The following is a 57,343-nucleotide window of genomic DNA, read 5'->3' on the forward strand; positions in this document are numbered from 1 at the left end:
GCTTTGCATTTATTCCTTCACTTCAATTCCATAGAGCATTGCAGAAACCTCAAATATATCCCCTTTATCTGTAAAACTGACCGTTCCATTGTATTTTTCTACCACTTTGCGAACGCTCTGAACACCATGCCCATGTCTGATATTATCTTTCTTGGTTGTTTTCAGGCTTTTATTTTTCTTTCCTGTTTTGCTGTTTGTTATTATAAGAAGCAAAATCCCGGACTGGTACTTATTTTCAATCTTTACAAAACGCTGTCCCTCCGGCACCTTGCTACAGGCTTCTACCGCATTATCCACAAGATTTCCATACAATACACCTATATCCCCGTGATCAAGCTGCATCTGCTTTGGAATACGAATAGATGTTTCTACTTTTATTCCCCTTGCCTTTGCCCTGCCAAATTTAATGCGGAGCACAGAATCTACGATTGGATTATCAGAATACTGCTTTTCATCTATCTGCTCAAATTCCATGCACATCGCACCGATTTTCTCTGAAAGTTCCTGCCCATCACTATTTTCCACCAGATGATACAGTTCATGCAATTTATGTTTCATATCGTGCTTTAACTTCTGCACTTCCTTATTCTGTTTTTCTGCTTCTTCATAATAGATGTCTTTATAGTGCATTTCTTCCCTGTACATTGCATCCTCATACTGTTTTTGCACAAGATAATTAAAACGTTCCATCATATACAGCATAAAATAATCTGTCAGGACAATGGAAATTACAATACTGGCACACATAAGCAGGCTTTTTTCACCGCCAGCTTCCAATGACAAAAGAATAACAAAGCAACAATTCAACACCGTAAAGGTAAATACCATAACCAGCACACCCAAAATTTCTCTTGGAAAGTCGGCAATCTGCATCCCTTTCTTTGAAATCAATTTTGACAGAATATACATCACATTTCCACGAACAAAGCTGCATATTACCATTACAAAATAATATTTATAACTTTCGCCCACATGAAAATTCATCGCATGGAGTAACAGCAAGGCTACAGGTTCAAACAGCATTCCAATACCCATGAATGTCACAATATTTATAATTCTCGTCCACATTCCTGATTCATAATAAAATGATAACAGTATAAGCACAATCAAAAGAGTCGCAAGATTCAGATACGGATTTTTTATGTTGCTGACAAATGTCCATATAATTGCAGCAATGGTAAATCCAGCCCATATCCATACCTTTGATACTGGTTTCATTTTCTTATTGGAATGAAAATAATACATAAACACTGCCAGATCAAACAGGCTGATGGCAAAGCGTATCACATATTCCATCCTTAAACCATCCTCCTTACAAACTCCATATGTTTTTCTTTTAAATTCTGCTTATGGGAACGAGCAATCAGAAGTCTTTCTTCATTGTCCATCACTACTTCATCTCCCTCAATCGCCCTGATATGCCCAAGATTGATGATATATGATACATGAATATGGGCAAAGACCTTATCATCAAGCTGTTTCCATATTTCTTCAGTTGTCATATTTGCCTTGAAATTTTCTGAGATCGTATGTATCACTGCCTGACGACCTTTCTTCTCAAAATACACAATATCATCGCAGCTAATACGAAACTGATTTTTTCGGAACTGAAAGACAAAGTCACGCTTTATCATATGAAGATACTGCATGGCTTTTAAAAGGACGGACTCCAGCTTTTCCACTGTAATCGGTTTAGAAATATAGTCAAAGGTAATAACCTCAAAAACATCCATAACATACTGCGTATATCCAGTCAGGAATACAAACAATGCTTTGGCATCTATTTTCCGGATTTCTTTTGCAAGCTGCAAACCATTCATCTCCGGCATTTCAATGTCAAATATATACAGATGATACATTTCCCCATCATCTATAACATGCTTCAGCAACTCCTTCGCTGTAAAATACACTTCATAAGAAAACTGGTACTGCACTAACTTATCAAAAGCACTTTCCAGCATTTCTACATCTGTTCTGCTGTCATCACAGACCGCAATATTAAGCATAACACTTCCTCCTTTTCGGGCTTGGAAGTAGGAAGCACTTCAATTTATCTAATCAACTTAGATAAATAAGCCAGCACACGGTCAAAAAAATCATTTCTCTGCTCCTTTGTGCTGTTCGCAACATAGTAATCCAGATTAAAATCTTTCATACTGCTCTCACCTGTTATCAGATATGTAGGATCAATTCCATATTTATGATAGAGTGTCAACACTTTATCTACAGATATTCCCGTTATACCCGCCTCAAGCTTTCGATAATGTTCTACTGTAACATCCAATACATCCGCAATTTCTGACTTTTCGAGGTTCATATTCAGTCTTGCCTCTCTTAGTCTCTTTCCTATCTGTATATTGGCATCTTTTCTTCCTGTGTCCAAGATTTTGCACCTCTTTTCCATGTTAATCATATCAATGGGACTTTGATTCTCATAGTCCAGAAAACAACCCAACGCACATCATTTTATGCTCGTAAGTAGGTTAATTTGTGCTTTTATTAAAAAAACGAATGGCACATCTGATACCATTCGTCTTTATCTGCTCTATATTCTGTTGTAAATTCTATTAGCGGACAGTTTTTGGCTATTTATCATATCCATCACTGCATTTCTTTTACTCTGACATCCACTGTATTTTTAAAATTTTCAATCTGATGTGAATACTGTTCATTCATAAGCGTGGAATGAATCATAAAATCCGCTGTTGCAATATTATTTGCAATCGGTATATTTTGGATATTTGTAAAATGGCAAAAGCCACATAAATTTTACTTTTTTGCAAGTAATTTCATAGCTATATCATTAAGCTTTTTCATATAAAAACCTTTTTATTTTTCTTTTATATCGACAAGCATCTTATAATATTTCACCTTTTCTGCACGAAGTAAGATTTTTTTGCACGAAAAGCATAAAGATGCATTAAAGACATTAAAGCATAACGTTTTTCTTAATATAAAAAATCTTAGTTTCCTGCTCGATAAAATCAAAAGAATTATACTTCGTGCAATAAATGCGTATTTCGTGCATAGAGAGTGTAAATTTATATTTCTGTATGCTATTATTTTCCAAATAATGTGCATATATATTGAAATTTGTTCATTAGTGGAAGGAGAATTACAATTATATGAAGAAAATTAAGAAAATAATAGCTATTTTATCATTAGCCATGATGCTTGGAATAACTACCATTCCTAATTACGCTTATGCAATGCCATCTGAAGAAAATGCGGCTATAGATACAGTGGCAGCATATGTTAAGGAAAATGCAGAAGAATTTAGTGATGAAAGAACCCCTATTGAAACCATTTATTTTGCAATAGATAAGAATGGAGAGATGACCATAATATCTGGTGAGACAGAAACATATAAGCTGGTTGAGGATGTTATTGTAGGAGGCTATATGTTTTTTGATGATGGGTTAAAAGGAGTTAATCATTACTATGAGGTACAGATGACCGCAACTGTAATAGATAAAAGCGACTATTTTACATATCATAGTTTATCTGTAAAGCCTAAAAATAATTCATCATATTTATCTGCTGTTTCAGCATCTCATGCAAGCTATTTGAGAAAAACTACTGTAAGTGATGCTAAACAGTATTATTATGCTGGAAGTACACCGAATAATCCATATGTATATGTTAAATCCAGTTTTTCGGTAAATGGAGACACAAGCTACTCAATTCCAGAAAAGAAACTTACTAATCCTATAAAGTAAAAACTTAATTTTGTTATCCAATTGGATTGTTGCATTCTGTGATTGCGAATTAACAAGTCAGATTATAGAAAACTCATGAACTTAATAACAGTATAGTTTGCACATTATTTTGCCCACCTATATAATTAATATAGGTGGGATTTTATAGACATTATTTTGATTGGAGATTAAAATGATTGAGATTGTTTTTGATGAAGGAATTGCAGCTAATTTACGAGTCATTATGCGACAATGTAAAAGAGAACCAGAAAAAATAATTACATATATGAACGAAAAAGGACAGGCAAGTGATGTAGCATTGAATGATATATTGTGTTTGCAATTATATCTTGATAAAGGACCCATAAATTGTTGTTTGGATAGCAATTGTAGGAAGAAATTCATTGAAGAAATATATTATGAACATTATTCATATATTGATAATCTAAATAGATTTAAAAAAATAAAAAGGCTTGCGAACGAAAAAAATGCATTCAGAATATGGGTGGATAACTTACCTTCTTCCTTATTGGGATTATATTGTGTTTGTAATGAACTTAAAAATTGTAATGTTAATATTTATGTGATGGATATAAATGTATGTGTTGGAGGCTATGGCAATATTTTTTCTTGGACACAAGTGGAGGCAGAAATTATGCTTGGTTTATTGAAGGAAGCGAAAAAATTAACACGATATGAACTAAACGAATGCATAAATAGTTGGAATAAAAATATTAATTCTAACTGGAATTTGAGAAGCTATATCAATGGAAGCATTGTAAGAATACATGATAACTTTTTTGATGATATTATATTAGGCGTATTTTGTGAAAATAAGATTACGACAATCAATAAAATAATTCAGAATCTTTCAGAACATTATTTGGCATGTATAGATGATTATTATATTATTTATAGAATTAGATACTTAGTTAAAAAAATAAGCTGTCCATAATAAAAAATAACAGTAACGCATATTTGACATTAGTACAAAAGAATTTTTAATAAAAATTTTATTTCACTTTAAATTTGTCCGTTTAAGAATAATCAATGATTTTTGGTGCGCCGTACTCGTTCAGATACCGGGCTATCTGATTAAGATTGCCGCTGATCCGCCCGTACTCGGCTGCTAACCAGCCGACAGCGGCAAGCAATTCATCATTAATAGCGGACACATGGATAACGTGGCGGATAGTCGCCCGCTAGATAGCCTGCCGCAAAAACAGATATTAGGGGAAGTGATTTTTTCTCACTTCCCCAGCAACATCTTATTTCCAGTTATAAATGCTGGTATACCATTTATATGTTCTTGTTCCTGTTACATAGGTGACATCACTACCGCTATCTTTTTTGGTAAGGGTTATGCTACTACTTTGCCACGGATTTAATACAGTATATTTTGAAGAACTATATCCAATTAGAGTTAAAGCGTGGTATTTTTTCCTTCATCAGATTTCCGCTGCATTTGCATATATATTGGGCGATAACCATTGATTTCTGTCTTAACTGATGAATAGCTTAGAGGGTTTCCAGACTTGGGAGATAACCCATGATTTTTTGCAACAGAAATAACTTCTGAATTAGTTAGTCCTTCATTTTTAGGCAGAGCCTAACGCTTCTTTTGTAACACCTTTTGCTGTTAAAGAAGTTCCCTTTTTGTAGTTAATAATCGCAGCAGTAACCGCAGCACCGCACCATTCTTTCTGTGTACCATTAAAAGTCCCGTCATCTGTTTGAGGAACGCATACAACGCCTAACGGACTAGGATTGCTTGATTCCATAAGGGAAATACTATTTCCATCTGTTTCTGAAAGTACATTTGTAATATTAACAATATTACCAGTAATACTTTCATTCATCAAAGAAACGGTATTTTCAATTTCACTATCCGGTGTAAGTGGCTCTACAAAATCATTTACTACTGCAAAAAATCCAGCATTATTGGAAACTAGACTAATAGGAGAACTTTGAGAGCTTACATTCTGTAATTCATTTAACTTTTCAGCCATTAAATTTTCGTCAAGCTGTGTGTAATATTCACCATTTTCGTCATAGATGGTGAGCATTGCAAAAATTTCACCATTTTCCATAACAGGAAAATCGTAAATTCGGTTAGTACCATCAGATTCTTGAATATTAATAGGATAGCCCAAAGTATATTGTGCTTCTCCCGCATTAATTCCGTTAGAACTTAAATGATGGGAGAGAAATTCGGGGAACTCCTCTTTTGCATATTCAAGAATTTCTTCAGGAGTTTCTTCAGTGACAACATAGCACCCACTGGTATTTTCTGCTGCAAAAGCAGATATACTACAAACTCCTAATATAAGTGTTAAAGATAATATACCAGAAATAATTTTTTAAATTTCATAATTGTACCTCATTTCTAATTTAGTTTTTTTAACAAGCAAATCCTATAAATACATTGGAATCGCCCTTTTCAAAACAACGTACATATCAAATTAAAAATGATGGTTTTAGAATACCCTCTTTAGCCCTAAAACCATCATTGAAAATCATTTCTTTAAATCGATCCGATTTCCATTCCTATCTACTATGTAAATATATGTAGGGGGAGTATCTAAAGCTGATCCGCTTAAATACAAATAAAAGCCGTTCGGTAACTCGTATTGATAAATATAATTCCCACTTCCTATATCTTGATAGGTATATTTTTCAAAATCTTCCCATGTGACGTTGTTAATACCTTTTGATTTAATTATAGAATTGACAATATCCATTGATAAATGGGAAGTAGATGATTGATGTACGAAAAACACTCCTATCACCAAAACAATCAATACTATAAATATACTAACATATCTTTTCATCATCTATTAGTATATTTTACTAAATAATATCCGCAAAATGTGGAATAATTTAGTCCTGAGCCATAATTTCGGTCACAAGATTGAGGGTCTGTAATTTTCTTTCCACTTGCATCAACATTAGAAACTTTTAAATAACCTTGTTTATGCGACCAATAGCCATCTCTATTTTGTACATACCAGTGATAATCAGAATTAGGAGCGATAACTAAGGCAACTTTGTATTGATTCTTTCCCGGAGTTGCATTTTTACTTGAATTTGTAATTTCACGTCCGCTACCTAAATATGGACCATCAGCTTTAACAGCTTTTTCAATCGCACTTTTTGTTAAAGACGTATAACGCTTACCTGATGGATCGCCTGGCTGTAATTTGCCTTCTGTTGTTTTTAATACGTCCATAGCGTAAGCATAGCAATTTGCCCGTCTAATGTTTTCATCTTTATTCCAATAATCAGGATTATAGACAGGCTCATATCCACTTGTTGGAAGAAGCGAAGTTTCAAGTGGCATAGGAATGTCAATATCTAAAGCTGTGGCATCAACGGTTGTTGTGGTTGTGCATGGAGTAGGTGATGCCAATTCCAATGGCTCATGACTTACCATTTCCTTTAAATCATCAGATAAGCCATTATACCATTCTAACCAGTCAAGAGTTTCTTGTGATAACTCGGTTGCTTTGAAGGACCGCCCATTGTAAACAACTGAATCATCAGTGTCATTTGCTGCAAAAGCGACTGTTGACATCATAAGGGTTAACGTCAACATCGTAGCAATTACTGATAAAAACTTTTTCATAAAGTTTTCCTCCTTTCAAAAATCCAGACTAACCGCACTATCAAACAGCTTTTATTTATAATTATAATACCACACAAATCGACATTTGTAAATACAGGATACTGAATATAATTTCCAATAACTTGAAATATCTTTATTTTTATGCACAATATCCAAAATTAACTGTAAATTTTGAGTTTATTTTTTTTCCACAAAAGATTTAGGAATAGTGGGCTGCTACCTATGAAATTCTTGTGTATTACTTTACCGCACATGAGCATTAAATGCTGGAATGTCAGTCAAGGTAAGGATTCCAGCCTTAACTGACAATTCTTGCATTTGATATAATCAGAGAACAATTCACCGAAACACCTACACAGTTTTTTTCCACTCATAATGTCAAAATAACTTCCACATCTCTTCTAAATTCCAGTCGGCTATTCTTATTGTCTTAATTTAAATACCGAAACCATACCACTAAGTGTAGTAGCCTGAGCTGTAAGTTCTTCACTTGTCGCTGATGTTTCCTGTGCCGCAGCCGAATTATTCTGAACAACTTCAGCAATTCTTTCTGCGGTTACCTCTACCTGTTCCATACTGTCTGCCTGTTCAATGGAAATTTCTTTTATTTTTTCGCACTGTCTGCAATCGCCTGTATGCCATCCACAACTTCTCTCAATGAAGTTGAGGCTTTCTCTGCATACATATTTCCATCTCCAACCTCATGAATAGCCGCTTCAATAAGTGCTTTTGAATCCACCGCTGATTTTGCACTCTGTTCTGCAAGGTTTCTGATCTGATCCGCAACAACAGCAAAACCTTTTCCGGCTTCTCCGGCTCTTGCTGTCTCAATCTAAGCATTTAATGAAAGAAGATTTGTCTGGCTTGCAATATCTTCAATCTGTGTGATAATTGCTCCTATCTTCTCAGAGGTTTCATTTATGCGTGACATAGCCTGCACTAATACTTCCATATCTCCACGACTGCCTTCTGCAATCTCCGCATACTTATAGGCTTCATCGTAAGCTGTTCCCAATTCTTCTGCTGTTGTTTTTATTCCGCTTGTAAGTTCATTGATAGTTGCCTGCATTTCCTCAACCGATGCCGCCTGATCCGTTGCGCCTTCTGCTAAAGACTGTGCCGCTTCTGCAAGATTTGTGGAACCTGTAAGAACCTGCCCCGATGCATCATCTACCCCTCTTACAGTTGTATCAATCTCCTCATTCATTTTTCTTATGCCTGTCAGCAAACCGGTAAATGCTCCTGTATATACTTCCTCACACTCTGTATCAATCGCAAAATTACCATCTGACATTTCATTTAACATTCTGCCAGAATCTTTAATGATAACTCTGATTCTGTCTGACATTGCAGATACACCAGACACAAGTTCCTTAATTTCATCCTCAGACTCAACCGTTGGAAGTGGAGAATCTATGTCACCCTCTGCAAATGTAATAAATCTGTCCTTTAATTCATTTAATGGTTTTTCAATGCTCTTTGATATTGCAACAGAAAGACTGTTTGAATAAATCGTTGATACTGCAATTACAATTATTATAATTGTCAATGCAGCTATCATAATCGTTCTCAACTGTGCACGTTCAGCATTTCCCAATGAAATATTCAAAGCCATAAGTTTCTGTAAAGCATCATTCAACGCCTGATACTTTGGTGCTGCTTCATCGGTCATCATCTGCTGAGCCTGTAATGATTTCGCAGTATCAGTCGTTGCACCGACCTCAATTACTTTTGCATCCACTTCCTTATACTCTGCCCATGCTTTATCAATAGCGTCCATGCAGGCAGTTCCCTCTTTTGTTATCATTGTTGGGCGTATTTTTTCCAAATATTCCTCAAACGATTTAACAGCCTGTTCATGCTGTTCTTTCATACTTTCAATGAGACTATCTGAATCATAACCTACAATACCTCTTGAGGCAGCCCTTACTTCCGCTGATTCATTCATTGCCATAGCAATGTCTCCCTGTGGATACGCATAATTATCCAGTATCGTTCCATAGTTGTTTATCGTATAAAGCATAATCACTACAACCAGTGCTGATAATATTCCAAAAATGAGAATAATCTGTCTGAAAGATTTTTTCAGTCGTGCACCAATCTTCATTTTGTTAAGTTTCTTAAACATTTGTCTTGTCTCCTTCCTAATGGATAAAATGGTTCTTTGTTGTCCCATCAATATGTATATATACAAGTCAATATATGACCGTACATCAAGGTGGTTTCAATATAAAAGGCACATTTCAATTATGCACTAACGCATAACCAAAATGTGCCATATACAATCAGATCATGCCAAAAGAAACAGACTTATTCTGTCTGTCTGTCTGTCTGTCTGTCTGTCTGTCTGTCTGTCTGTCTGTCTGTCTGTCTGTCTGTCTGTCTGTCGAGATTATATGTATCAGCCTGCATATATGCAACCCATTTCTGTGTTTTTTTCGTATAAAATTTATTACTTGCAAAATTTTATACATAACCACAGTCCATCTATCTTACTCAAAGGATAACTTATTCCTCGATAAATTACTCGCCATTTCTTGCATTTTTTTATATTTTCGCCATTTTTTGCCTGCTATTAAAACAAATAAAAAGGACGCAGGATTTTACTCCCACGCCCCTAAACTTATCTGGCTTTATCTTCTCTGACTTTTGGCAGCTCCTTCCCCGCCGTTTCCTGCTTTGCCTCCGATGTCTTTCTTGCCTCAAAAGCATCTGCATTATACTTGTACTCCTGTGGTTCAGCTACCATCGGTGAATAGATGATCTCTCTTTCTGTATCCGGTGCTTTCTGTTCCTTATCCTTTGTCTGCTCCATACGCTTTTCCTTATCAAGCTGCACATTCATAGCCAGATTATCCAGCTTATCAATCGAAGCATCCAGATGCAGCTCCATTGATACAAGCAATTTTCTCACTGCTTTCATAGGGGCAAGTGCCGCCTTTGTGAGAGGGTGTTTCTGTTCCTTCTGTGAATAATCCATCTCCGGTTTATCTGCAAAGGTACGGAACGCATTGTTTACGGTCTGACCAGCTTCACGGAATCCCTTTGCAAGAAGTGCTGTCCTTGCAATATCCCTGTCTGTAGATACAATCGTATCTTTTACCACTGTTCTGACATTGAGAAGTCTTTTCTTAATTCCTACAAATTCTGTCACCCTGTAAAGTGCCGCCCTGCCCTTTGCCTTTGTTTCATCAACAATATTCTTGGCAGTAGATTTTACCTGTACCTTTATCTCAGATACCTGTGACTTTATCTGCTCACATCTGGCATTGAGTCGCTCCTGTGCTTCTGTTAATGCTTTTTTTGCATTATTGATAAGGGTATCTTCCTGCATTTTCTTGATTTGGTCCTGCATACTGGTAAGTTCTTCTGTCATAGACGCAATCTTTTTCTCCAGACCATCCACATAGGTGCATATCTCAAATACATCATTTGCCGGCTCTTTCATAGCATTCTTTTTTAATAGGTCAAGAAGTTCCCTTATGATCTCCTCATTGGTAAGTGTCTTTTCTGCTTCCATCTGCTTTTCCTCCTTATAAACGGGGCAGCTCCTGCCGCCCCTTAACCTTAATTATCGAAAGGGAGTATCCTTTTTCTCCCTGTCGGGATTTCCGTGGTTCTGTTCGGCATTCTCCCTTGCTTTTTCGTTGCTCTTATCCTTTGCTTTCTCATATTCCGAGATAATCTCATTATAGAGTTTTTCCCTGAAATCCTTTGTGACCGGATAGCAGACATCCTGGTAGATTGGTTTTCCCTGCTCATCCACCTGCTTTGTCTTATAAGATGGCATTGATACAAAGATTTTCTCTTTGCCCTGCACGATATTGATGTTATTTACAATGAAACTGTTTTCAAAGTAAATACGGGCAAGTCCCTTGATGTTACTGCCTTCCCTCTCATAAGGTGTCACAGTTACGGAAAACTCAGGCATTTCCTGTGTTCTGTCCTGCTTCTGTGTCTCCTCTTTCTCCGGTTCCTTGATTCTTGCATAAGCATCAAGGATATTGGTATAGAGTTCCTCACGAAACTCTGCTGTGATAGGATTGCACACATCCTTATAGATCACACCATTGCTTTCATCACGCTCATTGGAGCGGTATCTAGGCATTGATACGAAAAGTTCTCCCTTGTCCTTATTCTCAAGGATTGCAATATTGGTAATCTTAAATGAATCACCGAATACCACTGTTGCAAATCCTTTGATATTGCTGCCCTCTTTTGCTCTTACTTCGTTTACCTTAATTGAATACTTCATATACTATTCCTCGCTTTCTTTTTGTTCTTTGTTTTGCTCCGGTATGATAAGCTCACACCAAAGCTGTTCTATCTGTTCACAAGACAATCTGCCATTTAACCAGTTGCCAAGTGTAACGACCATTCCGTCCTGCTCGTAGTAGAGCCACTCCTGTGTTTCAATGTTCCCCTCATACACGATAGTCACATCAAAATCAGGCATAAATAATCCTTCCTCTGCATCCCATACACAGGCTATTCCCTGTCTGAGTGTCAGATTCAGGCTTTCGACATACACAGACCAGCCGCTTACGACTATCTGAAAGTCATCATCAATCTCTGCAATATCGTCCTGAGTGTCGATCAGCTCCTCCATTTCCGATACAGCTTCTTCTATCTCCCCCAGTCGGTATCTCTTATTCATCTGCCGCCTCCTTATATCTGCACCTGACAACAAAACGCATTGTTCCCTGTCCCGGCATTCAGCATTTCACTTCCGGTTTCTTCCATTACTGGGTATCTGATATCTATTCCCGGTATCTCAATAATGCCGATGATACTGCCTTCTTTAAGAATGGCTTTCTCCTCTTTACTAACGGTGGTTTGCTCTTTCTCAACCTCTGTCCTTTCATCCTGCTTCTCCTCCAATGTCTGCTCAAATTCATTTATGAGCTGGTTCGTGTTTCTCTCTCCGGTTGTACACCAGAAAAAAGGGACTGCCATAATGGCAATCCCTGCTGTAATCAGTAGTCCTGCGACCACTTTCCTTATACTCATAGAGTTTCACTCCTATCTTTTCCTGTTTCTGTCTGGCATATAGATTCCCTTATCCTCTGCAACAATACCCGCATTTTCTATTCTGTCCTCAGACTTTTCTTCGTCCAGTCCGCCAAGATCTGCGTCCATAGCTTTTGCATTCTCAAGGTCAAGCTGGGCATTTAATTCATACTGCCTTGCAAGTTTTTCTTCCAGTTCTGCACTATATGCAAACGGCTTGTCATACTCCGCCTTTGAAGCCTCAAGATCATTTTGGTACTGTTCAATCTTCTTTTCCAGAAAATCAACATTTTCGTGAAGTCCGTTGAACAGGTTCTCCAGCTTTACCATACTTCCCACCGGACTTGTGGAAAGTTCTGCCTTGTATTCCGTCTTTCCACGAAGCACCATATAGTTGATACTGAGGAAATTCTTTTCCACCAGAAGCTCAAAGCCGTGAAACTTACCGACTGGAGTGGTTTCGCCTGTCTTACATTTGCTGATTGCTTCAAGCATTACGGTTCCACCATCCACTCGCTCTGTATAAGTTGCATTGCCTATGGTAATGGCAAAATCCGGGTTATCAATCAATTCCTTATCCCTTGCCTTTATATCCTCCCTGACATTGGCAAGTTTCTCTGTCGCAGTTTTGATGAGTTTTGGATACTTGATCATAAAATTATCCTGCAATCCGTATCTCTGATTATCATAAGACGCCTTTAAGAGCTTTAATCTCTGGACATCATTGTCAACCTCCATCTTTTCCCTGATTAAAGGGTTGCCTGTAGCAACCGCCTTAATCTCCGCATAAGAAAGTGTTGCCTCATCAATGTCCTCACAGCTTCGGCTCACTGCCTTGCTTGTCATAACCTGACTGATGAAACGCTGCTTGTTTTCCACAAGTGACCAGTTGTATGCATCAAAGGTTTGTTTTGTAACATATCGGTAGATTGCCACCTCATCGTTTTTATTTCCCTGTCGGATACCTCTGCCTTCCCTCTGTTCAATAGAAGAAGGCTTCCACGGGCAATCGACATGGTGCATTGCAACAAGGTGTGTCTGTACATTAACTCCGGTTCCGCACTTATCTGTCGAACCGATAAGGACTTTTTTCTTACCTGTCCTCATTTCCTTAAAGAGTGCATCCCTCTGTGCGTCTGTTTTTGCATCGTGAATAAATGCTATCTCCTCCGCAGGGATACCATACTTGATAAGTGACTCCTTCAGATAATCATAAATCGTAAAGTCCTTGTCCGGTCCCGGTGTTCCAATATCTGAAAAAATAAGCTGACAGCCTATATGACCATCAGCATTTCCTTTTACATATTCTTTCCAGACATTTTCCGCTACCTTATTGAGCTTTCCGTCCGGGTTGTTCGGTGCGTCCTTATCAATCAGTCTTGCGTCTGTTCCAAGAAGTCTTGCTTCGTGCGTAATCTTTAAGAAGTTGTCAACACTTGGATCAACACCCCCGCCCCTTATCCTTTCTGCTCTTACAACAAATTCTTCCATTACCTGCTTCACATACCAGTCCGGCTCCGACTCCACGATGATAGGCTTGCCGCCACGCAGAGCTGGCACATCAAGGTCAAGCATATCCGCTGTCTGCACATCGGCAACCTCACGGAAGATGTTCATAAGCTCCGGCAGATTGGTAAACTTATTGAACCTGCTCTTGAAACGGAAACCACTGCCCTCAACCGTAAGCTCCAGTGCCGTTGTTACTTCTCCAAAGTTAGCCGCCCACGAGTCGAAATGATGAATTCCCATCTCCTCAAGTGCCGATTTCTGCAAATAAAGCTGCATAACATACATCTCACACATCGTGTTGCTTATCGGTGTTCCGGTAGCAAATACAATGCCCCTGCCATCATTTATCTCTGATAAATACTGGCATTTAAGCTGCATATCCGTTGACTTCTTAGCCCCACTACTGCTGATTCCCGACACATTATTCATCTTTGAAAAAATGGCAAGGTTCTTAAAATTGTGTGCTTCGTCTACCATAATAGAGTCAACACCCAGCTCCTCAAAGGTAATGAGGTCATCTTTCCTGCTCTCATCGGTCAGGGATTTAAGCTGTTCCTCCAGCTTTTTCTTCTGGCTTTCCATCTGCTTTACGGTCCAGCGTTCCCCGTTCCGCTCCTTCATATCATCAATCGCATAGGTGATCTCATTTATCTGTTCATTAAGCATTCGCTCCTTTCTCTCTGCCGAAATTGGAATTTTCTCAAATTGCGAGTGCGACATAATGATGCAGTCATAATCGCCTGTCGCAATCCTTGATACAAACTGCTTTCTTCGGCTCTTTTCAAAATCACGCTCCGTTGCAACCAAGATGTTTGCTGACGGGTAAAGCCTTAAAAATTCACTTGCTGTCTGCCCGATAAGCGGCTTTGGCACTACCATAATTGTCTTATTGGAAAGTCCGAGCCTTTTCTGTTCCATACACGCAGCCATCATTTCAAACGACTTTCCGGCTCCGACGCAGTGGGCAAGCAGAGTATTTCCTCCCATAAGGATTCGTGCCACCGCATTTTTCTGGTGCGGTTTTAATTCAATCTCAGGGTTCATTCCCGGAAATTGCAAATGGCTTCCGTCATACTCACGCAGGCGGATATTATTGAAGGTTTCATTATAATATTCCACATACTTCTGTCGGCGTTCCGGTTCTGCAAATAACCATTCCTTGAACTTCTCCTTGATCATATTTTGCTTTTCCCTTGCAAGCATTGTCTCATTTTTGTTGACTTCATAATGGTACTTGCCCTCACCATCATCAATCCTGTCCCTGACAGTGACCGTTTTTAAGTTCAGGGTATCCTCAAAAATAGAATAAGCGTCCATTCTGCTTGTACCATAAGTTTTCGTTGCCGCCACGGAATGTTTATCCATACTTTTGTTCTCAATGAACCATTCCATACTCATTTTATTCAAGTGTACCTGAATACCGGAATTATAATACTCCGTTCTGATTGCCCTTGCCCTTTTTGGTGTATTAAGCAGCTCATAGATAAACTGTTCATAATCAAGCGGTTCAATCCAAGTTGTACCAATCTTTACATCTATATCCGAGGCTTCAATCCATTCCGGCTGAACTTTCTCTAAGGCTGCGGCATTGGCGGCAAATCTTTCTGCCTGCGGATTATCGGTATCCGCCGCCATTGCCTTTGCAACACGCAGCTTATCCCTTACATTGCCTGACAGATATTCATCTGCTGTCTCCCAGCCTGCGTCCGGGTTATTTTCATTGTAACGGTCAGGATTAAGAAAAATAATTCCATCGAGTTCCTTTATGAGAGTATCCCTGTCTGTTTCATAAATGGAGAGCATATAAGGAATATTTACATATCCAAACTCATTGACCGATACATTAAGAGCCTCAACTGCAGTTTCTACCCTGTCCACCACGGACTTTGCTTTAATCGTCTGCTTATAAAACATATCAGCCTTCTTCACCTCCCCGTCCTCATTTACTTCTTCAAGACTGCAAAGAAGCGGATAATCGCTGTCATCCCTGAACGCTGTACGGTTTGCTTTGGAAGTGATTGCTCCATACTTTCCAACGAATTTATCATATTTTACATTCAAAAGCTGCTGTTTGTCTGCAAGCTCCTCATCACTACAGCCCTCCATCTGGATATCAATCAGCTCTCTTGTTATCTGTCTGATTTCATCAAGGCTCTTAATACGCCCCTCCGCTGTCGGTGATACTTTCTGCCTTACCATCTCTGAATTTTCCCTGTAGTAAAGTTTTCCTTCAAAGAATGTGTAAGTATAATTTCTGACATCCGGATCAGCGGGAATGACTTCCTCTGTCTGTTCCTCATTCTCTGCCAGTCTCTCAAAATCTGTCATCTGTGCTTTGATGTTACTGATTGCCATATTGAGTGCTTCATACAGATTGAAGTTCTCATCATTATTCACACAGACGGTATATTTGCTGTCCTGTCCGAACATCCTTGTATCATACTGCATTGTACCAAGCATCATCTCCGGGTGCTCTGCAAAATAGGAATTGACTGCTATGCCATCACCTGTGACACCAAGATGTACCCAGTCAGGCTCTATATCAATTTTTCGCTCTCTTTTCTGTAAAAAAAGAATGTCCGCAGTCACCTCAGTTCCTGCATTATCCTTAAATGCAGTATTCGGAAGTCGGATTGCTCCCACAAGTTCTGCCCTCTCAGCCAGATACTTTCGTATAGTCGGATTGCTCTTATCCAGTGTTCCCTTTGTGGTAATCACTGCAACCATACCTCCCGGTCTTGCCTGATCGAGTGCTTTTGCCAGAAAATAATCGTGAATACGGAAGTTATACTTGTTGTACTTTGGATCGAATATCTTATAATCTCCAAATGGCACATTTCCCATAACAACATCAAAGAAGTTATCCGGATATGTGGTGTTTTCAAATCCTGTAATACTGATATTGGCATTCTGGTAAAGCTGTTTTGCTATTCTTCCCGATATGCTGTCCAGCTCCACTCCGTACAGCCTGCTTTGCTGCATTGGTGCTGGCATACTTCCGAAGAAATTACCGATACCCATAGACGGCTCCAAGACATTTCCGCCTTTAAACCCAAACTGCACAAGGGCTGAATTGATACACGTTGCAATCTCCGGCGAAGTGTAAAAGGCATTATTTACAGTTGCTCTTGCCGCACTGTATTCCTCATCGGAAAGAAGCTCTTTCAGTTCTGCATACTCTTTGCTCCACGCAGCATTATTCTCATCAAATGCCTGTGACAAGCCACCCCAGCCGACAAACTTTGATAAAACTGTCTGCTCCTTTGGTCTGGCAAGTCTGTTTTCTGCTTCAATCTGCTTTAGTGTACGGATTGCGTCAATGTTCCACTGGTATCTGGTCTTTGCACCGCCCTTTTCTGTTTCCCACAGGTTATAGTGGAAATTGAGTTTTGTCTGGTCTTGTGTTTTTTCTTTTCCACGCAGACCTTCCACTGGCGGTAATACTTCCTGTGCAGGTGTTTCAGGGGCAGCCTCCTGTGGTTCGGTATCCTTCTGTGGAATATCTGCCGATACATTCTTATCCTCATCAGAAATTATACGACCATCCGTGTCAATCTTGGTATTCAAGCCATATGCAATCGCCCGTTCTCTGGTTTTAAGACGGCTTTCTCTCACACTGTCCTCAATATCAAAGAACTTGCGATAAACAGGATTCATCTTTTCCCTGTCAATCTTATTTTTTATGGTCTGATAGATTGCCTTCTGGTCCTCTCCACAGTACAATGGCTGTTTTACCATATAGGATAAGATTTCATATACCTCACGCCATGATACGGTATCCCCTGCCCTCTCTCCATTTCTGTTTTTGTAGCTTACTTTCACATCTGCACTGCTTAAAGTGTATTCTGTGAGTCCATACTGATTATTGCAATATGCCTTTCTCTCACCCTGAACATTTCCCATCGCTATCTCACAGATCAGTTCCAGCTTATTCGGCATAAATGCAAAATCCGATTGCACCACATCCATAAGGAAAGCACGGAATGGTGTGTAACAGCTACATTCTGACACAAGTATCTCAATGGCATCTCTTAAATCTTTATCCATTGCAGCTACACGGTCAGCATAATCAATCGGCTTGATATACCGTAACTCAGCCGCCTTTCTGTTTACAGCATAACTGTCAGGCTCATCAGGAATAGCATAATCATCAATTTCTGATTTCTCCTCCTGCGTATCAACTTCACGGTACTCTGCGTCAATGACTTCATCATCTTCACGAAGTCCGTCCATTGCAAGCTCATCAATACGAGGTGTCTCCGACTGGTATTCTCCGGTAAGGATAAGTACACCGATTTCCTTTTCGACATTCTTCCACGAAACGTATCCTTCTACTTCTCCATCTTCATCTTTCCATTGGATACGAAGTCCCGAACCGTGAAATGTGTCATACCCGTGCAAGCCTAGACCGTCAAGCGGCCAGCTTGCACCCCCCTGACCATATTCTGCCTTGATACGCTTTGCTCTGGTTCCTGCGTCTATCTCTGTCTGATAGATTTCACACACCCTGCCTTTTCCACCGACAAAGCCAGTTCCTTTCATAAGTATCTCTTTTACATACTCACTTGGTACACTCTCTGCTTTCTTTGGATTAAGGTAATTATATTTTCTGGCAAGGGCAGCCTTTTTATCCTCCTCGAACTGACGCATAAATTCATTGTGTCTGGTTTTCTCCGGCTGCTTCACACCAAAACTTGCCTGCCCGTTTTGGTCGAAAAAAAAGGAAGCCTGTGTATATTCGGCTTCCTTACTGACACCCAATGAGTTAATCTCATCAAGCTCTCTATTTAATTCTTCCTGTGTTTCTAATGAAACTTCATCACGATCTGGTGGAGCACTACTTCCTCTGCCTGCATCTTCGCCTGCTCTCTTATCTTCCACATCTCCATTGTCGATGACGGATTCTGTGGCTTGTGCTTCATTAGATACTGTTCCTCCAACTGATCGTAAAGCTGGTTTGCTTCCTCCTCTACTGCCGACATCTTCTCGTACATCTTCCCGAATCTCATCAGTGTCTTGTACCTTGCCGGTTCGTTCTCCAGAAGATACTTCATTGCCATTCTCCCGTATCTGCCCAGCTTCGTTAAATCCTCTGTCTCGTCCGGCATTGTCAGCTCCGGATACAGCAGTCCGTCCACTTCCTTGTAAGTCATTGCTTCTAACATATGATATTCTCCTTTCGCTCTCAATCGTTTGTAAATTCCTACTAAATTCTCTAAGAACACTACAGGAGACATCGCATACAAGGGAACCAAGACGGTAAACTATCTCCTCATCTTTGATATTTACAATCTGACTGAAATCCTGTTCTTGCACAGATAAGTCAAATCCACATCTCGTCCCTACAGCATACATAACACTGGAATATACTAACTGCTCCATATCGCTATCCTGCTGTAAGCCCTTGCGTTTTTCGTTGAATTCCTTTATCACACTACCTGATAGCTGCATTAGTTCGGACATTCTATCCCCGAACTCCTCTTTTATTATATTCCAAACATTTGTTCCTGTAAACTGTTTTAGCGTATTTTTTAGTGATTCCCTGTCATCGCTTTTATACCGCTCCATCTGTCCTTCCGATACCAGAAAGTCTGCATAACTTTTCAGGTTTTCCCCCTCCAGATCCCAAGTCAGCTTCACATTCTTTCCGCCTGTATCACTGATATCGAAAATATATCTCATACGGGGATTAAGTGCCCTTGAGGGGAAGATAGCACAGCCCTTTGCTCCACGCTTTACATATCTTCCCACTTTCTTCCAAGTGTCATAATCTGCCATAAGGGTACTTTTCTCCGGTGATCTCTGAGCTGTTACCATAACGATATTATCAAATTCATAGCGATATAACTGACCAGCAACTTTTAATACATCTTTCCAGTTCTTTTCAGAACGGGTGATGTTGCTGATTTCTGAATCATATATCGCTTTGACCTTCATATCAACACTCATGTGTCACCCTCCTTTTACTTCAGTAATTCTGCAAACATTTCCTTAAAGAGCTTTGACTCCTCCCCGTCAAGCTCAATCACAAATTCTGCATCAACCGCCTGTCCATCACATTTGCCCTTTCCTTTTACAATCTTTCGCATAATCCTGAGAAGCACATAACACTGCTTTGACTTGGCTATGCTCTGCTTAAAGGCAAGTCCGTCGCTGTCAGCCGACTGCTGTGTCTCATAGACAATCACATTCAGCTTTCTGCTGATTTCCTCAACTTTCTCATATGGAATACTGACAGACGATTTTACCTCTCCCGGTCTTTCCCATTCCTTATGAAGTTCGTTTAATAAAAATTCCATATCCTTAATAACTGCTGTCTGCTCATTTTTCATCGTGTCTTTCCTCCATTTTCCTTTAATGAAGAAGGGAGCTGTTCTTCGCTGTATGGCGAAAAATCAACTCCCTTCATATCCTCCGCATCAAGGACTATCTGTTCTGAATAATACATATCCATTGCCTTGTTTATGGCATCGTCAAGTGACTCTGCCTTTACTGTCTCTACCCTTGAGAGAACTTCTTTTATCTCAATATCAAATTCTTTTTCCATTCGATATCAGCCTCCAATTCCATTTTTCCTCATCGGCTCTTTTTTCTTTTACCTGTCTTTCCTTAAAACCTTCATCATACTTTCCATCTTCAAGCCTGTCATAAAAATATTCCTCCTCTATCGTTCCAAATTCCTTATACATCTGGTGCAGGAAATCATTCTGCATATTTTTTGGAATATCATCATCCTTTGACAAATCCTGATAAAAATAAAACTTCTGCTTGAGTTTCGCCCTGTAATCATAAACATCTTTTATCTTTTCAGGTGTCCCGTATTCTCTTTTATATGCCTTAAAGTTGGTCTGCGAAAGTGTGGAACCAAGATAAATCCCGTGCTCCCACGATACCCCAATCGCTGTGTTATCCTTAGTTGGCTCCTCGTCTTTCGGATATCGCTTATACTCTGTTGCTCCAAGAGCAATCGTGAGAGAGCCGCTTTTCATATCCATTACCACAAGATTGCGTGGAGATAATGCTTCAAGTACCATATAATCGTGGTCATTAAAATTATGAAATGTCTGCCCTCTTTCAAATGTCCTGTCGCATTTTTCATAATGCAGGATAAAGTCATCTATCCAGCCTCTATCCGTCATTCCAATCTCATCCATCTTTGTAATACACTCTGGGGAACTTGTTGCCTTATCAAAGTAAAATTTCTTTGAATCATTATAATATCCTTGCAAAAAGCGTCCCAGTTCCACATCATCTCTACAGAATTTTGCAAAAACTGTAACATTTGCTGCCCTGTAATACTCTGTAAAACCTTCCGCAAGCGTTCTTCCAAGAAGCAGCATCTGATCTGCAAGCTCTGACATATCATCAATGGCAACGAACTTCTTATAATCTTCCAAAGTCATAAGCATATTTCTTTCTGTTCCCTTATAATTCTCCATTACAAGAATCATATCCTTTAAATCCATTCTTACCTCCTGTCCCAGAGAGGACTTTCGCCCTCTCTGCCAATTTTCTATGGTCTGCCAATTACTACAATCTTTCCAACACTTGCCACATCACGGTAAACTACGCCAACTCTTTCATTCAGGGCTTCTACCACCTTGCCATTGCCGACATATACTGCCACATGGCTGATATTCTTATATCTTCCGTTGTTTGTGAAACTGTAAAAGATAAGATCACCAGGCTGCATTTCATCATAAGATACGGTCTTTCCTGCTTCATCAAGTCCCTGTGCTTCTGCCGCTGCTGTAGTTGCTCCTCCATAACTGATATTCACATCTGCATCCTTCCATGAATAATACGCAAGTGAACTGCAATCATAATAATTGCCACTATCTCTTAATTCCTGACTGTAAGGATAACCCACTCTGTGAAGGGCATAAGAGCAGACTGCTTTCTGCCTGCTATCTGTAATACCACTGAGGATTGCATTTATTTCATCCTCTGTCATGGAACTTACTCCGGGGCTTCCACCGCCTCCACCGCTTCCACTTCCGGCATATCCAAGCTGTCCCATAAACTCCGGACTCATGATCTGCTCAAGCATTTCTACCTGATCAGAATTAAATCCATAAACAGAAATCATATCTCTGTATGATTTGAGCGTAACATTTACATACAGTACCGACTTCGTAACAGTTGTTACATTGCCATCTGCGTCTGTTTCCTCCACATCTTTTGTTCCACTACTTGTAGTATAAGAACACATATCATTTACTACAGTCTGCAACCACCCCTTTGATATATCATTCATAATTGTTGCAGTATCGCCTACACCATACTTGACCATGTAGACCGCCATAATGTCGTAGTAGTTACTTGGATTTTCATCCATTCCCTCATAATCTACATACACCAGTTCGCCAAAGTCATATCCGGTATGTTCATTCACTTTGGTATTCACATCACGGTTAAATTCAGACACATAAGCACTTGTAACTGTCTGCACTGTATCTCCTGACTCCAGCGGCGGTAAAAATAAGGCAAATGGTGAATTATAAAGAATCGCTATCACAGCAATAACCGGAACTGCAACGATTACCACTAAAAGAACCAACAGCAAAAGTACAAGTCCGATAATCGGAGCTGCCGCCTTTATCCAGAGAACTGCCTTTTTTACAATCAGATCTTTTACCAGTTTTACAACACTGTCCGTCTGATTTTCCTGTTCTTTCATCTTATCCAGAAAAAATTTAATCTTTCTGCTACGGTTCGCTGCTTTCACATCCTTCGCCTCAATAGATACACCTGTGGCATAGCCTGCCGCCATGCCGACTGCTGTACCTGCTCCCGGTGCAACCGCTGTACCTGCCGCTGTGGTTGCCGCTTTTGCCGTAGTTTTGGCAGTTTCTTTTGCAGTGTTCTTAGCAGTTTCTTTCGCTGCTGTCTTTGTCGTGTCACCGGCAACCTTTTTTTGCCGTATCACTGGCAGCTTTCTTTCCCATCTTTTTTGCCAGTTTCTTTCCTGTTTCTACCTTCTTGATACGCCTCTTTGCTTCGGCTGCCGCTTTCTTTCTGAAAAGTGACGCTCCCCTTGAAGCAGTTCCCGTAACCGGACGGCTTACTTCATATGCAAGATAAGCTGCCTGTGACACTTCCTGCCCGCCTTCCACCTGCTCTGTAACTGCTCCAGCCGCAAGTGCTCCCGTTCTTCCTGCTATATGAAGATTGGTATTCTTCGTCTTGATAGAAGTATTGGACTCCCGTATATTTCTCTTAAATTTTGAAGGTTCCTTTTCTTTCTTCTCTGCCTGATGAATGGTACTCTTACGATAAGACTTCTTTTTACCTGTATCATTTATCTTTGCACTGGCAATTTTCGGACCACGCTGTACGGTGTAAATGTTACTGCCCTTAATTTTAGCCTTCTTCGGTTCATGCATATGAATCTTAGCTTTTTTCTTAGTGTGAATGACCATAGGCTTGTCATCCACTTTTTTTATCTTCAATGTTCCCACCTTCTTTCTGTATCCTTAAAAAAGGTAAAAAAGTAGCCATCCGGAACTTAGTCCAAATGGCTGATACATTGCAATTCTAATCAGCAAATTTTGCCTCCCTTTTCTTCTGCTCCGCAATCTTTTCGTGGATATTGGTGTTATACAGTCTGTAAAGGTCAGTGTCCTTGCTGATCTGGTTATCAAACGGAATTACCACGGAACCACACTTGATAAGTCCCATTCCCGATGCAGTATTGGTTACGAAACGAAGCTGTGCCTCTGATACACCGATAACCTCTGCCATCTTGGAACTGTCTGTATTCGCCTGCTTTAAGAGTGCAACAAACTCAGAGTTTGCAAGCATTGTAGTGGCGGTGTAGTTCTGTAAAAGGTCCACGACGTTCTGGGTGATACCCGTGCACAGTCCACCTTGTTTCCTCACCTTCTTCCAGAGCTGCTGTAAATATTTTGCAGAATACTCCGAATTAAGCAGGACATGGAACTCATCAATATAGAGCCAGGTTGCCTTGCCCTTCTGCCCGTTTTCTACAATTCTGTTTTGAATAGACTCCATCATAACAAGCATTGTGATAGGACTAAGCTCCGTGCCTAAGTCCCTGATACCATATACCGTGAATCGGTTATCTACATCAACATTTGTCTGGTGGTTAAAGATATTGAGGGAACCATTTACAAAAAGTTCCAAAGACAATGCGATATCCTTTGCTTCGTCCTCCGGCTGTTCCATAAGGATATCGTAGAAGTCACTCATTACCGGAATATACTTTTCCCTGCCCCTTGCAATGTCGATATACATCTTTCTCACGCAGCGGTCAATGATTGATTTCTGTCTGGAATTTAAGCTGTCCCCGATACACTGCTCACAAAGACCAAGCATAAATTCCCCTTTTTCCCTTATCATTCCCTTTGAATCATTCGGATCAAGACTCCACACATCCATCTCAAGCGGATTTACATAATTGTCCGTGTATGTGGACATATTTACCACGGTTCCACCATAAGTCTGTGCAATATCAAAATATTCGTTCATCGGATCAATGACGATAATCTCATCATCTCCCGACAAGAATACGCTGCCCATTTCCATCTTACAGAAGAATGATTTGCCGGAACCCGGCACTCCGAATACAAAGCCATTTCCGTTGATGAGCTTCTTTCTGTTACCGATATTTACATTCTTACTGATCTGGTTGATACCGTAATAATTACCTGTGCTGTCATTCAGTTCCTGCACATTAAACGGCATAAGCACCGCAAGCGACTGGGTAAGAAGGGTACGCATTGTTTCCACCTGTCTTACACCAATCGGAAGTGCCGTGTTGAGTGCTTCCCTCTGCTTTAAGTAGTGTGTATCAATCGTACAACTGTTACGCTTTCCGATTGTTTCTACTGTTTCGCAGACACTCTCAAGCTCCTTCTTACTTTCTGCCATAAGGATAATGGTAACTCCTACAAAGAAAAGACACTGGTCATTCTCACGGACATCATCCATAATTGCCTCAATCTCTTTTTTCTCCGTTCTCTTTGCATAAGAGATTTCTGTGGAGAAGTCATTGTTCTTATTACGGACTCTCTGCTGCTTGATAATATCCGACTCAATACCAAGATATTTCTTCTGAAGCACCTTTGTGGTCAAATCCTTTGGCACAGGCACTACATCAATACTGGTAATGGAGTGGACAGGAAGGGAAGTAATCTCATTGATAAATCTGTCAGATAAACTGCTGGGATACTTCTTAATGAAAAGTGCCTTGCAGTATTTACTCTCGTCCTCAAAATGGTCTGGGAAATATTTCACCATACCATTACATAAATCATTCTTAAAATCTGCTCCGACCTTCTTTGCCTTTTTGATATCAAAATCAAAACTGCCCTCATCGCCAAGATGGTAATAGTCATAGAGCACTTTCAGCCTTTCATTGCCGTTAAGCGGCACAATCTCCGCCCCCAGTTCAATGAAAGCCTTGTGTATTGTTGCCTCAAGTGTGGCAAACTGTGCCTTTGCCTCCTCAAAGTTCTTTCTCTCAATCGTGATCGTCAGGTATCTTTCCTGTTCAATCCCCTGTCTGCCCTCAATAATCTTCTCCTCAATAATGTCATTGTAAATTCTTCGGTAATTATTGAAGCCATCGTTTTTTTCTGTAATAAGAACCTTATCACGGAGATCCTCCATATTTTTGTTCTTATTGTTAATCGTAATCTTATAATTACAGTCCAGCGAATTTAAGAATTTGCAGTATCTTTCAAAAATGCCGATCTGCTCATCCTCCGTTGCCGTTGTGTAATTGATGTCCTGAAAGCGGTAACACTTGGAATACTTATTCCTGCTTACTTCAAAAATACCGTTTTCAGCCACCGCCATAATCTCTATGGTTTCCTGAATGGATTTCGGTGTCTTATACAAAGGCTCACTTGCCTTTTTCAAGAGCTTAAATCCGTCCGTAAATAAACCCATTGTCTCTAACCTCGCTTTCTTATCTGTGAAAGCCCGCCGGGAACATCACCCAACGGGCTTGTTCCCGACCTCACGGTCAGATACATATGAATAGTTGTGTTTATCCTGCTAACACTAATGGTATATCCATTGACTTCATAACAAAATTTGTGTATAATTTCGTTATCAAACAAGGAGGTGTTTTTATGCCAGCAATCAAATCAAGTGCTGATTTAAGGAATAATTACAATGAAATTTCTACATTTTGTCATAATTATCCTGAACCAGTTTTCATCACGAAGAATGGAAAAGGCGACCTTGCCGTTATGAGCATTGAAGCCTACGAAGAACTGACCAGCCGCTTTGAACTTTACAGCCAGATCAAGGAAGGAATGGACGATATTGCCACAGGCAACACCAGACCATTTTCCGAAGCTATGGCTGATATCAGGAGCCGACGCAGCCGATGAGCCATCAGGTTCATATCACTTCCACCGCAGAACACGATATTATGCGTGCTGCGGATTACATCGAATTTACCCTCAAAAATCCTGATGCCGCAGATAATCTGTTAGATGCTGCGACTGAGCAGATAGGCTCATTAGCCGACCTGCCACAGAAGTTCCGTCTGGTAGATGATCCGGTACTGGCAAGCTGGGGCATTCGTTTTGTGATAATCAATAATTACCTTGCCTTTTATACGATTGATGAAGAAAAGCAGACTGTAATTATAGTCCGATTTCTCTATCAGAAAAGTAACTGGACTTCCATTCTTCGACAGGGATTTTCCCTCATTTAAGGAATCTGTTTTTATGCAGGTTCCTTTTTAGTGCATTGCTTTATAAGCAGCCACACCCGCTACCGCCAGCACAAACACGGCTGCCAGTCCAAACATCATGTTTCTTGTCTTTTTCTTCATTTCTTCAAATTCCTCCTGTTTCTTTACTGCTGACTCAGATGTTGTAATCTCTGATTGTAGTTTTTTACCTTTCTTCTTTACCTGTCCGTTCTGCTCCATTTCAAAAGCCTTGATAATCGGCTCTCCCTCAGTAGATACATAGGTAAGAGCCTTATTTCCAAACATAAAATGCAGTTTCTTTCCCATATACTCGTAGAAATTCATTCCATTAAAAGAATAAAATCCTCCAAGTGCTATCGGAGCTACACACGGAATCGCCACATAAGCAGAACCCGTAAGACCAATATATCTATAAAGAAGTAATACGATACCGCCACCGACTATCACACTGGCAATAGAAAATACAAGCTGTTTTGCTGTAAGTCCCATTGCCACCGATTCCTGATAACGGTCAATATCTTTGTTTATTTCAATAACCATTGTCCTCTGCCCCCTATCTTGCTAACTCCTTTGTCTCCGGCTTTCTTGCCATACCGATATTTGCCTCATACATATCCATTCCATCCGGACACAGTTCTCTCAGCTTATCGACATTGAACAGATAAAGAGGATATTCACAATAACCACTCCTCTGTGTAAATCCTGTAAACTCCCCAAGCTCATTTTCTGTGATGAATTTCTCAATATCCGGCATATCATTCACATTCAGATATCCGCAGTAATTCGGTGCAGCAACAGACAAATTTACGGTCACATCACCAAACGGCTCATCGTATCCATCTTCATTACACATAAGCCCGATATACATTGCCTTGTTATTCATATACTGCTGAATATCGAGTGTTACCTGTGTCTCCCCGGAAAAACTGGAATTATAAGTCACCTGTTTCTTTTCATTATCCATAAATGCCTCCTTCTATAATCCGAATGCCTTACTTGTAAGTGTCTGTGCTCCCTTCACACTTCCAACCGTCATTGCTATGGTAAATGTCATTTCACACAGATAAATAAGTGTCTGTGCCCAGTCTGCATAACTTCCCGTAAAGGAAGGCAGCCCTGCATTGATAAATGCATTGCATACCACAATCGCAAGTGCCATTGTTACCGCCTCAAACACACAGGATAAGAAATACTTACAGTAAGTTGACATCGTATGACTTACCATTCTGTTTCCTGCCATTGTAGAGCAGGCGATTGCTCCAAGCGGCACAATGATCAATATTTTTAAGAATCTGAAATACACGGTGTAAATGATAAAGAAACCACAGATAATAATGATGATTGCAAGCAGTGCCGTAAGGATCAGCATTACCAGACTTTCACCAAATCCAAGTCCCTTAATAACATCTGCCTGTGCACTGTCAATGGCAAGCTGTGTTGTTGTTCCTGCCGAAATAAGCCCTACCAGATTTCCGATGGAAGTAAAAAATGCTTTCATAATCGTGACATTATTGGCAACAAACCATTCTGCAAGTCCTAATCGGATAAGCATACGCAGGATTGATTCAAACCTCATTTCATCTTTCACATCTATACTTTCCGAACAGAAACCGATAACAAAGAACAGTACCACAAGGGAAGAACCAACCGCTACAAAGATTGGCTCTATTCCCTCGATGACTGCCCACGGACCACCGCCCTTAAAACTGACGGGCGATTGTCCAAGCATTGCAAAAACCAAAGATATCTGATTGTTCCAAAATCCAAACATAGCTTCAAGGAGAGCAAGTATTTTGTCTCCCAGCTTAAAAATATCCATACCTGTTATTCACCTCTTTTCTTCTATTGCAACAGGGATTATTTTTTCCCTATCTTAGAAGCCTAAGAAAGTGAGTACAGTAGAAATACCTGCCATGATAATACCTGCCACAACCCCCTTTAAAGCTGAGTTCATAGTAGATGAATCCTGCTGCTGGTATGCCTGTGCAAATTCCATTACATTCTTTGCAAGGATAATTACTCCAACTGCACCGATAACTGCGATCACAAGCGTTTTTAAGTTCTCAAGCGGCTGTGTTACTGCCGAAGTACCTCCTGCCGCAAAGCAGGTAGTGCTCATAAGCATTACTCCCATAACGGCTCCGGATAATGCCGGAACAAATTTTTTCTTAAACTGAATAAATCTCTGCTTCATACCTTTTTCCTCCATCTGATTGTTGTTGGTTGTCGTAATAATCTGTTCTTTTCTCATATTGGTTGTCTCCTTTTCGATAAAAAAATAGCCAGCAGGGTTTATCCCTAACTGGCTGTTAAAAGTTACTTTATATGATCAGGCATAGCCTGTTGTAATGATAAAATCGGGCTTTCCCCGATATGTTTTGCTGTGACCACCTCCTTTCAAGGTACAAAAAAAGCACCTTAACCATAATTGGCTAAAGTGCTGTGTGAATTAAATATTAAGTCATTTACAAGAATGACAAAGCTATAATTATCATATATTGCTTTTTCTTAATAATGATTCAAGTTGACTATTAATGGCATTTTTTAATAATTTCGAGAACTCTTGTCCACTTGCAAAATATTTTTCTCTTATGATTGGAAAATCCTTTGTATGTGTACCATCTGGTGCCTCAGCTTCAACTAAATTATTTAGTAAATTTTCACATTCTATTTTTTTGTTTTCCAATTCTTCAGTATAGCCCGCATCGAGTAACGGTTTTGCAATTTCATAACGCCCCAAATCGTCCATAAATTGATTAAGCAATCTATAAAATGCTATTTCACTGTCTGTTTCTCCTTTGATTTCAGAATCATATTTATGCCAATTTATTAGTATTTCATGCAACCTGCTATATCGATATTTATCAATTTCATTTAACTTTTTTTGTTCTTCAATATGTTTTAATCTATAACTATTTATCAAAGAAATTATTATATTCGCTATCGATGTTATAAGAGCTGCAAATACTGTTGTTGTTAGAATCACTGTATACAAAAAATCTTTCTTTTCCATTAAAGTACCACCATACAATTCCCAATTTACGAAACTCTTTCATTCCGCATAGGCACATTATACCACAGTTCCTGTGCCTATGCGACGCCTTTACTGATTCTTCCGATATGAACTCATCTTCTCCACCGTCACTTCCGGATAGAAATAAGTAAGAATCGTTGCTTTCGGAACACCTGCCGCAAGTGCTTTCTTCACTTCCTCTTTCTGCTCTGCGGTGTATGACCAGTGCATCATTCGGTTTGTGATCGTATCCTCCCACTTCGGCTTCTCCCTCTCAGGATTTCTTACCGGCTGTTCTCCTCCACTGTTGTCTGAGTCCTCCTCTTTCTGCGATTCATCGGCATATTCAAGCTCATTTGCCTGCTCCCTGTCAATTTTTGCTTTTTGCTCTGCCTCATCCTGCATTGAAAATCTTCTGTTCAGTTCCGCATCTCCAAGCATCATAAACTGCTCATAGGTCAGTGTATCAATATACACATTCTCTCCCTTATCCTTCATTTTTTCATAATGCTTAACGGCTTTTTCCGATAAAATCTCAAATGGTGGTCCGATGATACGGTCTGCTCCCTGTGTATTATGAACATACGCTTTTCCTTTTCCGTCCGCTGTCTGATTAAACATCGGGTGTCGGAATGGAATATACTTATTGTCCATTATGGGATCAAAACCACGGATAAAAATAATACATTTCTTATTATCCAGCTTTCTGACCTCATCGGGTGTAAACAGTTCCCTGCCTAAAACATCATAATTTCTTGATGAGCTTCCCTGTCTGCCCTTTGTCTCACCGCTTGATTTTTTATCAATTGTCCCCTTGCCCAAAAGCTCCGAGACATACTTGTGTGTACTCTGCTCATTGCCTCCAAGATAGATGAAAGTATCGCAGTTGCCGGGGATTGTTTCCCAAGTATCTTTGAAAAGTGCCTTTAGCTGGGCGAAATTCTGAATGATGATAATACTTGAAATCTCCCTGCTTCGCATTGTCGATAACAACGAACAGAAGTCATCTGGCAATGCGACATTCGCAAATTCGTCTAACATAAAGGTTACATGGATCGGCAGTCTGCCACCACAGTTAAAGTCTGCCTGATAGTACAATTCCTGAAATATCTGTGTGTATAACATACCGATAATGAAGTTATAGGATTTATCACTATCCGGGATTACACAAAACAGTGCTGTCTTTGTCTCCCCATCTCCATTTACTCCAATACCGATATCAGACAAATTTAACTCATCTTTGGAGAGCAGTCGTAAAACCTGCTTATTTTCAAGAAATGCAAGTCTTGAGTTTGCACTGATAATAATAGAACGAACTGTATCGCCCGCACCTCTCATACATTTGTTGTACTGTTTGACCGCAGGGTGATTTGCTCCAAGCGGCGAACTCTCCTCCAGAAACTTCATACGGACATCCAGCTTTGAAGCCTTTCCCGGTTCCTTAACCTCTGCTTCTCCAAGCAGCTTCAAAACTGTCTCAAAGTTTCGCTTTGCAGGCTGCACCTCCAGCCACACATAATAGAAAATTGCCTGTAAAAACAAGCCTTCTGCTTTCTCCCAGAACGGATCACTCGGCGTTGAGCCTTTTGGTGTGGTATTACTGATAAGATTGGTAATCAGCTTCACCACATCAGTTTCCTCTCTGATATAGGAAAATGGATTGTAACAGTCTGATTTATCCATCTCCAAAAGATTGATGACTTTTACATTGTACCCGTTATCCTTTAACATCTGCCCGCAGCTTCTTAATATCTCTCCTTTCGGATCAGTACAGATAAACGAACAGCTATGTGGCATCTGCATAAGATTCGGTTTTACTTCATAAAATGTCTTTCCTGCTCCGGAACCGCCGCAGATAAGTATATTTCCGTTGAGCTTCAGCCTTCGGAAATCCAGCGACATCTTCACATTCTGACTGAGTATCCGGTTGAAATTCTCATCTTTATCCGCCAGTATCTTATTGACCTGCTTCGGATTTTCAAATCTTGCTGTACCATATTCTTTGCCGGGCATATAGTTTCTCTGGCTGGTGTAATACATAATAATAGCCATTGCATAGATACATAATGCAATGGCTACTGCGTTTACTGTATTTGAATTGTAATAATTGGCAAAAGGAACTGCACACACTTCATTGAACCTGTTCATAAAGTCATTAAAGGCAATCCCTTCTGTCCATGCACCATTTATCAGATAACCAAGATACCCGGATAACACTGCACCCACTAAAATAAATATCAGTGACGGTTTTTTCTTCGTTGTCTGCATAGGCTCCTACCTCTCTTTTCTGGTAGTAACCGTTTTCTTCTTTGTGGTCTTTTTCTGTTCTTTCTGAACCTTTTCATATCGCTCCCTGACAGATGATTCTACCTTATCATAATGCGTATAAAGTTCGTCTCCCTTTTTCGTAGTTACCACACGGTTCTGCTCATCATAGAGTTTGTAATCCTTGCTGGTATCAAGGAATGTGAGCATTGTCTTTCCATTATGGATATCCATAACGTTCTCCTTATGCAGCCACACATATCTGACATCTTTTCCCCATGTTCCCGGAACTCTGGTCTTTACTGCATGGTCGTTTTCTTCTGCAATAAGTTTCTTACTGATCGTAACATCTGACAGGTTCGTATTTTTTGAGGCAGATATTGCCCTCATTCTGTCCGCAAGGCTCTGATACCCTCTGATCCGGTTAGTGAAAGCCTCCTTATCCATCATTACCTTGTGTGTACCATCCTCACTCCTGCCGCCAAGCACCCCGATTGTCTCAAGCTGTTTTATTACATTTTCTGCCTGCTCCCCATTGATGCTGAAATTCTCCTTGACCTGCTCCACACTGATAGCCTGTTTTTCCATAGCAAACATTCCCACTTTTTCAATGAGTCCGTCTATGGCAGAATTTACCTTATCCCCTTCTACCGTGTGGCTTTTCTCGTTTCCCTGCTGTTTTCTCAAAAAATCCATCAGCTTGCCGAGGGACTTTTCATCTCCATTCTTCAGATAGTCATCAAAGGTGGCAATCCTGCCAAATTTCAGCTTCTGTATCATCATATTCACACGGGGAACTGCCTCTGTATGAAAGATGACCTCACTCATACCGTCTGTCTTGTTACAGTCTGGAAGAACCGAATACAGGATTCCGTATTTCTTTGCCATTCTCTCAACCTTTCTCATATCTTCCGTTTTAAACTGCAATACCTGCAAATCCCCGCCCTTTAAGAGCAGCTTTCTCATAGATGTTTTTCCCAACGACTTTTCATAATCAAGCATCCCCTTTAAAAAGTCGATTGCCTTCTGCATGGCGGCAATACCGCCACTGCCTACTTTCATAGCAATCTCTATCCCGTCATATGCGACACGGATAATCTGTACCGCTTCCTGAATTTCCTCTGCCATTATCGCACCTCCGCTTTCTCTCTTATTGTTGTCCTTATTTCTTCCGCCTTTGTACTGCGGATTTCCTCTGCTGAAACATCAATACCATATGCTGTTAAAATATCAGACAGATGACTGATTGCTTTTTCCTCCTCTATCCGGTACATCTCAAGTGCCACAAGCAGGTTTTCGACCTGTTCCACCCACGCAGGCTTTATATCGTACTTTGACCTGTATGTGACCATAATCTCCTCGGACTGTACCTTATCCGTGGAATGTGCCAGAGCTTCGATCAGGGAAATCGTATCTTCCTTACTGCCGCTTCGGAAAGCAAACTGCACCACAAAGTTTTTTCTTCTTCCGTGAACTCGTGTTCTACACCGTTCATCCCTGTTACCGCCTCATTGACTACTGCTAAATTCATAAGTACCTCCTAACCTGCCATACTGTTTTCAAGCACGGCAATCTCAATAATCTCTTTCATCTTTTCTGCTGAGACATTATTATTGATAAGTTCCACAAGCTGCCCTTCTGTCAGTCCCTTTTCTATGGCACTTTTTATCTGGACAAGCTGTGCAGGCACAAGATCACCGCTTGCAACCAGCTTTACAATGTCGGCTCTTGACTTCTTTTTAAATGAAAGTCTGGCAAAAAGTGCCGCAATACCACCATTTGATTTTCTTTCTGTACGCTCAACTGGAAGATGCTGGATTACACGCCCGGCAGAGTCCGTAACAGGTATCTGATAATACACGGGTATTCCATTGTACATAGGTGGCACTGCCTGTGAATCTGCAAGTGTTTTCACTGTTTCCTTATTATCAGTAGCTGCCAAAACCTCTGACGGTCCAGCCTTTTCCTCTTTTTCCGCAACCTTCTGATCATCAGATGCCGCACTCATAATCTTATCCTCAAGAGATTCTATCCTGTCTCTCATACGCTCCATCTCCTTGTCCTTATGCTCAATGCTATCTCTTAATCTTGCAATCGTGCTGCTTGCCTTATTAAGTTCATCCTGCTGATGGCTGATAATTCCATCCTTGTCCTCATTTTCCTTTACAAGCCTTTCCGTGACTTCCTTATCTTCCTTTAATACTTCAACATCGGATAATTTTTTATTAAGGGCATCGTATCTTTCCTCCTGATAGTTGATTTTCTCCACTACCATTTCCATCTGTGCAATCAGTTCTTTCACATACTCTGAGTCCTGCGTATACTGCTCCGCAGCCTTTGAAAGCTGTGCCAGAACTTCTTCATATAATCTTCTCATCACAACGGGCTTCTCTCCCCTTGCCACAGCTTCCTGTATGGTTTCAACCGGAACTCCCTTTTCATAAAATTCCAGTGATACCTTCATCTGATTGCCGGAGAGCTTATTATTGTGAAGGATATTAAAAAGTTCCTCCGGAATCCCCTTATGCAGACCTTCCGATAACACTCTCATCTGTCCGATGTTAAAATTCTTATCCAAATACTTTTCCGTCTGCTCCTGCGTAAGTCCATCCTCAAGATCACTTTTTACAAGCCCGTACACCTCATCATCGAAATTCATTTCTTTTCTCAATGACTCAATATATCTGGCAATCTGCATATTGCTTAACGGCTTGTCATTCAGATTTTGTTCCATATGCTCCTCCTAACTGCGTAAAAAAACAGCCTATCTTACTGGCTGCTCTTTTCTGTCTCTTATAATCTCTCTGTTGTATTCGGTCTTTCTTCCATCTGAAATACTGTCCGGGATCATGCTGTTTAATATTGCCTTACCCGTATTCAGTTCCCTGCATACAACCTTTTCTCTCGCACACACTTCTGAATACTCCTCTTTGTAATGTCTTCTTAAAGCCTGCACTTCCTCAAGCGAATATCCCTGTGCCTGTAATTCCTGCTCCAGTGCCACCCACTTCCTATGCTCATCTTCAAAGAAGATATCTCCAAGCCTGTATGACTGCTCTGCTGGCTTTAAGTTTTCCATCTCATCAGCCGCAGTAAAAAGTTCCATGCTCCTTTCCCTTGCTTTATAAATCCGGCTCTTTTCTGCCGAAGTCTCTTTTTTCTTATCCGTAAGAGAAGCTATCGTCCCCACAAGTTCTTCTGCTGAATGGATATTATGCCTTGCAAGGAACAAATACTGTTCCTGCAGCTTGTGCATTTTACGGATATCCTCCCTGTACTTCCATACCTGACTGTATGGTCTTTTTTTGAGTTTTCCCACCCGGTACAGCTTCGCATAATGCTTTTTCTGAAGTCCTGACAAGCCTGCCCTGCGGTATCTTTTAACTCTGCACTTTACAATGGAAACTTTCGGTATATCCTGTTTACTCTTATAAAACGCAATATCCTCTTTTACAATCCTGTCCCGGATTGCTTCCTCACAATACATATCCCCAAGAGATTTGCACCTTCTGAACCTTGTCATACCCTGTGGCTTGATTGCCAGATGTTTTCCCTGCTTTATCTGATATCCCTTTTCAGACAGCAGTTCGAGAAATTCCTCATAGTCCTTCGCCTGCAAAATACAGGCATCCAAGTCTCTTTTTATCATATCGGACCATACAAAATTACCCTCCCTGTACTCACTCCATTCCTTATAGCTTTCGTGCTGCCTCTCCTTTTTCTCATCATCCACATCAATAATGGAGAGTCCATATTCCTGACACAGCCTGTTCGTGATAGGCTGGATATACTTTGCCCAGTCCCCTTTTTCGTAACGGTACTTTTTACCGTCCACAAAACTCACGCTGTTAAATACGATATGGGAATGAACATGGGCTGTATTATCGTGTACCACAAACACCGCTTCGTATGACTTACCAAGATATTCCTCCACAAATTTCTGTGTAATTTCAAATGCCGTATCCGGATTTACCTCATTTTCCTTAAAGGAAAGTATGATATGATACCCCTGACGCTTATCAATTTTTCCAAAATTACGCTTGGTTTCCTTCATCTGCTCAAATGCGGTATCGACCTGACAGTTTATTGCACCCACCAGTCTGCCATCCTGTGTTTTGTCCGGGTTCATCACATAATCAAGTGCCCGCTTTAAATGTTTTCCGTGAAAATGCCCGCCACAATCTTTCATATTAAGGATTTTACTGATTGCCAATCTGCACCACCGCCTCATTTACTTTCTTGTTCAGTTTACGCATATAGGCAACAAGCTGTGTTTTATCCTCTTTGGAATAAAGTCCTGCATTGTTATTGAATACGATCTGATTGATATTGATTCCAATACGGTTCACTTCATTGATAAGCTCTTTTAAGAGTTCCCTGACTTCCGGGTAATCATTCGGTTTCTGGCTGATGAGCAGTCTTAAATAATCTGCTTCACACATTCCGCTCTCCCCTGCCTTTTTTGCAAGCATTTCTGCCTCCTGCGGCATAAGACGGAGCGTTTTCCTGATACAGTGGATTTTATCTGCCATACGCTCACCTTCCCCTCTTATCTGTACTGTAATCCTTTATTCCTTGTGCTATCGTGGCTGCCGCCTTTTCCAAATCACCCTTGCCCTCCAGATTACTGATAAACGCTTCCACCAGTGCCGTTGCAACAGCATCAATCTCCTTTGCATGACTGGTTTTATCAAATAATCGGTCTAACACCCTCTCATCTGCCTTTAAACTGTCATACTTTTTCTGAAATTCGCAATATTCCTGAAAATCTTTCGGATCATCTTTCTTTGCCTCTGCGTGAAGTATCAGATCATAATTCCACTCACACACCTTATCAATCACATCATCTATCGGAAATGGCTCTATCTCACCGTTTTCCTCTGCCATATCCTGTCTGTACATCTTCCCCTCTGCATCCATTCCGATTGCATAATCATGTCCTTCCATATAATTAAGAAGAAGTGCAGCATCTTCTATCGAAGGGTTGATTTGCTTATCATATACTTCTGCCCAGGCAATCAGTTCCTCTGGTTCTGAAAAAAGTGTTATTTCCCTGTTCTCTGCCACCTTGCACCTCCTTATCCGTGTTTCGTAGATATTCACTATGGCTCCAGTCACCGGTAAGTCCCCGGCGACTGCTAGATACGCATTAGAGACATCTCTGTCCTAATGCCATCTAGTTAGGGGAACATTCCCCTAATACCCCTGCCAAATATAGAGTGGTGGCACTTTGTTCCACCACTTTTGAATAAAACCACCGCTTTGTTCCACCATTTCCGGTAAAAACCACCGCTTTATGCCACCACTTTTTATAATTTATATTCATAGGAAAAAACAGCATCGGAAAGTGGTGGTACTTTGTTCTATCACTTTTTGAAAAAACCACCGCTTTGTTCCACCATCTTCCGTAAAAACCACTGCTTTTTACCACCACTTTTTAATGGCACTGTCCGGCTATGGTCATCTGCTCCTTTTTCTGATCTGCAAGATTAAGTTTTGTTGCAACAAGCCATTCATTGTAATCCTTATAGCCTGCTGGTGGCGGACAGTCCTCAACCTCATAGCCCAGTCCATAGTATTTTCCCATAAGTTCTGCGGCTGCTTTCCTGCCCGGTGAATCCCCATCAAGGCAGAAACGGATAAAAGAAATCTGTGGGTGTTCCCTGAGAAAAGTTGCAAGCGGGGCATCTGCAAGCATTCCAAGAGCCAGCTTATTTGATTCATGGTCGGCAAATATATCCACATAGCTCATAAGGTCGATTGCTGCCTCGAATACAACAAGCTCTGTACTGTTTACATTCACCACATTAAATCCATAGTTCTTATCATTCCCCTCCACATCACACTTGAATGGTTTTCCCTGTTTATCAAATACACCACGCATACTTGCAAATCTGGTTACTCCATTCTTGTCATTTCCTTTAAAGACAATATTGTGATAATGCCTGCTCTCATATATGAGATTTTCCTTTAAAAACAGTTCTATCACTGCCTTACTGATTCCACGCTCATTGTTAAGATAGGATATCAGGTAGGAATTATCCCCTGCTGGCTGCGGAAGCACAAAAGGCTTTCTTTCCTGTGGCTGTTTCTTTGTGACCTGATGAACAAGCGGCTGCTTTCCCGTGCTTTCAATTCTCCGGTATCCGGCAAAATCCAAGAGCCAGAATACAGCCTCTTTTACACTCATTCCGCCAAATACACGGAGGAAATCTATCTGTGAGCCGCCATTATTTCCCTTATCAAACTGCCTTGACCATCTGTACCAATGACTGCGGTCATAGATACGGATTGAGTCCATTTCCTTTAAGGTGTGATATTTTCCAATCCTCTTTACGGTATAACCGAGACTTTCTGCAACGGCACAAAGATCTACGCTCTTTGCTATGGCAAGTTCCTCCTCTGTAAATCTTCCTTCCATACTCTCACCTTGCCTTTCCCTGCTCTGCCACAAGCGGTGACTTAATATCAAGGTTCCTGTAATCCGTACTGAGTGTAATTCTTGGATTATCAATCATTCCCTTTTCCTTGAAACTGAAGAAGGCACGGTTATCCCCTCCCACGATGATATGATCCAAAAGAGGGATTCCAATAAGCTCACACAGCTTATTCATACGGTCCGTCATCATCGTGTCTGCCTTGCTGGGAAATATATTTCCCGACGGGTGGCAGTGGATCAACATCATACTGGCAGCATTACTTAAAATACTTGACTTAAATAATTCTCTTGGGTGTGCCATTGCTTCATTCAACGAACCCACACTTGCAAAATGCACATTAATAGGCTTTAGGTCGGAGCTGAGATTTACAACACACACCACTTCCCTGTCGAACTGGCACATACATTCTCCCATTACGGCAGCTACTTCTTCCGGCTTGTTAAAGGACTGCTCCGAATAAATCGGAGCCTCCTTTACAAGCCTTATGGATACAACATCAAGTTTGAAGTCGTTCTTCTCTGTCACAGGAATCCGCCTCCTCTCCAAACTCAATACGGATAATAAAGTCACCTTTCTGGCTGTTTACAAGAGCAATCAGTTCTTCTACGGTAAGTTCCTGCTCCATAACTGCCTCCTATCTCGCCTTTTCCTTTGCGTCATATACAAGCTGCGGCTCTGCCACGATACCGTCCAGTCTCTTGTTCGGTGTATCCGTTGCAAGTGTGAGTTTCCTTAAATCTTTATCATAGTGATACACCTGATTGGAAAGTCGTTCTTCCAATGCCACCTCCTGCATATTCACCTCTGCCACCATCTGTGCAAGCTCCTCCGGTTCGGTCAGCTCAGTAGACACCGCAAGAACTTCGTGCACACTTGAAGGCAGGATATACAGATCACTTTCAAGGTTTTCTGCCAGTTCGTGAAGCTCATTCTCATAAAGCATTGATACTGCACCGTCAATTCCCCTGTTATTGGAGATTATCCACAGAGTCTGCTCCGGTGGAACTTCCCTGATCATCATCTCTGCTATCTCCTCCGGCATCCCGTCACTTAAAAACATCTCTTTCATAACATCATTCATATTTCTTATTCTTGGCGGTAAGATTCTTCTTGTGTTTTCAGCCGCATATTTAAAAAGCTGCTCCTCATTCATTCCAAATCTTTCCGCAAGGCTGTTCGTAACCTTTATACTCTGAATACTTTCAGCATCCGCATTTATCACAAGTTTATAGATAATGGAAAGATCCTGAAATTCTCTGTGTGGCACCTGCTCCAGAAATGACCTGTTCTGTTCCGTATTGATAAGCTGGAATACTACCTTTTCATTGGCATCTTTGTATAAGCTGTCAACATCAACAACTTGTGGTGTCTTTGCAAACTCCATTGCCATAAGGTCACATGCCGCCATCAGTGTTTCCTCCAGATCACCACAGTTCTGATATTTCTCATACATATCGTTGATATAAATAGTAGGAGAAATATTAGTATCTTTGCCTCTGATACTGATACCGTCATAGGTCATATTTACCTTTTCCACAGGCATAACTACAAGCTCCATACCTTTGAAGTTATCCGGCATATAGTCCATAAACTTCTCTTTTACTACTTCCTTAAAAATCTCATAATTCATCATATCTGCTTATCCTCCAAACAAAAAAAGCGGGGGAACATAAGTCATTGGCTTACATTCCCCCGCAAGGTTGATTGTTTTTATTTTCTCTTTGATATACCCGTCAGCTCATTCCGGACAATCCCGTATTCTGTGCATTTTAACCTCCTTGATTATAACAATTTCTTAAATTTAAAGAAATACTTCACAAGTCTTCTGTTTTTCCTGTAAGCAGGAAAGAAGCCTTTTACCTCCATAGTCTCACCTCCCCTCAAAATGTTCCCATTCTTACGAATGAAAGAAATGCTCTTGCTACCAGACAGAATAGAAGAAGAACTAACCTGACAAGTCCCAAGAACAGCTTGAATGCTCCAAGAACAATTTTCAGCATCCACTTGAGTACCTGTAAAACAGCGGTTCCTACGGCTCCTGCAATTCTTCTCATAATAATCAATCTCCTTTCAACATCCATCCCATTGCCAATCCTGCAACATCTGAATCATTCATAACATCTTCTTCCGGCTGTTCTTCCATATCTTCCTGTGGGTTTGCAATCACTACCGGCTGGCTGTTCTTCACTCCCGCCAAAGCTCCCCCAAGTAAAGAAATGACCTCTTTTCTTGCCTCACTCATTGCAGAATACTCAATTTCCTTTTTTATCTTTTCTATCTCGTCCCTCGTTACAAACTGTTCATATCTCTTTTCCTCTTTGGAGGGAATATCATCCTCTCCATAGTGGTCAATATAAAACTCACAGGCTTCAATCAGGAACTGATTCTTTGACTTATATATCTTTGGATTAAGCCCCTTTATGACCTCATTGATTTTAGCGTGTTGAGGATTGAGCAGATTCAGTCGGAATGTGCTCTCCATAATATGCCTTCGTGCCATATGACTACCCCCTATGCAAGTCTCTTAGCAGTTTTCAATCCCATAATGGCAAGCTGTTCATATCCTCTGGCATTTGCCTTTACATCAAGGATATAAGAGATATTCTTTGCTTCGTGATTGCTGAAATTCTTCATTACCACTGCCCCGCCACCTACAAATACAATCGGTGTAGTTTTAAGGTTATAACCAAACTCACGGATTGAGTTATATACCTTTTCAACAAAGTCCTCTATCTCAGCCTTGATAATCGCAAGGTATTCATCATCTATATCAGACCTGCCATATCGCATAATATTCTGGATTTCTGTTTCATCAACTTCCCCATTGAGCTGTCTTACACACTGCTCATTGATAGAACGCATACAGGTAATAAGTCCTCTTGGCACGGTAACACACTTTGATTCGTCCGGTGACTTGTTAATCACGGGCATAATATCTATTGTCCAGCTACCGATATCAACAACCAGCGTTTTCTTTGCCATAGTCGGTATCTTGTCAACCACAGCCGCATAGCACTGTGGGAATACCGCCACATCGTCAATCTCAATATGGTATGCTTCATTTTCATATCTGAAATCAACACGCTTATTCTTGGTCAGGTATTTAATAAAGTTATTTCTCTCTGCTCCAAATCGGGTAAGTGGAAGTCCTACTGCAAGAAATACCTTTGCATCTGACAATCCTCTTTTCTTCAATTCCTTTGCGACTGCTGCCAGTGTCAAAAGATAAAAGCTGTCATCTTCAACCTTTGTATCTTTCACTTCCTGCCTTACTGTTCCAATCTTGTAATACTTACCGTCGTACTCAAGAACATCTCCAAAAAGTGCCGGAGTAGTTGTAATCTCCTTTACCCCTGTGACAAATACCTGAGTTACGGTTTTCATCATTGACCAGCCGTGATCAATTCCTATTACTTCTAACTTGTTATTCATTTTTCTGTTCCTCCAAATCTTACTAATTTTGTTCATACAGCTACCCGTACCTTTCGGTTTGTGTTTCTATCCTATTTTCCTTGTCTCTGAAATATCTGCCAGCGATTTATATTCGATCACACTCTGCTCTTGCTTTCATAAGACAATACTTCCATATACAGCCACCTCTCTTTTTGCGAGATGACTTACATTCAGACCAAATCAGCTTCTTTTCTGCCATCTCCTGCTCATTTCCAATAAAAAAGGCAGGACAAACAGCCGGATACACTTTTCAGTGCAAAGCTAATTTAGTCCTACCTAAAATTATTACTATTCAATTTTCACCTCTCTTGGGTACACAAAGCACACTCAGCCCATGAATCTGAACTGCTCTATGTAATGGTCATATTTCGGATTGATATGTCAGCGCTGCCCTATCCTGTACCGATTTAAAGGTATAAAAATAAGGACTAAATTAGTTCCAACCCCTTGATTTTACTGGGTTTCTTCTAACTTGTCCCAATTATAACTCAAGCACCGCTGAACAACGCTCCCGCAGTATTCCCCTGCCCCAAGAGCTGTATGGGTGCATTCATGCTGTTTATGCCTGTCTCATTTTCTGACAACAGAAGTCGAAAGTTTCCTCTGGCATGTTCCCTTGGCACCTCCCATGTCTGAAAATCAAGGATCTTTTCCATGGCAAAGGAACTGATAAATTTTAAATCGGAATATTCAATTCTCCTTTGTAATCCTTCTGCCATAAACCTCTCCTATTCTTCCTGACCTAACGAAGCAGGTAAAATATATTAGTATGAGTACCAAGGTCTTACTTCATAAATTGATATTGCTTGGTTCAAATCTTTCATCTTATATGCGTCCCCTTCCGCACTAAAAACACTTTGTCTACCAATTTACCCTCGCTTTGATATAATTTACATTACATAATTTCTCAATCGCTTTAATTTCATTTTTACTACAATCACCATTTTTTCTTATAATATAAACTTCATAAACTGTTCCATCACGTAACATTGGAATATCAGTTGTCACTGGTTCTCCAAACTTATAAACATATCAAAAAATTATTATTCTCTTACGAACTTAAACCTGAAAAACAACTATTATCAATTTTTTTGAATTTATATTAACATCAATAGATCATACTAAATACTTCTTAACTATATTTATTATTTTTTCATTTTTCGTTCTTTCAGCAATATCTAAAACACTACAATTTCTTACATATTCGTTTGAATAAGTTACTATCAAATTCCTGTAATTTTTCATAAGTTCCTCTACAAGAAAGGCATTTGAAAAACGAATCGCACTAACTAAAGGATTATCTTTCATCTCTCTACTGTTAATAACAATACCTTCATCTATTAATTTTTTTGCAATTATATTGTTGTTCTTTTTTATTGCCGTCATAAGTTCCAAACCGTCAAAAGCATTAATATCTATACCATTTTCAATAAGCCAAAGTGCTTCCTTTTCTTTCCCTTCTGTGATTGTATAATTAAGTAACGAACCTTTAGGGACAACTATATTTATCAAATCGTTATTCAAAATATAATCTTTAAAGCCTTCAAAATCTCCTGCCAATTCCAATACCTTAACTATTTTTTTTAAATTTTCTTCGTTTTCTCCCCAAAAGTTTTTTTCCGAATAATTTAAATAAAATTCCTGATATTCTTCAGAATCAAAAGTCGGTCCTGTTAAAACTGCATCGACAAATTCTATTGGCGGTATATATTTTCCATTTAATATATCATCTATAATAACATTTGGCGCCGCATATCTTATTTTCTTTTTTAAATCAATGATGCGTATTTCTCCAAACCCTTTTACATACTTTTTTCCATCAATCTCTGTTTCACGACATACACCATTCAAATCGCTATTTAATGGATTCTCACAATATAAAGTCAGCTTTTCTATGAATATTGAATCAAATGTCTCTTTACTTTCCACTGTACTATCAAAATTTACATTCCACCCAATATTGTATGCATTTTCAAAATGTTGATAACAATACTTTGTCATATCAGAATTCATTATTCTCTCTCCTCGTATACAAATCAGATATTTATATAATTTAACATAAAATAGCACTCACCAAAAGAAAAGTATCTATCATTTCGCGTTATAAGCAACCAAGTGCTTCTAATAATAATTTGCTTCTTTCGCTAAAACACCAACCACATATTGTAATGTCACTTGATTTTATAACTGATTTCAATTCTTCTGAGCTCAATTTACTTACATCGTATATTTTTATATTTAGTGAATCCCCCCATACTTTTAAATCTTCGTTCAATAATTGTTTTCCCGAAACACCATTATACTCGCTCAGTAATGATCCATCTGGTCCTCCATGCATACCAGAAACTATTGAAATATCTCCAGAAGATTGATTTACAATTTCCGCAAATTGACTTTGTCTTATATTCCCTGTCGAAACATATACACTTTGATTACCACCAACTTCTACCTTATAAAATGTAGGTTCATTATAAAATCTTGCATCCTCTATAGCTGCCAAATTTTCAATGTCATAAAAATCAGATATGCAAGAAACCTCATTTCCGTTCATATCAAATGAATACTGACCACGATATGCCGTTTTTTTACCAGTCCTTAGTTCATCTATGCCTTTAAATACAAAGTGTATTGCCACACCAGTAAGAAAATCTGCCCCCATCTGTTTCCAGTCAAACGCATACGCTAGTTTCTCCTCTATAGACATGTTGGAATCAACAAGCGCATACATTCCTCTAGTCAGTACACCACTTCCAAGATCTACCAGCCCTTCTCCAACCCAATTTAATGCTGGAAATGCCGCACCAATTGCGCCAGTAATCGCCCCAGTAACCATGGAAATCTCCATATCTCTAGTTGCTTCTCCCAGACTTCTGACATTTCCACTGGAGTAATCATTCACCGCTCCTACAACTGATGCTGAAATTGCTCCCATTCCTGCACCAAACAATGCACCTGCAACAACTGTTCCTATCCCCGGCAAAAATACAGCTAAAGCTATGCAGGCGGCTCCTACCGCAAGACCCATTACAAGATTTCTTGCAAATCCGCCCCAGTCAAATTCACCCTTCTGAGGTGCATCCTCATATGGATCATACCCCTGATATACCGTTCCCGCCAGACCTGTTCTCATGCCCAGCATATCCACACTGCCGTTCACACAAAGACTGGATGCCCCTTCTGCATACAATGCCATGATATCTGACATTCCCTGCATGGCAATCCCTGTCATGCTCTCCAGCCGGATTCCTTCTTTTGCCATCAGAACAAGCCCGCCATTGCTTTCTATGGTAGTCCCCGTTTCATCCTCAAATGTAATCTTTCCCGTTTCACCACCATCCAATCCCATTCGCTGCGGATACAGATCCATTCCTTTTCCGTGCTCTGACCGGAAACTTTTTTTCTCGGGACTTCCCGTCCCCTCACAGGTACTTCCATTGGTACGGATACACCCTGTTGCTATTCCCTGCGCCTCATCTCCATTTCCTATATATAATGCTGTTTTCGTTCCCTTCTGTGGCATACAGTACATCAGGTTACCTGTCACCGGGGCAAATCCATAACGGTTTCCACCCGCCGCAGTCTTGTCAATGTCAAATGCTACTTCTACCTGCTCTCCCTGTGTTCCGACAATGGATCCGACAAATGACATTCCCGTATAGTCCGGGTTATCCTCCCATGGAATCCACGTATAACTGTTTCCCGCAAGGCGGTATGTAAAGATGACCTCCCCTCCTGCCAGTTCTGTTTTTTTCCGAGAAACAAGCAGCTCCCTTCCTTCATATGTTACTCTGTCCCCCAGCGACAGGCTTGTCCTCGTAACAACATCATAACAAATGAAATCTTCCCTATCAACAAGGCATTTTCCACTGACTGCATAATATCTCCCATCAAAACAGAGATCACAGGAAATGATTTCTCCCAATTCCCTTTTTTCACCTTCCGGCAATCCAAGGTAAAAGCGGGGATAATAATAGCTGGTATCCGGCACTAATGGAAGCCCAAGCTGGGACGCCATTCTTTTCAGAAATCTCCAGTCTGTTTCCTGATACTGTATCAGTGTCCCTCCTGTTCGCATGTCGCTCCCCGGCAGTATGCAGGCGCAGTGATCGGTATCGGCTGTTACGGCACTGGCAATCCCCATATAAGTCTGTACTTTTTTCTGAAATACCCGGTTACTTTTTTTCTGATCTAAAAGAATGGTTCCTGACACAGCCTGTATGTCTGCAATCCTGTATCCTCTTTCTTCTTTGATTTCCACCTTTTCCGGATATCCGCTGAACAACGCTCCCGCAGTATTCCCCTGCCCCAAAAGCTGTATGGGTGCATTCATGCTGTTTATGCCTGTCTCGTTTTCTGACAACAGAAGTCGAAAGTTTCCTCTGGCATGTTCCCCTGGCACCTCCCATGTCTGAAAATCAAGGATCTTTTCTCTGGCAAAGGAGCTGGTAAATTTTAAATCGGAATATTCAATTTTCCTTTGTAATCCTTCTGCCATAAACCTCTCCTATTCTTCCTGACCTGATGAAATGGGTTCTATTAATCCTCCATAGGCACAAACAAGAAATGATCTCTGTGTCAATGCAGACAGCTTATCTCCTTCACTTGTTGCATCTGCGTTATTTCTAAGAATTTTCTCTGACTCATATACATCCTTCCATGTTCCCACAATACAGGGTGTACATGGATATCCTTTTACATTCTGCCCATCTTCTGTCTGCAGAATAATTTTATCCGCGTCCTCATCTTCCTCCTCTCCTGTGAAAAAATTTTTTATTTTTTCTGCAGTCTTAGCAAGCCATGATTTATTTAACGGATTCTCTTCGCTTTGGCAAATTCCAAAAGATGGAATATTTTTGTCATCCCCAACCTCACAATCTTCTTCGTGCATCATAGGCTTCCCGTTTGTATACACCCCATGGCATATTGGCAGATTCAGTTTCCTTTTATGTGTTCCGCAGCTGCAGTACAGCTCTGCTCCCCGCACTAGGTACGGAAACTGGATCTCCTCGCCTTTCTCCAGCTCCAGCTGCGCAAAGCATGTATTATATACTTCATTTTTCAAATATTGTCTTATCACCAATTATCTCTCGTCAAGAATATGTACTTCGTACATATTCTTGACATTTGATATCCTAGGAACCTTTGCATAATAATTTTGGTCATTCTCCAACTCAAACCGGACCAACTTAATCTCCTGTTCCCCCCAAAAATTTTTTATATTATCTATATAATCCTCAATATCTTCTTTATAGTCAATTTGTATAATGTATCCTTTATCTACCAATAAGTTAACAAGAATTGTTCCTAAAAGTATTGCTTTTTTCTTATCATCCTCATACATCTCTAATGTATACCAAATTTCACTCAACTTATATTTGTTCCAAAACTCTTCATCTTCTAATTTGTCATAATCCATAATGGCTGTATTTACCATATTCTGGAATTGTGCAGGAACAATACATTCCAATTCCCGATTTGATACAATCCCTTCACCAGTCTCATCTTTACGCCTATTCTTCTCCACTGTCTCTATCGCTTTTACAGAAAATCTCTTGTTCGATTTATAATGAGCCAAATCATATGGATAATGACTACTGCTCTTTAACTTCTCGTCATTTAATGCCAAAATCTTTGCTAATGCAGCTGACTCAAAACTCCATAATCCCACATATCCAACTTTTTTATGTGCGGTCTTCCACCCATAACTAGCATGTCCCTCTAGCCACTCTTTTTCCACATATTTCTTTAATCTAATATTGGCCGCCTCCCGGTTTTCTGCTGCCAATTTTATAATTTCCAGTGTTTTACTATACGGGCTTTCTTTTTGAAACTGTGAGGAATTTATATTCCTCTCCCATCCGCATGCACTTACAAGAAAATCAAACAAAATATCATCCTGTTCTTCTTCGTCTGCTTTTTCTATCAGCTTCTGCATCTCTTTCGCTGATATTTCAAGCAACATTCCTATAGAAAAAAACTGAATCATATGAACATAGCCAATCCTTCTATAGCCGATATCTGAAATCATTTTTACACCAAGCAAATACATTTCTTCAAAGCTGTCACATGATAAACCCAATGAATATTTTGCACAAATCGAACTATAAATCATCTGAAACAGCATCAATTTCGTATCATAAATAATTTCACTATTTTCCCTTGGATAGCGCTGTATTCCATTTTTAATATCCTCTTGTAATACAACAATTTCCTCAATATTTTTTCTAATATAATTTTCATTAAGTATAATTTTCTTTTTTAAATAGTCCTCATTACATAAAGTGTCTCTCATTTGACGTCTCCTTCTCTTTCTATTACACTATAGGCGTTTGCGAAACGCCACAAGCCGCATAAATACGGCATTTTTTTGTTGTTAAAATAAAATATCTCCTCAAGGTTTATGGTAAAATAGAGTTGCGAGAAACTATCAACCAATCCACCTAAAGGAGATATACCTACATGATAACACATAAGCAGCTCACTTTGGCAGAAATTTTTGATGATTGCCAAAATAAATTCGACAATGACAAATACCAGTTCCTTTCACTTCTTGATGAAACCATTAACCTTGATGAAATTGTTCCTGTTTCTTTTGTTTCTCATTTTCACGCTTCAACCGGAAGACCTCGCAAGCACCAGCTTTATCCAATGCTCAAAGCACTTCTGCTCCAGCGTATTTTCTCAATCCCGACTGACACACTTCTGATTGTGTTCTTGAAATACTCTCAGGAACTGCGTGACTTCTGTGGCTTTGATGTTGTACCGGATGCCTCAAAATTTACCCGTTTTAAACAGGATTTCCTGATGGACTTACAATCTATGTTCAATCACATGGTTGATATGACCGAACCGATCTGCCAAAAACTTGACCCTCATCTGGCAACTATGACTATCTTCGATACCTCTGGCATTGAAGCCTGGGTAACTGAAAATAATCCAAAATACGCAAACCGTATTATCAAACAGTTAAAAGCTTTTGCAAAGGCAAACAACCTTGATAAAAGCTATGATCCTTATAAGGCTGCTTATGGTTCCATGCCTACGCATGCTGCTTCGAATCAGGCAATCCAACAGATGTATATCAATGGACATTTCTGCTATGCCTATAAGTTCGGCATTGTAACCAATGGGCTTGGCATTGTCCGTGATATCACTTTCTATAACAAAGAGTTCCTAAAGGCTCATCCGGATATCGTTGTGGAAAAGAAATCTGACTCTCCTGATGAGGATAAATCTCTTGCCGATTCAAAGGCCCTGCTTCCTGTTCTGATTGATTTCTTTCAGAAGCATCCGCTTATCGCCCCTAAGACTTTTCTTGGTGATGCTGCTTTTGACACGATTGAAATCTACAAAGCCCTTTTCGATGAAATTGGATTTGAAAAAGCATTTATTCCTCTCCGTGTAAAACTTTCTATGGAAGATAATGGTTATACCATTAACGAAAATGGTGTTCCCTGTTGTCCGCATGATTCTTCGCTTCCTATGAAAAGAGAAGGTAGTAAATCACACTTAAAAAGCAAAATTCCTACAATGAAATTTGTCTGCCCGAAAATGAAATGGGAATACAATAAAGCAGATAAAACCAAACGCTGTGTATGCCATTGTGATAATCCCTGCACAACATCTTCCTGTGGAAGAATGATTTACATTTATCCAGAAAAGAATCTTCGTGCCTATCCCGGAGTGGAACGAGGTTCAGCAGAATGGGAAGAAACATATAAAATCCGTGTAAACGTTGAAAAATCTATCAACCACTTTAAAGACAGCTTTTGCGTAGCTAATCGTAAAACCCAGAACGAAAAAACGCTTCATGCCGATTTACTTTTGGCTGGCATAGCTCAACTTGTTACAGTAATTGTTGCTGATAAAATTCATCAACATCAATACATTCGAAGTCTTAAGCCTTTGATTGCTTAAAATTGAGATTTTATAAATTTTTCTGCTTCATACTAACTATGAAGCCTTTTTGTCATGCCCTAAATGAATGACTGCCACCTTCCATTCCAAGAATCCTGCATTGCAGGATTCTATCCTTGTTTTCAATCAAGATTGCGAACTTGTTTCGCAATTACCTACTATTACACTAATTTCTATGGCCAGATTCCGATGATATTTCCCTGCGAATCTAATCGATATGTAACTACATTCCCATCCGCATCTACTTTACTTAGCACCCTTTCTACCTGCCCCTTTTTCAATGCCTCCATAATTTTATATGCTAATTCCTCATCTCCGTCTACAGCGTCTAAAATCCTATTGTTTCCAGTAACACTTCCTAGCAGCCAATCATCTGACATCTGTTTCCCATCATCTGTCTTTCCTAGTTGCGCCTTACCAAACTTCGCCTCATCAATGATATACTCAACATTTGAATTCTGATTTAAATTTTCATACAATCCATCAATACCCTTTACTATTTTGTCATCTGGACATGAAGGTGCATTTCTCCCTACAGATTTCAAATCATATCCTGCATCTTTAAGCCCCTGATTATTAACCAAATTATCATCCGCCTTAAATTCGCCAAAATTTCCTTTTTGCTTTGAACTAGCATTTATAACATCAAATCCCTCAAATCCATTGCTATGCCGTAAATCGGAACCGGAAATCTCAGTTCTTACGCCATTCGGTAAATTACCATTTTGCTTAAATGTGTCACTGCCTTTTGCCGACTTTGAACTGATACCCTGGGCATCAAGATTATTGAGTTCACTCCCTCCTCTATTCTTCCATCCACCCGGCAGTTTTTTCGCAATCCCGTCAACCGCCTCGCCTATGAAAACACCTGTCACAAAATCCACAGCCATCTGCCCCGGATCAAAGATATACGCAAGCTTTTCTTCCAGCGTCATGTCCCCGTCCAGTGCCGCATATGCGGCGCGCTCCACAGTTGCCACTGTAGTATCCACACCGCCTTCCACCAGACGGTTCATCCCAGGAAATTTCACCCCGATGGCTCCCGTGATTGCACCGCTGATGGCTGCAATCGCCACATCTCTTATGGCTTCCTCTGCACTCCGCACATTCCCGCTGCTGTAATCGCCAACCGCTCCTGCCACACTTGCGGAAACTGCACCGATCCCTGCTCCCATCAGCGCTCCCGCTGCTATGGTTCCGATTCCCGGAAGCAGAAGGCTCATTGCGATGCACGCCGCACCGACTGCAAGTCCCATGACAAGGTTTCTCGTAAAACCTCCCCAGTCAAATTTCCCCTCCTCCGGGGCGTCTGCATACGGCGCATAGTTTCTGTATGTACTGCCTCCCAGTCCCGTAAGAGCGCCCATCATGTCCACACTGCCGTTCACACAGAGGCTCGATGTTCCTGCCCCGCAGAGTACCATGATGTCCGACACTCCATGCACGGCGATTCCCGTCATGCTCTCCAGGCGGATTCCCTCTTTTGCCAGCAGGAGCAGACTCCCGCTGCTTCCCAGAAGCGTTCCGCTCCCGTCCTCCATCGTAAGCTTTCCTGCTTCCCCGCCGTCCATTCCCATGCTCTGGGGATACAGGCTCATTCCCTTGCCGTGCTCCGAGCAGAAGCCTTTCTTTTCCGGGCTGCCCGTTCCCTCGCACGAAGCGCCGTTCGTCCGGATGCAGCCTGACACCACGCCCTGCGCCTCGTTCCCGCTTCCCAGATACAGCGCCGCCTTTGTCCCCACCTGCGGCATGCAGTACATCAGGTTTCCCGTTGCAGGGGCAAAGCCGTAGCTGTTTCCCCCTGCCGATGCCCTGTCCATGTCAAATGCCAGCTCCACGCGTTCCCCGCATGCTGCCGTCACTTCCCCCACGAACGACATCCCCGTGTAATCCGGGTTCTCTTCCGGTGCAACCCGTGTGTAGCTCTCTCCCGCAAGGCGGTAGGTAAACAGAACCTCCCCTCGTACCAGTTCTGTTTTTTTCCGGGAAACCGTCAGCTCCCTGCCTTCGTATGTGACCCTGTCACCTAACGACAGCCTTGTCCCCGTGACCACATCATAGCAGATGAAATCCTTTCTATCAACGGTACATCTCCCGCTGACCGCATAATAACGCCCGTCAAAGCAGATCCCGCAGGAGAGAACCTCCCCGAGCTCCTTTTTCTCCCCCTCCGGCAGCCCCATGTAAAACCGCGGGTAATAATACCCCGTGTCCGGCACCAGGGGCAGTCCCATCCGGGACGCCATTCTCTTGAGGAATTTCCAGTCTGTCTCCCCGTACTGGATGAGTGTTCCGCCCGTCTCCCGGTCGTCCCCGGCGAGAATGCAGGCGCTGTGCCCCGTTTCCGCCGTGACCGCACCCGCAATTCCGAGGTAGGTTTGCCTCCTGTCCTGGAATACGCGGCTTCGCTTTTCCATATCCAGAAGCACTGTCCCTGACACTGCCTCGATTTCCGCAATCCGCCAGCCGTGCTCTGTCATGGTCTCTGTCCTCTGCGGGTATCCGCAGAACAGGGCTTCTGCCCGGTTTCCCTCCTCCCGCAGCTGCACGGGAACATTCCTTTCACAGACAACCGGCGCTTCTTCTGACAGGAGCACACGGAATTTTCCCCTGGCATGCTCCCCGGGGGCTTCCCGTATCTCAAATCCCAGAAGCTTTTTTACTGCAGACACCCCCAGAAACTGTAATCCGGCGTATTCTGTTTTCTTCTGTACCCCCTGTGCCATAACCATTCCTCCCTGTCATTCCTCCTGACCGGATGTCACCGGCTCGATCAGTCCGCCATAGGCACAGACCAGGAAGGATCTCTGTGTCAGCGCACACAGCCGGTCTCCCTCGTCTGTTCCGTCCGTATGATTCCGGACAATTTTTTCCGTCTCATATGCATCCTTCCATGTTCCCACAATGCAAGGCGTGCAGGGATAGCCTTTCACGTTCTGTCCGTCCTCCGTCTTTAGGATGATCTTTTCCGCATCATCCGTGTCCTCCTCTCCGGTAAAAAAATCCTTGATCTTGTCCCCTGCTTTGGCAAACCATGATTTGTTCACCGGATTCTCTTCGCTTTGGCAAATTCCAAAAGATGGAATATTTTTGTCATCCCCAACCTCACAATCTTCTTCGTGCATCATAGGCTTCCCGTTTGTATACACCCCATGGCATATTGGCAAATTTAATCTCCTTTTATGCGTCCCGCAATTACAGTAAAGCTCCGCTCCCCGAACCAAATACGGGAACTGCACCTCTTCGCCCTCCTCCAATTCCAATTGGTCAAATAATGCCTGCAGCTCCATCTCATGCTGTTCCTGTGCACTTTCTGATATACCATTTAACTCTTCTGACGATTTTTTCGCATTTCCTGCCCGTGTCACCAATGCGCCATTCGCAAAATTATCTCCTTTTGACATTCAGCTCCTCCTATTCCACCTTAAGCTCTGCTAGTTTAATTCCTTTTGCACCTCTTCGCAAAATACTTTCTATAAAGTCCAACCGGCAGATGAGATAGTCTTTTTCTACTTCTGCCACTTCAAAAACCGGAGGTACATATTTTATCTTCTCTTTATCCAATATCAATTCCTGAATCACAGAATAATCATTATTAAAAACGGTTTCTTCTGAAAGACAATGATATTGGGGATACACTGGCATATAATAAATTTCTGCAAAGCCGTTCACTCCATCAAGCAAAACCATTTCTTTTCCCCTGACCGGCACTTCATACATTTTTGATACATCCCAAAACATTTTTGACACCAGCAAAAACGGTTTTTCTATCACATCAGAAAACAGTGTATGCTGATTTTCTTCCAAAAAAAGAATGGTTCGCTCCGGTAACTTCGCCAATTCTCTTCTTTGAACTGCCTGATAATCCAGTCTCTCCATCCAATTTCGAATCCTCGGCACCGGATTCCCTGTTTCCTCCCAATTCAGCAGATAATACCTCATTCTTCTCATTCTTCTCTTTCTCCCACAACAACAATCCCTTTACCCATATATTCCCCAAAAGTCACGCTCATGTTCTCCTCAGCCACTTCCTGAAACAAAGTTTTTGTCTTATCCAAAACCTGTGGCAATATTTGTTGAAAAAACTGCGCCAGTAAATACATATAATTTAACAGATAGCCGTCTATAAACTGCTGCAGCTCATATGTCTTTATCTGTGGTATCTTAAAACGGATTTCTTTTTTTAAGTACTCCACGTCCTGTAACAGGTACCCTGTAACAAATTCCGGTTTCCAGTATGTACAGCATTCTGCACTGTCCAAATAAAACTCTTTATCGTATAAATCAATTCGCAGCTCATAATTTTCTGTCAATACACTGCTTTGCAGATAGCTGATCCCCATTGTGCAAATCTTTCCTTTTCTATCAGCTTTTTGCATTTGCTGTGCTTTTTGAAACACTACCTGCAGCTTTTCTTCCAAGCCTGTCAATATTTCTGTTTCCCCATCCTTATAATTCTTCATCAATTCCGGAAGCTGTCCCATAAATATGGGTTCCATCATCCCTTTCCCGATTTCCATGATCTGCTGCTGTCTCTCCGTCATATCCTTTTCCCCTTAACGTCCTCATACAAAGTTTTGCTATTTTTACCCAGACCTCATGCTTTCCATAAGGACAATTCATACTTCCTGTCAGTGTCCGCTCGGTTGCTGCATAAAACAGGAAATTATATAGCTTTCCTCCTGCCGCATGATTGGAATATTCCATCCAATGAACCCTGATGCCGTTAATGTCCTCCTCCCCTTCCTCATAAAAAATGATTTCCGGTAAAATTCTTCTCCATGCCCGCTTGCAGCCCTGGCAAATTTCTCCAAGCTGTCCCGGTTCCACTGATACATCAAGCAGTGAAAACGTAAAATTAACGCTTCCGTTTTGTGTGCTTTTAATAATCTGCGGCTTTGGGTCAAATTCATATTTTTGTTCCACCAATTTTTCCGGTAAATCTTTCATAAAAGCCGGAATCTTTATACTGGTCGCTTTGTCTGACATTACTACCGTTTGAAGATATTGCTCCGGCAGATCTCTTTCCAGATCAATCTGCTTATCAAGAACCTTTTCTTTCCTCTTTTTACGCTCACTTAATATCAGTTCATCAAGAAATTTTTCCATTATCGTTCCTCTGTATTACTGCATATTTACACGTCCGCCCTGCACATTGATATCATCCGCAAGCTCCAGCATGGTGTTGCCCTGCTGAAATGCAATCTTTTCAGGCGCAGACATTTCCACTCCCTGCTCCATGCTGATAATTCCTATATTTTCTTTTGCCCTGATTGTGATACTCTTATCACTTTCTATTATGATTCCTTCATCGTCTATGATCTTGACCGACATCCCATTGTTATTTGTGAGAATCAGCCGGTCCGGCTGAAACAAAACTTCTTTTCCCTGCTTATTCTTTATAGACTTCTCATCCGGATTGCTGCGTGCCGAACTGTCAGATGACTGTTCATTCACAGAACTATTCACATATGCCTCAGCTTCATTCTCATTTGGGAAATAAAGACGGACACTATCACCTTTCTCCGGCATACAATACCAGCCGGTCCCATCAGGCGAAGAATAGATTGTAGAATAAGCAAACCATTTCTGTCCTGCCCATCCTCCTGTTTCATCCTCCATCAGTACAACTTTTACTGTATCCTTCTTTACAGATGTCACGTTTCCCTTCAAGGATGCACCAATAATCTTCTTGTTGCCATACGGCATCTGCCGTAATTCTCCCTTGGTTTCCAGCAGATAGTAGTTATATATTTCGTTTCCTTCCCATTTCCGCTCCACTTCTCCAACAACATAATTTTTTCCAAGGAAGCAAACGGCATCTCCCAGATAAAATATTTCCCGAGTCTTTACTTTATACGCCACAGCATCACTTTCCGTCATGCCGCAATTCTTCTTTATCTGATATTCCCCAATCAGATTTACGATGGAATACGATTCATAGGATAACAATTCACGCCCCGCTTCTTCTATAATTCCAAAAGTATATTTCACACCGGCGCTCTTCTCATTTGCCATTAATACAGTATTTTTTTGAGCTGCCAGACGCTTTGCAAATTCCCAGTCTGTCTCCTTATACTGGACAACCATCTTTCCTATGTTTCCTGCTTCCGTTCCCATAAGGAGCTTTCCATCTGTGTATCCCTGTACTATGGTTTCAAGTATTTTCTGATAGGAGGTGGCCGCATTTTGATACACTCCAATATGCTCTCCCATATCCATCTTGCCTGTCCCTGTTTTTAAAAGTACCGTCAATAAAAATGTGTCCGCCTCTGCATGGATTCTCAAATCCTCGATATACCCGCAAAATAAAATATTTTTCCCTCCGGTTTCATCATAAAACCAAATATGTGCCCATGTTTCTTCCGATATCATAGCCATTATCCGATTTTTTTCTTCCGCAGATATATAACCGGATATCTTAGCGCAACCATGCTGATTCTTTTTTAATATGCTTTCAAATTCCACCAATGATAGAATCTGAAACGGAGATGTCTCAATACGAACTGCTCTCATTGCTACTCCTCCTCTACCTTCGTAATCGTCCTAATACAGTACATTGCGATTTCTTCCCACTCATCCTGCATTCCCAAAATGCAGTTAAATGAACCATACAGCAGTTTTCCTTCTAATGGAGTAATAAACATGATATTAAAAATATCTGCATCAATCGCCATTGTTTCATATGCAAGCCATGCTATTTTACCGCCATCATTCCGTTCACCATATTGTAATTCCTGAAATTTTGCATTTACATACACCTGCTTCATGCTTTTCACAAATCCCTCTGCCGCCTTTTTTAACTGTCCCTCTGCAAGCGCCATATCCATGAGATGAAATGTAAAATTAACCATATTATTCTTATCCATCAATATGACCGGCGGTCTGTGCTTTGATGGATATTTCTTTCTGGCAACATAATCCGGCATATCCTTAAATCCTTCCGGAATTAAAATTTCCATCTGTTTTCTAAACAGTTTTACCTTCTCATATACCATTTCCATCGTCTCCACCTCACTCTACATAAATCATCTTTCTATCATAGCCCTTTCCATGTCCAGTGCCTCTGTGCCTTAATATTCGTTCCATCTCTGCATAAATCATATTGTTATCCCATGCAGATAAATTTTTTTGCTTTCCTTCCTGCCTTTATCCTGCAAATACCTTATAATAGACTGACGCTCTATCTTTCCCTTGCTACTTGCAATCATATAAGAAAAAGCAAAATCAGAAGTCTCCTTCTCTTTCGCATTCCAAATTTCTTCTCCAAACTGCTTAACCACCAACGGATGCAGCGTTTTCTCCCCAATTCCTGCCACCGTAGCACAGATCAGATTTACCGTATCGTACTCGGTTGACATATCCGCAAAATTCTTATAACTGTCACGCAGTGCCGAACCTTCCCGCAGATAGAAACGGCACATTTCCATCTGGTTCTCGCCCAGTTCCAGCTCCTCATCCAGAAAAAATCTGACACGGTAAGCCTTGTAGTCTAAATTTGTATCATCCTCCAAAAATTCGGCTTTCAAAACCTGCCACCTGTTCTTGGGCTGATAAGCTACCTCTTCCTCTTCCATCAGCAAATAGATAAAATCGTGAAATTTCAACATCCCTTTCCCGATGACAAGCCGACCATCTTCCGCCCGTATCTCACAGCCCTTTAACAGGCCATCCGTATGATCCGCATAATATAACTGCCATCCTGCATAGGTGTAATCC

At 40.7% G+C, this 57,343-nt stretch carries 54 protein-coding genes and 4 pseudogenes; 5 read left to right on the top strand and 53 right to left on the bottom strand.

The features are described from left to right. Window positions 1–9 precede the first annotated feature (9 nt). From ROSEINA2194_RS16845 to ROSEINA2194_RS16855, 3 genes are read right to left on the bottom strand one after another with little or no spacing between them, the layout of a single operon-like run. On the bottom strand, window positions 10–1,296 hold the full coding sequence (locus tag ROSEINA2194_RS16845) for a sensor histidine kinase (protein ID WP_009860886.1): 1,287 nt from the start codon (window positions 1,294–1,296) through the stop codon (window positions 10–12). A gap of 2 nt (window positions 1,297–1,298) precedes the next feature. After that, window positions 1,299–2,006, bottom strand: coding sequence for a LytR/AlgR family response regulator transcription factor (locus tag ROSEINA2194_RS16850; RefSeq protein WP_009860887.1), 708 nt, complete (start codon window positions 2,004–2,006; stop codon window positions 1,299–1,301). Between the two features lie 44 nt (window positions 2,007–2,050). Beyond that, window positions 2,051–2,383 carry a helix-turn-helix domain-containing protein gene (locus ROSEINA2194_RS16855; RefSeq protein ID WP_014081275.1) on the bottom strand — a complete coding sequence of 111 codons (333 nt, stop codon included), beginning with the start codon at window positions 2,381–2,383 and terminating at the stop codon, window positions 2,051–2,053. A 742-nt stretch (window positions 2,384–3,125) separates the two neighbouring features. Here ROSEINA2194_RS16855 and ROSEINA2194_RS16870 point away from each other — a divergent pair. Next, window positions 3,126–3,719, top strand: coding sequence for a hypothetical protein (locus ROSEINA2194_RS16870; protein ID WP_009860890.1), 594 nt, complete (start codon window positions 3,126–3,128; stop codon window positions 3,717–3,719). Window positions 3,720–3,891: 172 nt separating this feature from the next. Continuing rightward, window positions 3,892–4,653, top strand: coding sequence for a DUF3658 domain-containing protein (locus tag ROSEINA2194_RS16875; RefSeq protein WP_009860891.1), 762 nt, complete (start codon window positions 3,892–3,894; stop codon window positions 4,651–4,653). Window positions 4,654–4,756: 103 nt separating this feature from the next. Here the strand turns inward: ROSEINA2194_RS16875 and mobC are convergent. From mobC to ROSEINA2194_RS16950, 16 genes and pseudogenes are all read right to left on the bottom strand, one after another. Then, window positions 4,757–4,921: pseudogene (mobC, locus tag ROSEINA2194_RS20685) on the bottom strand (plasmid mobilization relaxosome protein MobC); the annotation flags it as partial. 375 nt (window positions 4,922–5,296) lie between these two features. Then, on the bottom strand, window positions 5,297–5,851 hold the full coding sequence (locus ROSEINA2194_RS16880) for a hypothetical protein (RefSeq protein ID WP_044928672.1): 555 nt from the start codon (window positions 5,849–5,851) through the stop codon (window positions 5,297–5,299). A gap of 677 nt (window positions 5,852–6,528) precedes the next feature. Beyond that, window positions 6,529–7,323, bottom strand: a complete 795-nt coding sequence (locus tag ROSEINA2194_RS16890; protein ID WP_009860895.1) for a hypothetical protein — start codon at window positions 7,321–7,323, stop codon at window positions 6,529–6,531. Window positions 7,324–7,745: 422 nt separating this feature from the next. Beyond that, a complete protein-coding gene (locus ROSEINA2194_RS22345; protein ID WP_009860896.1) occupies window positions 7,746–7,898 on the bottom strand; it encodes a hypothetical protein in 153 nt (50 codons plus the stop codon). Window positions 7,899–7,927: 29 nt separating this feature from the next. Further along, window positions 7,928–9,499 (bottom strand): annotated as a pseudogene (locus ROSEINA2194_RS16895) (methyl-accepting chemotaxis protein). A gap of 447 nt (window positions 9,500–9,946) precedes the next feature. Next, window positions 9,947–10,843 (bottom strand): DUF6674 family protein, encoded by an 897-nt coding sequence (locus ROSEINA2194_RS16905; protein ID WP_009860900.1) that lies wholly within the window; start codon window positions 10,841–10,843, stop codon window positions 9,947–9,949. Window positions 10,844–10,894: 51 nt separating this feature from the next. Then, window positions 10,895–11,578 carry a SpoVG family protein gene (locus ROSEINA2194_RS16910; RefSeq protein ID WP_009860901.1) on the bottom strand — a complete coding sequence of 228 codons (684 nt, stop codon included), beginning with the start codon at window positions 11,576–11,578 and terminating at the stop codon, window positions 10,895–10,897. 3 nt (window positions 11,579–11,581) lie between these two features. Further along, a complete protein-coding gene (locus tag ROSEINA2194_RS16915; RefSeq protein WP_009860902.1) occupies window positions 11,582–11,980 on the bottom strand; it encodes a hypothetical protein in 399 nt (132 codons plus the stop codon). Window positions 11,981–11,991: 11 nt separating this feature from the next. Beyond that, on the bottom strand, window positions 11,992–12,333 hold the full coding sequence (locus ROSEINA2194_RS16920) for a hypothetical protein (protein WP_006859551.1): 342 nt from the start codon (window positions 12,331–12,333) through the stop codon (window positions 11,992–11,994). Between the two features lie 12 nt (window positions 12,334–12,345). After that, window positions 12,346–18,492: a helicase-like domain-containing protein gene (locus tag ROSEINA2194_RS23275; protein ID WP_334290591.1), complete on the bottom strand. Its 6,147-nt coding sequence runs from the start codon at window positions 18,490–18,492 to the stop codon at window positions 12,346–12,348. 155 nt (window positions 18,493–18,647) lie between these two features. Further along, window positions 18,648–19,079 (bottom strand): TnpV protein, encoded by a 432-nt coding sequence (locus ROSEINA2194_RS23700; protein ID WP_306723541.1) that lies wholly within the window; start codon window positions 19,077–19,079, stop codon window positions 18,648–18,650. A gap of 726 nt (window positions 19,080–19,805) precedes the next feature. After that, window positions 19,806–20,174 carry a hypothetical protein gene (locus ROSEINA2194_RS16930; protein ID WP_009860904.1) on the bottom strand — a complete coding sequence of 123 codons (369 nt, stop codon included), beginning with the start codon at window positions 20,172–20,174 and terminating at the stop codon, window positions 19,806–19,808. Continuing rightward, window positions 20,171–20,389, bottom strand: a complete 219-nt coding sequence (locus ROSEINA2194_RS16935) for a DpnD/PcfM family protein (RefSeq protein WP_005602909.1) — start codon at window positions 20,387–20,389, stop codon at window positions 20,171–20,173. Before ROSEINA2194_RS16935 ends, ROSEINA2194_RS16930 begins: the two co-directional genes overlap by 4 nt. Beyond that, window positions 20,373–21,308, bottom strand: coding sequence for a hypothetical protein (locus ROSEINA2194_RS16940; protein ID WP_009860905.1), 936 nt, complete (start codon window positions 21,306–21,308; stop codon window positions 20,373–20,375). Before ROSEINA2194_RS16940 ends, ROSEINA2194_RS16935 begins: the two co-directional genes overlap by 17 nt. A 47-nt stretch (window positions 21,309–21,355) precedes the next feature. Then, window positions 21,356–23,264: pseudogene (locus tag ROSEINA2194_RS16945) on the bottom strand (C40 family peptidase). A gap of 115 nt (window positions 23,265–23,379) precedes the next feature. Next, complete coding sequence (locus tag ROSEINA2194_RS16950; protein ID WP_008116395.1) at window positions 23,380–25,758, bottom strand: VirB4-like conjugal transfer ATPase, CD1110 family; 2,379 nt, start codon at window positions 25,756–25,758, stop codon at window positions 23,380–23,382. A gap of 185 nt (window positions 25,759–25,943) precedes the next feature. Between ROSEINA2194_RS16950 and ROSEINA2194_RS16955 the strand changes: the two genes are divergently transcribed. After that, window positions 25,944–26,207, top strand: coding sequence for a type II toxin-antitoxin system prevent-host-death family antitoxin (locus ROSEINA2194_RS16955; RefSeq protein ID WP_014081285.1), 264 nt, complete (start codon window positions 25,944–25,946; stop codon window positions 26,205–26,207). Beyond that, the gene (locus ROSEINA2194_RS16960; protein WP_009860908.1) at window positions 26,204–26,536 is read left to right on the top strand and encodes a type II toxin-antitoxin system RelE/ParE family toxin; all 333 of its coding nucleotides are present in this window, start codon (window positions 26,204–26,206) and stop codon (window positions 26,534–26,536) included. Before ROSEINA2194_RS16955 ends, ROSEINA2194_RS16960 begins: the two co-directional genes overlap by 4 nt. 27 nt (window positions 26,537–26,563) lie before the next feature. Here the strand turns inward: ROSEINA2194_RS16960 and ROSEINA2194_RS16965 are convergent, their stop codons facing one another. The 26 genes from ROSEINA2194_RS16965 to ROSEINA2194_RS17080 all read right to left on the bottom strand — a co-directional run bounded on the left by ROSEINA2194_RS16965 (window position 26,564) and on the right by ROSEINA2194_RS17080 (window position 47,999). Then, the gene (locus ROSEINA2194_RS16965) at window positions 26,564–27,076 is read right to left on the bottom strand and encodes a PrgI family protein (protein WP_009860909.1); all 513 of its coding nucleotides are present in this window, start codon (window positions 27,074–27,076) and stop codon (window positions 26,564–26,566) included. Between the two features lie 13 nt (window positions 27,077–27,089). After that, the gene (locus ROSEINA2194_RS16970; protein WP_005602919.1) at window positions 27,090–27,500 is read right to left on the bottom strand and encodes a DUF4313 domain-containing protein; all 411 of its coding nucleotides are present in this window, start codon (window positions 27,498–27,500) and stop codon (window positions 27,090–27,092) included. A gap of 12 nt (window positions 27,501–27,512) precedes the next feature. Beyond that, window positions 27,513–28,355, bottom strand: coding sequence for a hypothetical protein (locus tag ROSEINA2194_RS16975; RefSeq protein ID WP_005602921.1), 843 nt, complete (start codon window positions 28,353–28,355; stop codon window positions 27,513–27,515). A gap of 54 nt (window positions 28,356–28,409) precedes the next feature. Continuing rightward, window positions 28,410–28,787, bottom strand: coding sequence for a hypothetical protein (locus ROSEINA2194_RS16980; RefSeq protein ID WP_009860910.1), 378 nt, complete (start codon window positions 28,785–28,787; stop codon window positions 28,410–28,412). A gap of 240 nt (window positions 28,788–29,027) precedes the next feature. Then, on the bottom strand, window positions 29,028–29,549 hold the full coding sequence (locus ROSEINA2194_RS16985) for a hypothetical protein (RefSeq protein ID WP_008116407.1): 522 nt from the start codon (window positions 29,547–29,549) through the stop codon (window positions 29,028–29,030). A gap of 90 nt (window positions 29,550–29,639) precedes the next feature. Further along, entirely contained in the window at window positions 29,640–31,817 is a 2,178-nt protein-coding gene (locus ROSEINA2194_RS16990; RefSeq protein WP_009860911.1) for a VirD4-like conjugal transfer protein, CD1115 family, read from the bottom strand. A 6-nt stretch (window positions 31,818–31,823) separates the two neighbouring features. Beyond that, window positions 31,824–32,942, bottom strand: a complete 1,119-nt coding sequence (locus tag ROSEINA2194_RS16995) for a PcfB family protein (protein WP_005603509.1) — start codon at window positions 32,940–32,942, stop codon at window positions 31,824–31,826. Beyond that, on the bottom strand, window positions 32,942–33,265 hold the full coding sequence (locus ROSEINA2194_RS17000) for a hypothetical protein (RefSeq protein WP_009860912.1): 324 nt from the start codon (window positions 33,263–33,265) through the stop codon (window positions 32,942–32,944). Before ROSEINA2194_RS17000 ends, ROSEINA2194_RS16995 begins: the two co-directional genes overlap by 1 nt. After that, window positions 33,214–33,345: a hypothetical protein gene (locus ROSEINA2194_RS23965; protein ID WP_289844261.1), complete on the bottom strand. Its 132-nt coding sequence runs from the start codon at window positions 33,343–33,345 to the stop codon at window positions 33,214–33,216. The genes ROSEINA2194_RS17000 and ROSEINA2194_RS23965 overlap by 52 nt, the downstream gene beginning before the upstream one ends. Window positions 33,346–33,354: 9 nt before the next feature. Next, window positions 33,355–34,548: a hypothetical protein gene (locus tag ROSEINA2194_RS17005; protein WP_005603513.1), complete on the bottom strand. Its 1,194-nt coding sequence runs from the start codon at window positions 34,546–34,548 to the stop codon at window positions 33,355–33,357. Between the two features lie 30 nt (window positions 34,549–34,578). Beyond that, a complete protein-coding gene (locus ROSEINA2194_RS17010; protein WP_005603515.1) occupies window positions 34,579–36,003 on the bottom strand; it encodes a relaxase/mobilization nuclease domain-containing protein in 1,425 nt (474 codons plus the stop codon). Between the two features lie 10 nt (window positions 36,004–36,013). After that, complete coding sequence (locus tag ROSEINA2194_RS17015; RefSeq protein ID WP_005603517.1) at window positions 36,014–36,346, bottom strand: plasmid mobilization protein; 333 nt, start codon at window positions 36,344–36,346, stop codon at window positions 36,014–36,016. Between the two features lie 4 nt (window positions 36,347–36,350). Further along, a complete protein-coding gene (locus tag ROSEINA2194_RS17020) occupies window positions 36,351–36,881 on the bottom strand; it encodes a multidrug transporter (protein WP_005603519.1) in 531 nt (176 codons plus the stop codon). 370 nt (window positions 36,882–37,251) lie between these two features. Beyond that, window positions 37,252–38,235 (bottom strand): DUF3991 and TOPRIM domain-containing protein, encoded by a 984-nt coding sequence (locus ROSEINA2194_RS17030; RefSeq protein ID WP_005603523.1) that lies wholly within the window; start codon window positions 38,233–38,235, stop codon window positions 37,252–37,254. A 4-nt stretch (window positions 38,236–38,239) separates the two neighbouring features. Beyond that, window positions 38,240–38,779, bottom strand: coding sequence for a JAB domain-containing protein (locus tag ROSEINA2194_RS17035; protein WP_005603525.1), 540 nt, complete (start codon window positions 38,777–38,779; stop codon window positions 38,240–38,242). Continuing rightward, a complete protein-coding gene (locus ROSEINA2194_RS22565; RefSeq protein ID WP_005603527.1) occupies window positions 38,751–38,879 on the bottom strand; it encodes a hypothetical protein in 129 nt (42 codons plus the stop codon). The genes ROSEINA2194_RS17035 and ROSEINA2194_RS22565 overlap by 29 nt, the downstream gene beginning before the upstream one ends. A 9-nt stretch (window positions 38,880–38,888) precedes the next feature. Continuing rightward, window positions 38,889–39,887 (bottom strand): DUF5688 family protein, encoded by a 999-nt coding sequence (locus ROSEINA2194_RS17040; RefSeq protein WP_009860914.1) that lies wholly within the window; start codon window positions 39,885–39,887, stop codon window positions 38,889–38,891. A gap of 247 nt (window positions 39,888–40,134) precedes the next feature. Then, on the bottom strand, window positions 40,135–40,308 hold the full coding sequence (locus ROSEINA2194_RS17045; protein ID WP_014081287.1) for a hypothetical protein: 174 nt from the start codon (window positions 40,306–40,308) through the stop codon (window positions 40,135–40,137). 5 nt (window positions 40,309–40,313) lie between these two features. After that, window positions 40,314–40,754, bottom strand: a complete 441-nt coding sequence (locus ROSEINA2194_RS17050) for a hypothetical protein (protein ID WP_005603533.1) — start codon at window positions 40,752–40,754, stop codon at window positions 40,314–40,316. 11 nt (window positions 40,755–40,765) lie between these two features. After that, complete coding sequence (locus ROSEINA2194_RS17055) at window positions 40,766–41,686, bottom strand: ParM/StbA family protein (RefSeq protein ID WP_014081288.1); 921 nt, start codon at window positions 41,684–41,686, stop codon at window positions 40,766–40,768. A gap of 509 nt (window positions 41,687–42,195) precedes the next feature. Continuing rightward, window positions 42,196–42,426, bottom strand: coding sequence for a hypothetical protein (locus tag ROSEINA2194_RS17060; RefSeq protein WP_009860916.1), 231 nt, complete (start codon window positions 42,424–42,426; stop codon window positions 42,196–42,198). Window positions 42,427–42,568: 142 nt separating this feature from the next. After that, window positions 42,569–42,715 carry a hypothetical protein gene (locus ROSEINA2194_RS21380; protein ID WP_009860917.1) on the bottom strand — a complete coding sequence of 49 codons (147 nt, stop codon included), beginning with the start codon at window positions 42,713–42,715 and terminating at the stop codon, window positions 42,569–42,571. 108 nt (window positions 42,716–42,823) lie between these two features. Further along, window positions 42,824–43,720: a DUF7919 family protein gene (locus ROSEINA2194_RS17065; protein WP_009860918.1), complete on the bottom strand. Its 897-nt coding sequence runs from the start codon at window positions 43,718–43,720 to the stop codon at window positions 42,824–42,826. Window positions 43,721–43,808: 88 nt separating this feature from the next. After that, on the bottom strand, window positions 43,809–46,202 hold the full coding sequence (locus ROSEINA2194_RS17070) for a hypothetical protein (protein ID WP_009860919.1): 2,394 nt from the start codon (window positions 46,200–46,202) through the stop codon (window positions 43,809–43,811). A gap of 9 nt (window positions 46,203–46,211) precedes the next feature. Further along, entirely contained in the window at window positions 46,212–46,784 is a 573-nt protein-coding gene (locus tag ROSEINA2194_RS17075; RefSeq protein WP_252832709.1) for a DUF4280 domain-containing protein, read from the bottom strand. A gap of 3 nt (window positions 46,785–46,787) precedes the next feature. Next, entirely contained in the window at window positions 46,788–47,999 is a 1,212-nt protein-coding gene (locus tag ROSEINA2194_RS17080; protein ID WP_006858364.1) for a PoNe immunity protein domain-containing protein, read from the bottom strand. A 167-nt stretch (window positions 48,000–48,166) separates the two neighbouring features. On the opposite strand from ROSEINA2194_RS17080, the pseudogene ROSEINA2194_RS17090 reads away from it, so the two are divergent. Continuing rightward, window positions 48,167–49,544, top strand: a pseudogene (locus tag ROSEINA2194_RS17090) (transposase). Between the two features lie 253 nt (window positions 49,545–49,797). Here ROSEINA2194_RS17090 and ROSEINA2194_RS17095 read toward each other — a convergent pair. From ROSEINA2194_RS17095 to ROSEINA2194_RS17130, 8 genes are all read right to left on the bottom strand, one after another. Continuing rightward, window positions 49,798–52,350 carry a hypothetical protein gene (locus tag ROSEINA2194_RS17095; protein WP_330370604.1) on the bottom strand — a complete coding sequence of 851 codons (2,553 nt, stop codon included), beginning with the start codon at window positions 52,348–52,350 and terminating at the stop codon, window positions 49,798–49,800. 15 nt (window positions 52,351–52,365) lie between these two features. Beyond that, entirely contained in the window at window positions 52,366–53,028 is a 663-nt protein-coding gene (locus ROSEINA2194_RS17100; protein ID WP_006858367.1) for a DUF4280 domain-containing protein, read from the bottom strand. A gap of 10 nt (window positions 53,029–53,038) precedes the next feature. Further along, window positions 53,039–53,575: a hypothetical protein gene (locus tag ROSEINA2194_RS17105; RefSeq protein WP_006858368.1), complete on the bottom strand. Its 537-nt coding sequence runs from the start codon at window positions 53,573–53,575 to the stop codon at window positions 53,039–53,041. After that, complete coding sequence (locus ROSEINA2194_RS17110) at window positions 53,572–54,108, bottom strand: hypothetical protein (protein ID WP_252832711.1); 537 nt, start codon at window positions 54,106–54,108, stop codon at window positions 53,572–53,574. Before ROSEINA2194_RS17110 ends, ROSEINA2194_RS17105 begins: the two co-directional genes overlap by 4 nt. Beyond that, entirely contained in the window at window positions 54,074–54,733 is a 660-nt protein-coding gene (locus ROSEINA2194_RS17115; protein WP_006858369.1) for a hypothetical protein, read from the bottom strand. The genes ROSEINA2194_RS17110 and ROSEINA2194_RS17115 overlap by 35 nt, the downstream gene beginning before the upstream one ends. A 15-nt stretch (window positions 54,734–54,748) precedes the next feature. Further along, entirely contained in the window at window positions 54,749–56,140 is a 1,392-nt protein-coding gene (locus tag ROSEINA2194_RS17120) for a hypothetical protein (RefSeq protein ID WP_009860921.1), read from the bottom strand. Between the two features lie 2 nt (window positions 56,141–56,142). Further along, window positions 56,143–56,628, bottom strand: a complete 486-nt coding sequence (locus ROSEINA2194_RS17125) for a hypothetical protein (RefSeq protein ID WP_009860922.1) — start codon at window positions 56,626–56,628, stop codon at window positions 56,143–56,145. Between the two features lie 96 nt (window positions 56,629–56,724). Then, window positions 56,725–57,343, bottom strand: a 619-nt coding sequence (locus ROSEINA2194_RS17130) for a hypothetical protein (protein WP_009860923.1), incomplete at its 5' end; no start/stop codon positions are given.

It is taken from the genome of Roseburia inulinivorans DSM 16841 (assembly GCF_000174195.1).
Taxonomy (GTDB): Bacteria; Bacillota; Clostridia; order Lachnospirales; family Lachnospiraceae; genus Roseburia; species Roseburia inulinivorans.

Bases quoted from the DNA above. Each gene is read 5' to 3' on its own strand.
- ROSEINA2194_RS16845 (WP_009860886.1), bottom strand. From the start codon at position 1,296: ATGGAATATGTGATACGCTTTGCCATCAGCCTGTTTGATCTGGCAGTG.
- ROSEINA2194_RS16850 (WP_009860887.1), bottom strand. From the start codon at position 2,006: ATGCTTAATATTGCGGTCTGTGATGACAGCAGAACAGATGTAGAAATG.
- ROSEINA2194_RS16870 (WP_009860890.1), top strand. From the start codon at position 3,126: ATGAAGAAAATTAAGAAAATAATAGCTATTTTATCATTAGCCATGATG.
- ROSEINA2194_RS16875 (WP_009860891.1), top strand. From the start codon at position 3,892: ATGATTGAGATTGTTTTTGATGAAGGAATTGCAGCTAATTTACGAGTC.
- ROSEINA2194_RS16890 (WP_009860895.1), bottom strand. From the start codon at position 7,323: ATGAAAAAGTTTTTATCAGTAATTGCTACGATGTTGACGTTAACCCTT.
- ROSEINA2194_RS22345 (WP_009860896.1), bottom strand. From the start codon at position 7,898: ATGGAACAGGTAGAGGTAACCGCAGAAAGAATTGCTGAAGTTGTTCAG.
- ROSEINA2194_RS16905 (WP_009860900.1), bottom strand. From the start codon at position 10,843: ATGGAAGCAGAAAAGACACTTACCAATGAGGAGATCATAAGGGAACTT.
- ROSEINA2194_RS16910 (WP_009860901.1), bottom strand. From the start codon at position 11,578: ATGAAGTATTCAATTAAGGTAAACGAAGTAAGAGCAAAAGAGGGCAGC.
- ROSEINA2194_RS16915 (WP_009860902.1), bottom strand. From the start codon at position 11,980: ATGAATAAGAGATACCGACTGGGGGAGATAGAAGAAGCTGTATCGGAA.
- ROSEINA2194_RS16920 (WP_006859551.1), bottom strand. From the start codon at position 12,333: ATGAGTATAAGGAAAGTGGTCGCAGGACTACTGATTACAGCAGGGATT.
- ROSEINA2194_RS23275 (WP_334290591.1), bottom strand. From the start codon at position 18,492: ATGCGTCAGTTCGAGGAGGATAAAAAGGCTGCCCTTGCCAGAAAATAT.
- ROSEINA2194_RS23700 (WP_306723541.1), bottom strand. From the start codon at position 19,079: ATGTCTCCTGTAGTGTTCTTAGAGAATTTAGTAGGAATTTACAAACGA.
- ROSEINA2194_RS16930 (WP_009860904.1), bottom strand. From the start codon at position 20,174: ATGAAAAATGAGCAGACAGCAGTTATTAAGGATATGGAATTTTTATTA.
- ROSEINA2194_RS16935 (WP_005602909.1), bottom strand. From the start codon at position 20,389: ATGGAAAAAGAATTTGATATTGAGATAAAAGAAGTTCTCTCAAGGGTA.
- ROSEINA2194_RS16940 (WP_009860905.1), bottom strand. From the start codon at position 21,308: ATGGATTTAAAGGATATGATTCTTGTAATGGAGAATTATAAGGGAACA.
- ROSEINA2194_RS16950 (WP_008116395.1), bottom strand. From the start codon at position 25,758: ATGGGTTTATTTACGGACGGATTTAAGCTCTTGAAAAAGGCAAGTGAG.
- ROSEINA2194_RS16955 (WP_014081285.1), top strand. From the start codon at position 25,944: ATGCCAGCAATCAAATCAAGTGCTGATTTAAGGAATAATTACAATGAA.
- ROSEINA2194_RS16960 (WP_009860908.1), top strand. From the start codon at position 26,204: ATGAGCCATCAGGTTCATATCACTTCCACCGCAGAACACGATATTATG.
- ROSEINA2194_RS16965 (WP_009860909.1), bottom strand. From the start codon at position 27,076: ATGGTTATTGAAATAAACAAAGATATTGACCGTTATCAGGAATCGGTG.
- ROSEINA2194_RS16970 (WP_005602919.1), bottom strand. From the start codon at position 27,500: ATGGATAATGAAAAGAAACAGGTGACTTATAATTCCAGTTTTTCCGGG.
- ROSEINA2194_RS16975 (WP_005602921.1), bottom strand. From the start codon at position 28,355: ATGGATATTTTTAAGCTGGGAGACAAAATACTTGCTCTCCTTGAAGCT.
- ROSEINA2194_RS16980 (WP_009860910.1), bottom strand. From the start codon at position 28,787: ATGAGAAAAGAACAGATTATTACGACAACCAACAACAATCAGATGGAG.
- ROSEINA2194_RS16985 (WP_008116407.1), bottom strand. From the start codon at position 29,549: ATGGAAAAGAAAGATTTTTTGTATACAGTGATTCTAACAACAACAGTA.
- ROSEINA2194_RS16990 (WP_009860911.1), bottom strand. From the start codon at position 31,817: ATGCAGACAACGAAGAAAAAACCGTCACTGATATTTATTTTAGTGGGT.
- ROSEINA2194_RS16995 (WP_005603509.1), bottom strand. From the start codon at position 32,942: ATGGCAGAGGAAATTCAGGAAGCGGTACAGATTATCCGTGTCGCATAT.
- ROSEINA2194_RS23965 (WP_289844261.1), bottom strand. From the start codon at position 33,345: ATGAATTTAGCAGTAGTCAATGAGGCGGTAACAGGGATGAACGGTGTA.
- ROSEINA2194_RS17005 (WP_005603513.1), bottom strand. From the start codon at position 34,548: ATGGAACAAAATCTGAATGACAAGCCGTTAAGCAATATGCAGATTGCC.
- ROSEINA2194_RS17010 (WP_005603515.1), bottom strand. From the start codon at position 36,003: ATGAAAGATTGTGGCGGGCATTTTCACGGAAAACATTTAAAGCGGGCA.
- ROSEINA2194_RS17015 (WP_005603517.1), bottom strand. From the start codon at position 36,346: ATGGCAGATAAAATCCACTGTATCAGGAAAACGCTCCGTCTTATGCCG.
- ROSEINA2194_RS17030 (WP_005603523.1), bottom strand. From the start codon at position 38,235: ATGGAAGGAAGATTTACAGAGGAGGAACTTGCCATAGCAAAGAGCGTA.
- ROSEINA2194_RS22565 (WP_005603527.1), bottom strand. From the start codon at position 38,879: ATGGAGCAGGAACTTACCGTAGAAGAACTGATTGCTCTTGTAAACAGC.
- ROSEINA2194_RS17040 (WP_009860914.1), bottom strand. From the start codon at position 39,887: ATGATGAATTATGAGATTTTTAAGGAAGTAGTAAAAGAGAAGTTTATG.
- ROSEINA2194_RS17045 (WP_014081287.1), bottom strand. From the start codon at position 40,308: ATGAGAAGAATTGCAGGAGCCGTAGGAACCGCTGTTTTACAGGTACTC.
- ROSEINA2194_RS17050 (WP_005603533.1), bottom strand. From the start codon at position 40,754: ATGGCACGAAGGCATATTATGGAGAGCACATTCCGACTGAATCTGCTC.
- ROSEINA2194_RS17055 (WP_014081288.1), bottom strand. From the start codon at position 41,686: ATGAATAACAAGTTAGAAGTAATAGGAATTGATCACGGCTGGTCAATG.
- ROSEINA2194_RS17060 (WP_009860916.1), bottom strand. From the start codon at position 42,426: ATGGCAGAAGGATTACAAAGGAGAATTGAATATTCCGATTTAAAATTT.
- ROSEINA2194_RS17065 (WP_009860918.1), bottom strand. From the start codon at position 43,720: ATGAATTCTGATATGACAAAGTATTGTTATCAACATTTTGAAAATGCA.
- ROSEINA2194_RS17070 (WP_009860919.1), bottom strand. From the start codon at position 46,202: ATGGCAGAAGGATTACAAAGGAAAATTGAATATTCCGATTTAAAATTT.
- ROSEINA2194_RS17080 (WP_006858364.1), bottom strand. From the start codon at position 47,999: ATGAGAGACACTTTATGTAATGAGGACTATTTAAAAAAGAAAATTATA.
- ROSEINA2194_RS17095 (WP_330370604.1), bottom strand. From the start codon at position 52,350: ATGGCACAGGGGGTACAGAAGAAAACAGAATACGCCGGATTACAGTTT.
- ROSEINA2194_RS17100 (WP_006858367.1), bottom strand. From the start codon at position 53,028: ATGTCAAAAGGAGATAATTTTGCGAATGGCGCATTGGTGACACGGGCA.
- ROSEINA2194_RS17105 (WP_006858368.1), bottom strand. From the start codon at position 53,575: ATGAGAAGAATGAGGTATTATCTGCTGAATTGGGAGGAAACAGGGAAT.
- ROSEINA2194_RS17110 (WP_252832711.1), bottom strand. From the start codon at position 54,108: ATGGGACAGCTTCCGGAATTGATGAAGAATTATAAGGATGGGGAAACA.
- ROSEINA2194_RS17115 (WP_006858369.1), bottom strand. From the start codon at position 54,733: ATGGAAAAATTTCTTGATGAACTGATATTAAGTGAGCGTAAAAAGAGG.
- ROSEINA2194_RS17120 (WP_009860921.1), bottom strand. From the start codon at position 56,140: ATGAGAGCAGTTCGTATTGAGACATCTCCGTTTCAGATTCTATCATTG.
- ROSEINA2194_RS17125 (WP_009860922.1), bottom strand. From the start codon at position 56,628: ATGGAAATGGTATATGAGAAGGTAAAACTGTTTAGAAAACAGATGGAA.